44 protein-coding genes, 1 tRNA gene, 1 other RNA gene, 2 pseudogenes and 1 other annotated feature are annotated in these 46,822 nt (G+C 29.8%); of the genes and pseudogenes, 6 read left to right on the top strand and 42 right to left on the bottom strand.

What is annotated here, in order from left to right:
• From AYC61_RS21715 to AYC61_RS14660, 5 genes and pseudogenes are all read right to left on the bottom strand, one after another.
• Positions 1-357 (bottom strand): annotated as a pseudogene (locus AYC61_RS21715) (hypothetical protein); the annotation flags it as partial.
• 81 nt (positions 358-438) lie between these two features.
• A complete protein-coding gene (locus tag AYC61_RS14675) occupies positions 439-1,281 on the bottom strand; it encodes a TatD family hydrolase (RefSeq protein ID WP_338026058.1) in 843 nt (280 codons plus the stop codon).
• Positions 1,282-1,296: 15 nt separating this feature from the next.
• The gene (gene metG / locus AYC61_RS14670; RefSeq protein ID WP_066503985.1) at positions 1,297-3,264 is read right to left on the bottom strand and encodes a methionine--tRNA ligase; all 1,968 of its coding nucleotides are present in this window, start codon (positions 3,262-3,264) and stop codon (positions 1,297-1,299) included.
• An 89-nt stretch (positions 3,265-3,353) separates the two neighbouring features.
• Positions 3,354-3,590: a binding site (T-box leader), on the bottom strand.
• A 148-nt stretch (positions 3,591-3,738) separates the two neighbouring features.
• The gene (locus tag AYC61_RS14665) at positions 3,739-4,248 is read right to left on the bottom strand and encodes a spore maturation protein (protein WP_066503983.1); all 510 of its coding nucleotides are present in this window, start codon (positions 4,246-4,248) and stop codon (positions 3,739-3,741) included.
• A 29-nt stretch (positions 4,249-4,277) separates the two neighbouring features.
• The gene (locus tag AYC61_RS14660; RefSeq protein WP_066503982.1) at positions 4,278-4,853 is read right to left on the bottom strand and encodes a nucleoside recognition domain-containing protein; all 576 of its coding nucleotides are present in this window, start codon (positions 4,851-4,853) and stop codon (positions 4,278-4,280) included.
• Positions 4,854-5,178: 325 nt separating this feature from the next.
• On the opposite strand from AYC61_RS14660, the gene AYC61_RS14655 reads away from it, so the two are divergent.
• The gene (locus AYC61_RS14655; protein WP_066503980.1) at positions 5,179-5,415 is read left to right on the top strand and encodes an AbrB/MazE/SpoVT family DNA-binding domain-containing protein; all 237 of its coding nucleotides are present in this window, start codon (positions 5,179-5,181) and stop codon (positions 5,413-5,415) included.
• 127 nt (positions 5,416-5,542) lie between these two features.
• Here the strand turns inward: AYC61_RS14655 and rsmI are convergent, their stop codons facing one another.
• The 13 genes from rsmI to AYC61_RS14590 form a co-directional block, all read right to left on the bottom strand.
• A complete protein-coding gene (gene rsmI, locus AYC61_RS14650; protein ID WP_066503978.1) occupies positions 5,543-6,391 on the bottom strand; it encodes a 16S rRNA (cytidine(1402)-2'-O)-methyltransferase in 849 nt (282 codons plus the stop codon).
• A gap of 32 nt (positions 6,392-6,423) precedes the next feature.
• Complete coding sequence (locus tag AYC61_RS14645) at positions 6,424-7,161, bottom strand: tRNA1(Val) (adenine(37)-N6)-methyltransferase (protein WP_066503976.1); 738 nt, start codon at positions 7,159-7,161, stop codon at positions 6,424-6,426.
• Between the two features lie 369 nt (positions 7,162-7,530).
• Positions 7,531-7,701: a DUF362 domain-containing protein gene (locus AYC61_RS14640; protein ID WP_066503974.1), complete on the bottom strand. Its 171-nt coding sequence runs from the start codon at positions 7,699-7,701 to the stop codon at positions 7,531-7,533.
• A 217-nt stretch (positions 7,702-7,918) separates the two neighbouring features.
• Complete coding sequence (locus AYC61_RS14635; RefSeq protein WP_066503973.1) at positions 7,919-8,731, bottom strand: PSP1 domain-containing protein; 813 nt, start codon at positions 8,729-8,731, stop codon at positions 7,919-7,921.
• Entirely contained in the window at positions 8,709-9,722 is a 1,014-nt protein-coding gene (holB, locus tag AYC61_RS14630; RefSeq protein WP_066503971.1) for a DNA polymerase III subunit delta', read from the bottom strand. Before holB ends, AYC61_RS14635 begins: the two co-directional genes overlap by 23 nt.
• Positions 9,723-9,893: 171 nt before the next feature.
• The gene (locus AYC61_RS14625) at positions 9,894-10,346 is read right to left on the bottom strand and encodes a YaaR family protein (protein WP_066503969.1); all 453 of its coding nucleotides are present in this window, start codon (positions 10,344-10,346) and stop codon (positions 9,894-9,896) included.
• Positions 10,347-10,397: 51 nt separating this feature from the next.
• A complete protein-coding gene (locus AYC61_RS14620; RefSeq protein WP_066503967.1) occupies positions 10,398-10,727 on the bottom strand; it encodes a cyclic-di-AMP receptor in 330 nt (109 codons plus the stop codon).
• Between the two features lie 138 nt (positions 10,728-10,865).
• Positions 10,866-11,558 carry a dTMP kinase gene (locus tag AYC61_RS14615; protein WP_066503964.1) on the bottom strand — a complete coding sequence of 231 codons (693 nt, stop codon included), beginning with the start codon at positions 11,556-11,558 and terminating at the stop codon, positions 10,866-10,868.
• 39 nt (positions 11,559-11,597) lie between these two features.
• The gene (locus AYC61_RS14610) at positions 11,598-13,022 is read right to left on the bottom strand and encodes an aminotransferase class I/II-fold pyridoxal phosphate-dependent enzyme (protein WP_066503962.1); all 1,425 of its coding nucleotides are present in this window, start codon (positions 13,020-13,022) and stop codon (positions 11,598-11,600) included.
• A 137-nt stretch (positions 13,023-13,159) separates the two neighbouring features.
• Positions 13,160-13,342 (bottom strand): sigma factor G inhibitor Gin, encoded by a 183-nt coding sequence (locus AYC61_RS22295; RefSeq protein WP_066503959.1) that lies wholly within the window; start codon positions 13,340-13,342, stop codon positions 13,160-13,162.
• Positions 13,343-13,518: 176 nt separating this feature from the next.
• On the bottom strand, positions 13,519-14,025 hold the full coding sequence (locus tag AYC61_RS14600; protein WP_066503953.1) for a hypothetical protein: 507 nt from the start codon (positions 14,023-14,025) through the stop codon (positions 13,519-13,521).
• Positions 14,026-14,492: 467 nt separating this feature from the next.
• Positions 14,493-15,047: a Fe-S-containing hydro-lyase gene (locus AYC61_RS14595; RefSeq protein WP_066503948.1), complete on the bottom strand. Its 555-nt coding sequence runs from the start codon at positions 15,045-15,047 to the stop codon at positions 14,493-14,495.
• Between the two features lie 21 nt (positions 15,048-15,068).
• Positions 15,069-15,911: a fumarate hydratase gene (locus AYC61_RS14590; RefSeq protein ID WP_066503942.1), complete on the bottom strand. Its 843-nt coding sequence runs from the start codon at positions 15,909-15,911 to the stop codon at positions 15,069-15,071.
• A 231-nt stretch (positions 15,912-16,142) separates the two neighbouring features.
• On the opposite strand from AYC61_RS14590, the gene AYC61_RS21355 reads away from it, so the two are divergent.
• Entirely contained in the window at positions 16,143-16,313 is a 171-nt protein-coding gene (locus AYC61_RS21355) for a hypothetical protein (RefSeq protein WP_156456477.1), read from the top strand.
• A 68-nt stretch (positions 16,314-16,381) separates the two neighbouring features.
• On the opposite strand, the gene AYC61_RS14585 is transcribed toward AYC61_RS21355, so the two are convergent.
• The 9 genes from AYC61_RS14585 to AYC61_RS14545 form a co-directional block, all read right to left on the bottom strand.
• Positions 16,382-17,041, bottom strand: a complete 660-nt coding sequence (locus AYC61_RS14585; protein WP_066503936.1) for a 50S ribosomal protein L25 — start codon at positions 17,039-17,041, stop codon at positions 16,382-16,384.
• A 323-nt stretch (positions 17,042-17,364) separates the two neighbouring features.
• Positions 17,365-17,637, bottom strand: coding sequence for a pro-sigmaK processing inhibitor BofA family protein (locus AYC61_RS14580; protein WP_066503935.1), 273 nt, complete (start codon positions 17,635-17,637; stop codon positions 17,365-17,367).
• A gap of 120 nt (positions 17,638-17,757) precedes the next feature.
• The gene (locus AYC61_RS14575; protein ID WP_066503932.1) at positions 17,758-18,033 is read right to left on the bottom strand and encodes a DUF2508 family protein; all 276 of its coding nucleotides are present in this window, start codon (positions 18,031-18,033) and stop codon (positions 17,758-17,760) included.
• A gap of 370 nt (positions 18,034-18,403) precedes the next feature.
• Positions 18,404-20,143, bottom strand: coding sequence for a methyl-accepting chemotaxis protein (locus tag AYC61_RS14570; RefSeq protein ID WP_066503931.1), 1,740 nt, complete (start codon positions 20,141-20,143; stop codon positions 18,404-18,406).
• A 273-nt stretch (positions 20,144-20,416) separates the two neighbouring features.
• Positions 20,417-21,373: a carbamate kinase gene (gene arcC / locus AYC61_RS14565; protein WP_066503930.1), complete on the bottom strand. Its 957-nt coding sequence runs from the start codon at positions 21,371-21,373 to the stop codon at positions 20,417-20,419.
• A 95-nt stretch (positions 21,374-21,468) separates the two neighbouring features.
• Positions 21,469-22,824 (bottom strand): APC family permease, encoded by a 1,356-nt coding sequence (locus AYC61_RS14560; protein WP_066503926.1) that lies wholly within the window; start codon positions 22,822-22,824, stop codon positions 21,469-21,471.
• A gap of 347 nt (positions 22,825-23,171) precedes the next feature.
• Complete coding sequence (gene aguA, locus AYC61_RS14555) at positions 23,172-24,284, bottom strand: agmatine deiminase (protein ID WP_066503925.1); 1,113 nt, start codon at positions 24,282-24,284, stop codon at positions 23,172-23,174.
• 27 nt (positions 24,285-24,311) lie between these two features.
• Positions 24,312-25,358: an ornithine carbamoyltransferase gene (gene argF / locus AYC61_RS14550; protein WP_066503924.1), complete on the bottom strand. Its 1,047-nt coding sequence runs from the start codon at positions 25,356-25,358 to the stop codon at positions 24,312-24,314.
• Between the two features lie 24 nt (positions 25,359-25,382).
• Positions 25,383-26,810, bottom strand: coding sequence for a sodium:solute symporter family protein (locus AYC61_RS14545; protein ID WP_162265470.1), 1,428 nt, complete (start codon positions 26,808-26,810; stop codon positions 25,383-25,385).
• Positions 26,811-27,517: 707 nt separating this feature from the next.
• Between AYC61_RS14545 and AYC61_RS14540 the strand changes: the two genes are divergently transcribed.
• A complete protein-coding gene (locus AYC61_RS14540) occupies positions 27,518-28,000 on the top strand; it encodes an Lrp/AsnC family transcriptional regulator (protein ID WP_066503920.1) in 483 nt (160 codons plus the stop codon).
• Positions 28,001-28,175: 175 nt separating this feature from the next.
• Here AYC61_RS14540 and AYC61_RS14535 read toward each other — a convergent pair whose 3' ends face one another.
• The 8 genes from AYC61_RS14535 to AYC61_RS14500 form a co-directional block, all read right to left on the bottom strand.
• On the bottom strand, positions 28,176-29,822 hold the full coding sequence (locus tag AYC61_RS14535; RefSeq protein ID WP_066503917.1) for a M20/M25/M40 family metallo-hydrolase: 1,647 nt from the start codon (positions 29,820-29,822) through the stop codon (positions 28,176-28,178).
• Positions 29,823-29,846: 24 nt separating this feature from the next.
• Complete coding sequence (gene speE / locus AYC61_RS14530) at positions 29,847-30,698, bottom strand: polyamine aminopropyltransferase (protein ID WP_066503915.1); 852 nt, start codon at positions 30,696-30,698, stop codon at positions 29,847-29,849.
• A 644-nt stretch (positions 30,699-31,342) separates the two neighbouring features.
• Positions 31,343-31,798 (bottom strand): AraC family transcriptional regulator, encoded by a 456-nt coding sequence (locus AYC61_RS14525; protein WP_066503913.1) that lies wholly within the window; start codon positions 31,796-31,798, stop codon positions 31,343-31,345.
• A 292-nt stretch (positions 31,799-32,090) separates the two neighbouring features.
• Entirely contained in the window at positions 32,091-32,690 is a 600-nt protein-coding gene (gene recR / locus AYC61_RS14520; protein ID WP_066503911.1) for a recombination mediator RecR, read from the bottom strand.
• A gap of 297 nt (positions 32,691-32,987) precedes the next feature.
• A complete protein-coding gene (locus tag AYC61_RS14515; protein ID WP_066503909.1) occupies positions 32,988-33,323 on the bottom strand; it encodes a YbaB/EbfC family nucleoid-associated protein in 336 nt (111 codons plus the stop codon).
• 53 nt (positions 33,324-33,376) lie between these two features.
• A complete protein-coding gene (dnaX, locus tag AYC61_RS14510; protein ID WP_066503907.1) occupies positions 33,377-35,032 on the bottom strand; it encodes a DNA polymerase III subunit gamma/tau in 1,656 nt (551 codons plus the stop codon).
• A gap of 186 nt (positions 35,033-35,218) precedes the next feature.
• An RNA gene (gene ffs / locus AYC61_RS14505) (signal recognition particle sRNA large type) lies at positions 35,219-35,483 on the bottom strand.
• A 10-nt stretch (positions 35,484-35,493) separates the two neighbouring features.
• A tRNA-Ser gene (locus AYC61_RS14500) sits at positions 35,494-35,587 on the bottom strand.
• Positions 35,588-35,800: 213 nt separating this feature from the next.
• Here AYC61_RS14500 and AYC61_RS14495 point away from each other — a divergent pair.
• Complete coding sequence (locus AYC61_RS14495; RefSeq protein WP_066503905.1) at positions 35,801-36,472, top strand: MgtC/SapB family protein; 672 nt, start codon at positions 35,801-35,803, stop codon at positions 36,470-36,472.
• A 1-nt stretch (position 36,473) separates the two neighbouring features.
• On the opposite strand, the gene AYC61_RS14490 is transcribed toward AYC61_RS14495, so the two are convergent.
• From AYC61_RS14490 to AYC61_RS14470, 5 genes are all read right to left on the bottom strand, one after another.
• Entirely contained in the window at positions 36,474-38,054 is a 1,581-nt protein-coding gene (locus tag AYC61_RS14490) for an ABC1 kinase family protein (RefSeq protein WP_156456476.1), read from the bottom strand.
• Between the two features lie 37 nt (positions 38,055-38,091).
• Positions 38,092-38,364, bottom strand: a complete 273-nt coding sequence (locus tag AYC61_RS14485; protein WP_066503901.1) for a phasin family protein — start codon at positions 38,362-38,364, stop codon at positions 38,092-38,094.
• 79 nt (positions 38,365-38,443) lie between these two features.
• A complete protein-coding gene (gene thrB / locus AYC61_RS14480) occupies positions 38,444-39,331 on the bottom strand; it encodes a homoserine kinase (RefSeq protein WP_066503899.1) in 888 nt (295 codons plus the stop codon).
• An 8-nt stretch (positions 39,332-39,339) separates the two neighbouring features.
• Positions 39,340-40,818 carry a threonine synthase gene (gene thrC / locus AYC61_RS14475; protein ID WP_156456475.1) on the bottom strand — a complete coding sequence of 493 codons (1,479 nt, stop codon included), beginning with the start codon at positions 40,816-40,818 and terminating at the stop codon, positions 39,340-39,342.
• Positions 40,819-40,839: 21 nt separating this feature from the next.
• On the bottom strand, positions 40,840-41,277 hold the full coding sequence (locus AYC61_RS14470; RefSeq protein ID WP_066503894.1) for an ACT domain-containing protein: 438 nt from the start codon (positions 41,275-41,277) through the stop codon (positions 40,840-40,842).
• 255 nt (positions 41,278-41,532) lie between these two features.
• Between AYC61_RS14470 and AYC61_RS14465 the strand changes: the two genes are divergently transcribed.
• Entirely contained in the window at positions 41,533-42,780 is a 1,248-nt protein-coding gene (locus AYC61_RS14465) for a homoserine dehydrogenase (RefSeq protein ID WP_066503892.1), read from the top strand.
• Positions 42,781-43,212: 432 nt separating this feature from the next.
• Positions 43,213-44,451, top strand: a complete 1,239-nt coding sequence (locus AYC61_RS14460) for an aspartate kinase (RefSeq protein ID WP_066503887.1) — start codon at positions 43,213-43,215, stop codon at positions 44,449-44,451.
• A gap of 160 nt (positions 44,452-44,611) precedes the next feature.
• Here the strand turns inward: AYC61_RS14460 and ilvB are convergent, their stop codons facing one another.
• Both ilvB and AYC61_RS14450 read right to left on the bottom strand, forming a co-directional pair.
• Positions 44,612-46,264 carry a biosynthetic-type acetolactate synthase large subunit gene (gene ilvB / locus AYC61_RS14455; protein WP_066503883.1) on the bottom strand — a complete coding sequence of 551 codons (1,653 nt, stop codon included), beginning with the start codon at positions 46,262-46,264 and terminating at the stop codon, positions 44,612-44,614.
• Between the two features lie 338 nt (positions 46,265-46,602).
• Positions 46,603-46,822, bottom strand: a pseudogene (locus AYC61_RS14450) (ketol-acid reductoisomerase); the annotation flags it as partial.

Raw genomic sequence — 46,822 nt, 5'->3', positions numbered from 1 at the left:
GAGCATCATTTCTGGCATTCCTGGCATCATCCCTGGCATTCCTGGCATCATCCCTGGCATTCCTGGCATCATCCCTGACATTCCTGGCATCATCCCTGGCATTCCTGGCATCATCCCTGACATTCCTGGCATCATCCCTGACATACAATGCATTGGGCACATGTAGATTACAAACGCACACATTGGATTAATGGGCATACTATATTTTGGTGTGCATGGTTGTGGTGGACATGGTTTTGGTTTTAGTATTGGTTTTGGCATTGGTTTTGGTATTGGTTTTGGTATTATTGGTTTTACTGGATATACTTCTTCTATGGGACGTTCTGCTGAAGGCATCTCTCTGTTTTCACTTCTCATTTAATCACTCCTATAGGCATTTGCCCTTCATTCTACTTATAATCATTATATGTAGTAAATGATATAAAGTGATTTTAATCTTTAAATACCAAATAATTCTCTCGCATTTTTGTTTGTTATATTCATTACTTCTTCAAATGATATGCCTTTCAACTGAGCTATCTCTCCAGCCACAAATCTAACATATAACGGCTCGTTACGTTTTCCTCTATGTGGATGTGGTGTTAAATATGGCGAATCTGTTTCTATCAACATTTTTTCTAAAGGGATTTCTTTAGCAACTAGTTTAGATACCTTTGCATTTTTAAATGTAATTGGCCCTGCAAAAGATATATAAAAACCTAATTTTATGAATTCTCTTGCTAGTTCTACTCCTCCTGAATAACAATGGAGTACTCCTCTGAGGCTATCATCCTTTAGCTCTTTTATTATGTCATACGTATCTTGATGCGCATCTCTATCATGTATTATTATGGGCAAATCTAATTCTTTTGCCAATTTTATTTGTTCTCTAAACCATTTCTTTTGTAACTCTCTTGGAGAATTGTCATAATAATAATCAAGACCAATCTCACCTATAGCTACTACTTTGTCTTTTTTACTTAGACTTCTTAACAACTCTATTGTTTCATCTTCCATATCCTCAACTTCATGTGGATGAACTCCAATTGCTGCATATATATTTTCGTGTTTTTGTGCCAACGAAACAGCTTTTACTGAGGTAGCTACGTCTGAACCTGGATTTATAATTAATTCAATATTATTATTACCTAAATCTTTTATTAACTGCTCTCTATCTTTATCAAAACGGCTGTCATCTAAATGTGCATGACTATCTATAAGCATGTTTATCACTCCTAATATTTTAAACAAAGCTGTCTCAAAATGACTAATTATAGTACATAATCCTGCATTTTGAGACACGCTTACATTTATACCTTACTTAACTGCTGCACCACTTTTTATATCTTCTAATACTGAAGCTAGTGTTAATTTTTTACCTTTACTAGCTGCTAAAATCATTCCATGAGATTCTATTCCTCTTAATTTAATAGGTTTAAGGTTTGCTACTAAGATAAGTTTTTTACCTACTAAATCTTCAGGTTTGTAGTATTTAGCTATTCCTGATACAACCTGTCTTTTTTCATCACCTACACTCAACTGTAATACAAATAATTTATCAGCATTCGGATGCTTTTTAGCTTCTATTACTTCTGCTATTCTCAAATCTATTTTGTCAAAATCATCTATTGTAATATATTCTTCTTCTTTTAGTTCTTCTTCTTTTTCTGGTTTTTCTTCTGCCTTTTTGCCATATCTTAATTCTATAAATTTCTTGTTTTCTTTATCCAATCTTACAAGTTCTTTTTCTACATCTAGTCTAGGGAATAATGGCGCTTCTTTTCTTACTTTAGTTCCTGTTTGTAATCCTTCCCATTTAAATAATGATAACCAATCTGTACCTGCACCATTATCTATACCTAATTGCCTCCATATACTGTTAGAAGTTTTCTCCATAATTGGTCTTATAAGTACTGATATGATTCTTAGTGATTCGCATAAATTATATAATACTGTATCTAATCTATCTTTTTGATTTTCGTCTTTTGCTAGTACCCATGGCATAGTTTCATCTATATATTTATTTGTTCTTGATATTAATCTCCATATATTCTCTAATGCAATACTGAAATTAAATGCATCCATATTTTTCTCTACTATACTTGGTGTTGATAAAGCCAATTCTTTAAGACTTTCATCATATTCTCCTGTCAATTTAGGTTCTGGAATTATACCACCATTGTATTTATCTACCATAGCAACAGTTCGACTTACAAGATTACCTAAATCATTTGCTAAATCAGAATTAATTCTTTTGAGGAATTTTTCTCTTGAAAATGAGCCATCACTACCAAATGAAAATTCTCTTAATAAAAAGTACTTCAATGAATCTATACCATATAGGTTAATCAATGGTTCTGGATACATTACATTTCCTTTTGATTTTGACATTTTATCATTTTCAAATAAAATCCATCCATGACCAAATATTTTTTTAGGAAGCTCTATATCTAATGCCATTAATAATGCAGGCCATATAATAGCATGGAATCTTACTATTTCTTTTCCAACTAAATGTACATTTGCTGGCCAAAATTTCTTGTAATCTTCATCATTTTCTGATAGATAACCCAATGAGGTGATATAATTGCTTAATGCATCTATCCATACGTAGATTACATGCTTATCATCAAAAGGTACTTTTACACCCCAATCAAAAGATGATCTTGTAACACATAAATCTTCTAAGCCTGGTTTTAAGAAATTATTCAACATTTCATTTCTTCTTGATTCTGGCTCTAGAAACTCTGGATTTTCTTCGTAAAGTTTAATTAATCTATCTTGATATTTTGAAAGCTTGAAAAAATATGCTTCTTCTTTTGCTAATTTAACTTCTCTTCCACAATCAGGGCATTTACCATCAACTAATTGACTTTCTGTCCAAAATGATTCACAAGGAGTACAATAGTGTCCTTCATATGTTCCTTTGTATATCTCCCCTTTGTCATATAGTTTTTGGAAAATCTTCTGTACAATTTGTTCATGTTTTTCATCAGTTGTTCTTATAAAATAATCATAGCTTATCTCTAATGTTTCCCATAAATCTTTTATATTTTTTACAATACCATCTAGATATTGCTTAGGGGTAAGACCTTTTTTCTCTGCTACATCTTGAATTTTTTGTCCATGTTCATCTGTTCCTGTTAAAAACTTTACATCATATCCCATGACTCTTTTAAATCTAGCTACTGTATCCGCTGCTACCGTACAGTATGTATGTCCTATATGAAGATTATCACTTGGATAATATATAGGTGTTGTTACATAATAATTTTTTTTATCCATTCCTTTCTCCTCCTTGATAATTTTATTCTTTAAAATTTTAATAAAATATATTTATAGAATTTTCAACAAAAAAGCTCCGTCTCTCTAATAATAGAGACGAAGCTATACTCGCGGTACCACTCTAATTTATTCTGCCTCACAGCAAAATACTCACTAAGTTACTATAATAACCTTGCATTTATAACGGATGCAACCCGACAAAACCTACTTAGTTTCAGCTTTATAACTCAGGGGCCATCTTCAATCTAATTTTAGTCACCGACTTTCACCTACCTCGGCTCTCTAAAGACATCTATTAAATCTACTCTTCCCTTCACAGTTAATAATTGTATTTAACTACCAGTTAAAATAAATATACAGTACTACTCATTCGTTGTCAAGTATTATATTAAACTTTTATTGAATATAAAATAAAATATATAATTATATAAAACACTATACATTGTATTTTAATCATTTAGCTAGATAATATTCTTATTTATCAAAGAATATATTGCATATTATTAATGATGCTGCTATAGCTCCTATATGAGATAGTAAAGCAGCTGTTAGTGTATGTCTTGATTTTTTTATACCTATTGCTCCAAAATATATAGCCATTGTGTAAAATATAGTTTCTGCTGAACCCATCATTGTGGCAGCTACTCTTGCAATAAATGAATCAGCTCCATATGTGCATGTAATATTTTTGACAAGTGCTAAAGACCCACTGCCGGATATAGGTCTCATTATTATAAGCGGAATCAATTCTTTTGGTAATCCTATAATTTTAGTTATTGGTGTAAATATGCTTACAAATATATTCATCGCTGATGATCTTTTGAATATTCCTATTGCCACAAATACAGCTATTAAGTATGGCATAATTCTAACAGTAGTTTTAAACCCTTCTTTTGCTCCTTCTACAAAACATTCATATAAATTTATATTTTTTATATAACCATGTATTAATATTGTAAATATAATAAATGGTATAATGGACATAGAAAAAATATTAAAAAATTTTATATTATTTACCTCCTTTTCTCCATAATCTTGACACTTATTATTCCTATTAACGTAGAAGCTGTAGTTGCTATTAATGCTGTTGAGATTATTTCAGTGGGGTTAGTGGCTCCTGCATCTGCTCTGATTTTTAAAACAGTTAATGGCACTAGCTGTATAGACGACATATTTATTACTAAAAACATACACATTGCATTTGTTGCTCTTTTCTTATAGGGGTTTAATTTGTTCATCTCTTCCATAGCTTTAATACCTAATGCTGTAGCTGAATTACCTGCTCCAAACATGTTTGTTATCATATTCATTATTATTAAACTTATAGCTGGATGATTGTTAGGTATATCAGGAAATAGAAACTTTGTAATAGGTTTTAATAATTTACATAACGAATCAATTAGACCAGATTTTTTGGCGATATTCATTACTCCTAACCACATAGCCATTATTCCTGTTAAGCTTATTGCAAATTTAACAGCTTCTTGAGTATCATTTAGAATTACTTCGTTAATGCAATTTATGTTGCCAGTAGCAAGTGCCGTAAGTATTCCGATAAAAATTAAAAAAAACCAAATTTGATTTATCATGCTTTTACACTTCCTTTGTTAAATTGCAAAAAAAATATTTATATATTAAATATATTTTATAATTAAAAGTTTATAACATTAATTTTTTTGTGCTATAAACTTAAAAATAATTAAATTGATAAAAACCCTACACCCTTTCATTTGCAATAATTCTATAAGTATTCACATTACATTTTATTTGTTTAAATTGCTAAATTATTTGAACAATAAAAAAAAATTGCTTTTTTTTAAAAAAAATGTTGACTTTTATTGGTATCTCTGCTAATATTTAATGTGAGTGAAATATGTCGATTCTTGACTGAAAATGATTAGGAGGTATGTCAATATGAAATCAACAGGTATAGTAAGAAAAGTAGACGAGCTAGGAAGAGTTGTTATTCCTATCGAATTAAGAAGAACACTTGATATAGCCGTAAAAGATGCACTTGAAATTTATGTGGATGGAGAACAAATTATACTTAAAAAGTATGCTCCAGCTTGCATCTTCTGTGGACAAGCTAAAGATGTTGTACAGTTTAAAGGCAAAAATATTTGTCCAGCTTGTTTAGAAGAACTTAAATAATACTAATTTATTTAGAAATGAAAGGGTTGAAATTACAACTCTTTTATTTTTTTGTCTGAATTTATATAAATTATATTTAACCAACAAAATTATAACATACCTTTACAAAATTTTAGTAGTTTTGATTTTATAGATCTATGCTTTCCTTATAAATAATATTTTTGGGGATTTTTCTTTCTTTAGAAACTTTTTTTATTGCTTCTTTTTTTGTAAAACCTTTTTGTATGTACAGTCTAAGATGTTCTTTTACATCCATATCATCCCACAACTGTTTATCAAATGCTGCTATTTCATCTTCAGAAACACCTTCTACTACCACTACAAATTCACCTTTAATGCTCTTGTTTGCAAAAATTTCTATAATCTCTAAAACAGTTCCTCTGCAAATTTCCTGATACTTTTTGGTTAATTCTCTTGCTATAGCTATATTTTTATTTCCTAATACATTACTTATATCTTGTAATAAGTCAAGTAATCTATGAGGGGCTTCATAAAGAATTATCGTTCTGTACTCTGTCTTTAATTTCTCTAATCCTCTTTTCCTTTCTTTCTTAGCCGATGGCAAAAAACCTTCAAAAACAAATTTTTTAGTTGAAAATCCTGATAACACTAGTGCTAATATAGAAGCACTAGCTCCTGGTAATGCATCAACCTGTATATTATTTTCTATGGCAAGCCTAATTAAATCTTCCCCAGGATCTGATATTCCAGGCATACCTGCATCAGACACTAAAGCTATGTTTACTCCTGCTTTTAATTTTTCAATGAGCTTCAAACCAATTTTAGCTTTATTATGCTCATGATAACTGATAAGAGGCTTTCTTATATCATAATGGTTTAAAATCTTTAGTGTATGTCTAGTATCTTCTGCTGCTATTAAATCAACTTCTTTTAAAGTTTCAACTACCCTATATGTTATATCCTTTAGATTACCAATAGGTGTTGCACATATACGTAATTTCCCATACTCATTCAAAATATCACCTTTTCTTATTTGATTTTTAGCATTTACGATTCGCTACTGTAAATACTCTTTATTTCATCTGTGTATGTATCATCTTCATTATAAACATAAAGTGGTTCTAGAAATTTCAGTTCAGGTCTTGCTCCTTTTATGCATTTAATTAATAATAAGTTTGGTTTTTTATTGATTTTAGGATGAACAAATCTAATGATTTTGGGCTCTAACCTATATTGTCTTAATAAATACATAATATCTGTTAGTCTATGAGGTCTATGAACCATGAAAAAAGAACCCCCATTTTTTAATAGATCATTAGCTGACTTTATTACGTCTTCTAATGAACAACTCACTTCATGTCTTGAAATACACTTGCTTTCGTTTGGATTTATAATTCCTCTACCTACTGGCATATACGGCGGGTTACTTGTGACTACATCAAATTTATGTGTTTCTAAGGCTTTATTTGCTTGTTTTAGGTCCGTATTTATAATTTCTATATCATTAGTTAGGTTATTCATTCGCATTGTTCTATGGGCCATTTCAGCGATATTTTTCTGTATCTCTACTGCATATATTTTTTTGGGTTTTTTCTTCCCCCATAATATCAATGGAATGATTCCTGTTCCTGTCCCTAAATCAACACATGTAGAATTAGGTTTAAATGTGCTAAAATTAGCTAATAACACTGCATCTATACCAAAACAAAACCCCTCAGTATTTTGTATTATTTTTAAACCTTTGAGTTGCAAGTCATCTACTCTTTCATTTTCGTATATTTCCATATTTTCACCTCTTAGTTTGTATTATAGCACATATGTTTTTAACCAATACTGTTTACAGTTTAGTTAAACCAGTTTAATAAAATCTGGTATACAAGATAGAAATAGTGAATTCTAGCAAACCAGAGTTTGTTTACTCAAACTGTATACAAAGGCTTAAATTTAAACTACACCATTCTGGATATAAAAATAATCTTGGATAATCTATAGATACTAAAATTATAAAACTAATATATATCATGATAACTTTGATGTATATTTTTTAAAGTAAACTCTAGTAAACACTTTGCTTAAAGCATAATCATATTGTTGATTTTGTAAACAATATACTATAAAAAAGACCCTTATGGGGTCTTTTTTATGTATTATTGACTATTCTTGAACAGGTGCATCTACTGGACATACATTTGCACAAGCTCCACATTCAATACATCCACTAGCATCTATTACATACTGGCCATCTCCTTCAGAGATAACTCCAACTGGACACTCTGCTTCACAAGCACCACAACTTATACAAGCATCTGTAATCTTATAAGCCATTTAAGACACCTCCTTAGCATTCTTTAAAATCTACTTATCTATTTTACCATGTATCAAGTATTAATAAAAGTATTTTTAATCATGCTTATTTATATATATTAGAATAATATACTATGTTTATGATGAAGAAAGCTAAATATCTTGATTTTGTATGATTATTCTAAATTTATCCAAGTAAACTTCTGCTAGTAAATTTCCTACTACTTAGTTTGCTAGTCTATTTTAATGTTTCTAAATCTTCTACTTTTATAGTGTGAATTTCATCTGAACCATCTTGCATTTTTACTTTGACCTTTGCATTTTCTAGTAATGGGTTTACGTTTAGTACCACACCTTTTCCTAAACCACAACATACTGGACAACCTACATCTGGCATTTTTTTAAGAGAATTCTCATATGTTTCATGTTCATATTTTAAACAACACATAAGTCTTCCACAAATCCCTGAAATCTTTGTAGGATTTAGTGATAAGCTTTGTTCTTTTGCCATTTTTATTGAAACTGGTTCAAAATCTCCTAAAAATAAAGAACAACACAATGGTCTACCACAAGTTCCTAGTCCTCCTATCATTTTAGCTTCATCTCTTACTCCAATTTGTCTAAGTTCTATTCTTGTTCTAAATATTGCAGCTAAATCTTTAACTAATTCTCTAAAATCTACTCTACCATCTGCTGTAAAATAAAAAATAACTTTATTATTATCAAATGTATATTCAACATCTATTAGCTTCATATTAAGTCCATGTTCTTCTATTTTTTTCAAACATATGTCAAATGCATCGGTTTCTTTTCTTTTGTTCTCCTCATGCTTTTCGATATCTTCTTGTTCAGCTACTCTTATAACATTTTTTAAAGGAGATACTAATTCTTCTTGAGAAATTTGTTTTGGTCCCACAACTATTTGACCAAATTCTATTCCTCTAACCGTTTCTACTATTACATAATCATCTTTTTTTGCATTTGTTTGTACAGGATCAAAATAATAAATCTTTCCTGCTTTTTTAAATCTAACACCTACTACATTTACCATATAATAATACCTCCTGTAGCCTTAGAAGCATCACATCAAGATTAAGCTTTGAATTTGCATTTGCTTTAATATTGTATTTTGCTTCTTCAACTATATCAACAATATCAGTTAATTTATTTTTTGTTATTTTCTCTGCTTGTGAGATTAATATATCATATTTATCTTTATTTATTATAATATATTTATTATGTACATTAGTTAGCTTAATAATCAATAAATCTCTAAGCCAAATTAATAATATATCTAAAATTTGATCTAAATCATCTTTGTTTTCTATAAAAAATTCTGTAACTTCGAAAATATTACAATCAACATCTTTTATTAAATTAGTTACAATAGATATAATTTTATTCCTAAGGTCTTTAAATTTTTGAGTTCTATACTCTTTTAACGCCATACCTACTATTCCATTTGAAAATGATGTAATAAATTCAGCTTCTTCTTCTTTTACTTCGCACTTATTAATTAATGCCTCTTTTATTTTAGTAGTTTCGACAGGGAAAAAAGTAAATATCTGTGTCCTAGATACTATCGTTGGTAATAAATTATAACTATTTACGCAAGTCATAATTATTATAGCATGATTAGGAGGCTCTTCTAATGTTTTCAAAAAACTATTCTGAGCCTCAACCGTCATATTATTTGCATCTTTTATTATATATACTTTTTTATCACCTTCATATGGAAATAAATTGATACTATTTTGTATCTCATCAATTTGTCCTTTTTTAATATATTTACCTTCTGATTTTATTATACTGAAATCAGGATGATTTCCATGGTCAAATTTAATACACGCTGAACACTTATTACAAGGAGAACTTCCTTTTTTTTCACATAATAATGTCTTTGCAAATATATTAGCTATCGATGATTTGCCTAATGATTTTGCACCTCTAAATAAATATGCATGCACAACTTTATCATTAATTATGATATCTTTAAGATTCTGAATTATTTTATCATGTCCTATTATATCATCGTATTTCATTTTACTCTCCTCTATGGTTAATGTTACGACTAGCACTTGATTATTCACATAACAACTGCTTATATAAATTTTCTAATTTAGAAGCTTACACCTTATTATTAAAAGTTATATGAATAATCAGGATTAAATAGTTTCAGTAGAGAATTTATTTTTCTGAATAATCCGAACAAGCTACATATATATGTCTATTATCAGTCCTCTAATATCATCTAATCGTTTCAATATCTTTATATTATCTTTTTCATTTTTTAATACATCTTTTGTGAGTTGTTCCATTTCTTTGTCTACTTTTTTTACTATTGCAAACACTCTATGGCGACCTCTTCTATCTAAAAAGCTATTTTTACTAAATTTGACCATCGAATCAACCGATTCCTTTAAGAATTCAGATATAAGCTTTTTGTAGGCGATTACTTCTCGAACGTCCATATTTTTTACTATTCTCTCTGATTGCACATCGATTCTTTTTAGTAAAATATTTAATTTTTCTTTTACAGATATATCTCCCAATCTTTTAAACTCATCTTTAAAAGTTTTTTCAAGCTTATATTGTTTCTTATTAGGATCATTTTGTTTAACATCTAAAGTATTAGTTGATTGCGTTAAAATATCACTTACCTTCATATTTAGTCTCCTCTAGGATTATTCTATCATTAAAAAACTAATATCTGTTAACTAAAACTTTTTAAATTCTTCAACATCAACTACAAATACAGTTGCTCCTCCAACTTGTACTTCTACAGGATATGGTACATAACTTCCCATTGACCAAGTAGTCGTTGCAGGATATGATGTGATTTGTTTTCTACTTTTACATAAATCTTTTATTATATTTAGAACCTCGTCTACTTTTTCTTTTTGTACACCTATAATCAATGTGGTATTACCTGACCTTAAAAATCCTCCTGTTGAAGCTAATTTAGTTACTCCAAAATTATTTTCCATTAACTTATCTAATAACTTATGAGCATCTTCATCTTGAACTATTGCAATAACTAGCTTCACAATTACACCCCTTTCTTATAATAACATTATTATAGGTTCATTATTTAATCATAACTAGTATTATACCTATATTATATCAGCTATACTTATAAAATATCAAACATTTCAAAATTTGGATGTTTTATATTATCTTTTGTTCTATTTTTTAATTGAAGACTTAATCATTTGTACGACATAGGCATATATCTCCTCATGTAAATCTTCTATGCTTCTTATCTTTTCATCTTTCACACATTCAATTCTTTTCCAATTATATTCCTGAGCAATTTCAACTGCATTGTTATAAGATGCTTCTAGATATGAAGTATCTCTTTCGTGTATATCTTTATTATCAAGCCCATTTATTTTATTAGCTCTATTTTTAATTAGTTCTTTAGTATAATTTATTGGCATATCTAGAAAGATAACGCAATCTGGTTTTGGTATACCATATATATTAAATTCTAAGTCGTATAACCAGTTTAAAAAAACCTTTTTTTCAGCTTTATTAATTATTTTGGATGCTTGATGTACCATGTTACCAGTTGTATATCTATCAGTTAAAATTATGCCTCCTTCGTTATAAAAATCACCCCATAATGTTTTAAATGAAGCATATCTATCAGCAGCATAAAAAGTTGAAGCAACATATGGACTTATTTCATTCGCATTCTTGCCGAAATCTCCATTCAAATACATTTTTATCAACGATGATGAAGGACTGTCATAATTAGGGAATTGTATTTTCTTTATATTATATCCATCTTCACACAGCCTATCATAAAGCTTTCTCGTCTGCGTTTCTTTACCACTACCATCTACTGCATCAATTGCTATTAAAAGCCCCCTCATTAAATTTCCTCCTATGTAATGTAATTTATTTTATACTATCTATTTCAACACTTTTATTTGTATTCCTTCTTTACATTCTAACCCTAATACTTGTATATTATTACGGTATAAATTGTACAAATCTTGAGTTAATTTTTCACTTATAATCTCTCCTGGACATAATAATGGTATTCCAGGCGGATATGGCACAACAAAATCAGCTGATACTCTATTTACTGCTTCGTTTAAATTTATATATTCTAAGTCACTATAAAAGGCTTTCGTCATTGATTGTCCTATCTCGGGTTTATTATAATCTAAATATATAATTTCATTATCATTGTTACCTATCTGTTTTGAGTTTAATACTATATCTTCTATGGCTAATTTCAGCTTATCTAAGTCACTTGGTTCATCAGCTACAGTAATCATAGCTAATATATAAATATAGTCTGCCATTTCAACTTGAATCCCATAATCTGTTCTTAATATATTTTCAAGCTGTGGTCCTGTTATTCCTAAATCAATTAGACTTATCAATAACTTAGTTTCATCAAAATCATTGATATTATTATCGTCAAATGAATCAATATCTAATACTCTTACTTTATCTAGTTTTTTTAAACTCACTTTAATATCTTTAAGCTTTTTTATTAACATGTCTAATCTTTCATTTCCGAATCTATCCATATAATCCACCGAAGCTTCTATTGATGACATAAGTATATATGAAGGACTAGTAGTTTGGTATAATGCGAGCATTTTCTTTAACCTTTCTACATTAACTCTATCTGTACATACATGAACTAACGAAGTCTGTGTAAACGCTGGCAGCGTTTTGTGTGCACTTTGTATAACGATATCAGCTTTGGCATCTACGGCTGACATAGGTAACCTCATATGAAATCTCAAGTGTGCTCCATGCGCCTCATCAACAATTAATATACGTCCATGTTCATGCACTATTTTTGTAATATTTATTATATCACTACAAACCCCATAATATGATGGATTTGTTATTATTACTGCCTTAATAGACTTATCGTTACTTAAAATCTTATCTAGTTCATTATGATTAATGCATCCAGTAATATGATTTTTTCGATCTATCTCTGGATATATGTATTCTTGTTTTAATCTTCCAAATACTAGAGCATTATAAACACTTATATGGCAATTCCTTTGAACTAATATCTTATCTCCTTGGTTGACTACTGAAAGTATTGCTGCATAAATCCCTCCTGTTGTGCCATTTATACAATAAAAGGTTTTTCTTGAATTATAAACATCAGAAACGTTGTTTTGACTTTTCATTATAATATCTTTAGGATTGTGTAGATTATCTGTACCTTCTACTTCTGTAACATCTATCTTAAATATATTATTTAAACTATATAATTCTTTCCCTTTATGTCCCGGCATATGAAATCTTGTATTCACTTCTCTAGTGTATTTATTCAAACCTTTTAACAAAGATGTCTTCATAATCCCGTTCCTCCTAATCACGATATAAATAGAAAATAGCTTGTATACTAAATTCAAAAAAGCTTATATTTTTGTATTGATTAAAAAAAATCTACATATGTCCAAGATTAAAAAAAACATGGAATTTTACCATGCCTTTATTTTAAAATAAAATCTGACCAAATTTGCCTTATCCTTTTAATATAACTACTATAGTCTCTATTGTTAAATGCAATTGAATTGCATATGTTTCTTTCACAATTTATACAAATATATGATTGTAAAATCTGTATATGATTTACATGATTTTTCCCACATATTGCACATTTATGTATAACCATACAACCATCTCCTAATAAATTTTATTCTATAACTCTTTATTACAATCATTAACCATATACATTATTTTATTCAATAAGTATGGCCATTGTTCCAAAAAAGTTGGAATAAAATCAATCTTACAAATATACATTATTCCTATCAATATTGATACTGTATATTATGAGGTTGTATAGTATTAGTCTGCTTTTTTTTCTATTGCCATCTTTTTTTCTATAGCTTTTAGAAAATTGTCACTAGGCTGAAAAACTAACCCATATTTTTTGTCATCAACGTTAAATTGTCCATAATGAATCTTGTTTGAATTTCTCCTACAAGTAAATTTATATGTGCTAACTACATTTTTCGTTTCTTCTACTTCTTTATATGGTTTTATAAACTCTATATCTTTTAATTTAATTTTTAGTATTGTATTGCTTTTTTTACCAATCTTTTTTTCAAATATTAAGCTACTTTGTAAAAGCACATAAACATGACTTGCTAACAATTTAGTTATAAGCAAACCACATATAATAATAGATGAAATTAATACTATTATAGAAGCTATTCCTGCATATTTATCACCTAATTTGTTACATAAAGTTATTAAATAATTAAGTGCAATTATAGAAAAAATAATAATTAAAATAATCTTCCATAGAGGTTTATGCTCCTTCTCCAGTTCTTCTCGCATAAAATCTATCATATATACCACCCTTCACAAAACAAATCAAAACCCATATTATTCACTGAAAACTTATAATTCAGAACTATATAACATATCATTCAAAGTTATATGAACAATCAGGGTAAATTCTCTATACAATAATTTATATTTGTTTAAATGTTTCATATTCCTATTCAAAAATCCTATAGAAAAACTAATTTTTTATAACAACGGAAGTAATTACGTAGTAATTGCAACACACCGTTTCAACGAAGCTCAAGATTGCACACCGTTGTTAAATCTAATCAATATCCTCCACCTATAGAAGTTGGGGACATCTTGCGCCTTGTTATATACAATTAAATATAAATATCCCTTGAAAAATATTTAACACTATAATACCATATTTATAATATGTTGTACAAATCTAATATATAAGATAATATTATTATATTAATATTTCATGCAATAGTTTAAAAATGATAGAATTTTCAAGTTAAATAATACTATAAACAGCTATATTTTTGAACTTCTATATTATATAAACTGTTTCCTAAGGAATCAATAGCAACAATAGCTGGAAATTTTTTTACAACCAATTTTCTTAAAGCTTCTGTTCCTAAATCATCATAGTCAATTACTTCTGATGACTGTATCGATGCAGATATTAGTGCTCCTGCTCCTCCAATAGCAGCAAAATATACTGCTTTATTTTTTATCATTGATTGGATTACTTCATTTGACCGTTTACCTTTTCCTATCATTCCTTTTAATCCTATATCTAGTAATTGAGTGCTATAATCATCCATTCGATAGCTTGTAGTAGGTCCTGCGGATCCTAGCACTTGATTTGGTCTTGGAGGACACGGTCCTACATAATATATTATTGAATTTATAATATCAAAAGGTAACTCTTGACCATTATCTAACGCTTCTATCATTCTTTTGTGCGCAGCATCTCTTGCTGTATATATAGTACCATTTATATATACTGTATCACCAGCCCTTAACTTATTTACTTGTTCTTCATCAAAAGGTGTATTAATAATTATCTCAGCCATAAAATCACTTCCTTTCAAATATTATATTATTACTTCGCTATGACGAGCTACATGACAATTTAAATTAACTGCTACAGGAAGACCTGCTATATGTGTTGGATATGTTTCTATGTTAACAGCTAAAGCAGTTGTTCTTCCTCCCAATCCTTGAGGTCCAATACCCAGCTTGTTTATTTCACTAAGTAATTCTACTTCTAACTCTTTAATGTGTTGTTTCATATTGTGCTGGCCTATATCTCTTAGCAAAGCTTCTTTTGCAAGCAAACAAGCTTTTTCCATAGTTCCACCAATACCAATACCAACAATTAAAGGTGGACAAGCATTTGGTCCACATTCTTTTACAGTATCCTTTATAAATTTTTTTATTCCACCAATTCCATCGGATGGTTTTAGCATTTTTAATGCCCCCATATTTTCACTGCCAAATCCCTTTGGAGCAAATCTAATACGCAATTTGTCGCCTTCAACTATATTATAATGAATTATTGCTGGCGTATTATCATTAGTATTTACTCTCAAAATAGGATCCCTTACAACTGATTTTCTCAAATAACCTTCAAGATAACCTCTTTTTACTCCTTCATTTATTGCATATTCTATACCTTCATCTTGTATTATTACTTCTTGTCCTATATCTACAAAAAACACAGCCATACCCGTATCTTGGCATATTGGTATCATTTTTTCTTTTGCTATCTCTAAATTTAACAGCATCTTTTTTAGTATATCTTTACCTATAGGTGATTCTTCGTTATTCTTTGCTTTTACAATTGCATTAATTACATCTTTATTAAGAGTGTAATTAGCTTTTATACACATTTCTCTTACTGCTTCGATAATTTCTATAGTCTTAATCTCTCTCATATCAAACTCGTTACAATCGTAACTTCTCCTTTCTTTTAATTATGATTATATTAAAAATCAAACACTACACCATATTTATTATATAAATAACTAAGTTTTAATATTCTTATAGCTATTTTACTTTTTATTGTATCAAAATTAAATGAAATTTCAAATAATTAACACTAAATAATTCAATTTTAATGTATAATAGATATATGATTCAAGATAATCTAGATTGGAGATGATTTAATGAAGCTTGCAATATTAATAATTATATTAATTTTAGTATTTCTTTTTGAAGTCGCATTATTTCTAGATATAAGGAATCTTTTGAAAAAATCAATGATTAGCATAAAAGGGACAGGCTATGATAAAAAGAATAAAAATAATTTAAAATTAGTAAAAAAATCTTCCAAATAAAAATTGTAAATATTTACTTCTGCAAAATATTTAACGTTAAAAAAGCCTCCTAATGGAAGCTTTTAAAATCAATCGTTATTATTTGTATCATCTTCTTTTTTATTTGCATTTGTTGATTTTACTTCAGGTACTACTCCATAATCGTAGTCATCTTCTTGTTCATCTATATCATTTTCATTATTTTGCGCTGTAGTTATTGATGCAATAATTTCTTCACTATTAGTTAGTATAGTTATATCTTCTGCTAATTCTACATCTCCTACTTTAAAGCTATTATTCATAGCTAGCTTAGATATGTCTATCAATACATTTTTAGGTACTTGATCCGGGTAACATTCTACGTCAATTTTTTGAAGTTGTTGTTGTAATATATGTTCATTATCAAGACTTTTCCTACCTGCTATTAATATAGGTATGCTTGTAGTAATCTTTTGTTTTCCATCTATTTGTTGTAAATCTAAATGTATGATACCATGAGTAATTGGATCTCTTTGAATTTCTTTTATAATAGCCGGAAAACTTGTATTTTCTATTGCTACTTCAACTATAGCATTTTCTCCATATTTTTTTATTATACTTTTAACTTCCTTTATATTAAATTTTAATGTATGGTTAGTAAAATTATGACCATAAATAACACTCGGAACAAAACCTGTATTTCTAATTCTATTACATGCATTGCTGCCAATTTCATTTCTTATAACAGATTTAATATTTATGTTTTGCAAGATATTCCCTCCCTTTGCTTATTTACCATAATTATGTCCAAATTTTTCTTTTACTATACTTAACAAGCTGTCAAAATTATTAGTAAATAAACAATGACTCCTATAAAAGAAAGGATCTATCTATATTCTATTATAACAACCAAAACCATTACGTAGTAATTGCAACACACCGTTTCAACGAGGCGTAAGATGAACACTACTTGTTAAATCTAACATCTTTTGCCTCGTTATAACAACGGAAGCAATTGCGTAGTAATTGCAACACACCGTTTCAACAAAGCGTAAAAATATACACTATCAAAATCTAACATTTTTACACTTTGTTATAATAAATAATTAAGTAATAATAACAATATAACTCCTGGAATTCCTAAAAAACCAACAATTAAAGCTGTTATTGGATTTATTCCTATACTAAAACCAATAAATTTACCTGCAAAATTTAATGCTAATAATACCACACCACCAATCAAACCATTAATTATCAACTTAAATATATACTTTAGAGGTATTATTAAAATCCATCCAATTAAGTATAGTAATATGAGTCCGAATGCATATGCCAATATTACATTTAATTCAATTCCCAAGCCCATTAAACCACCTCATGTCTTTTATTTACTTTATGAGCAAGAAAAAAATTTGATATTTTAAGGCTGTCCTATAATAATTTATATTTATAATATAATAAAAATATTACTATTTTTGTAGATTAATTAAGCATATTCTGCTCTCATTTTTTTTAATAAGTAAAAATATTTTATTTTAGCTGCTTCCATATTGTATATAGCATAGTCTATAAGCTCCGGGTCTGTTACATTATTAAAATAAATCTGTGCATTTTCCCAATCTTCTTTAGCTTTTTGCAGATTTGGCTTATTTGTATCTTTATTTTCTTCAAATGCTTCTATGATTTTTTTTACAAAAGAATTATTTTTTAATTGGTATAATTTATTCTGTTTGTTTTTAAAATCAGCTACTGCATTATTCATACTAACCCCTCCCATTATATTTATATAATGATTGTGTACATTTATTCTAGGAGTTATACATAATCGTTTATTATTCATAGAAAATTGTGAAAAATGAACCCAAGTTTTAAAAAAATCATGGTTCTTCATGAGATTTTCCTCATCTAAACCATGATTTTTGATAAAATTTTTTATGCTTCTGTATAGATACAAATTCAAAGTTGTTTTTTAAATAGATTACCCCATTATCAACTATGCCTCAATACATAAAATTAATTAAAAAATCTATCATGAACACTAAACATCTCAATTCAATCTAACATAATTTTTTACTAATACTGCGCTGTATGTTATAAAAAAAGTTTTAATTATTTAAATTATAGTCTATTCATCATATCTTAAATTTATCTACTTCTTTTTTTAGTTTATTAGCATATTTCTTAGATCTTGTAACCCGTTCAATAACTTCATCAGATTTATTATTTGCATCAACAACTCTATTTGCTATATCTGTAATTCCACCCGCACCTTCATTAGCTGCTAAATCTACACCATCGATAGATTCTACAACATTTTGTAAGGAATCAAGGAGTTCTTCAGCTGTAGAACTAAATTCACTTACTAGTTTGTCCATAAATTTTACATCATTACTATAATTTTCTGTTACACTAAGCATTGTTTTATAATCATTATAAACATCTGTAGACACAAATTCTAATAAACTATCAGAACTACTCGAAAGATTTTCTACTGAACTTACTACCTTTGACGTTATATCTTGAATTTCAAGAACAGCATTCTTTGATTGCTCAGCTAATTTCCTTATTTCTTCAGCAACGACCGAAAAACCTTTTCCTGATTCTCCTGCTCTTGCTGCCTCAATTGCAGCATTTAATGCAAGTAAATTAGTCTGTTCTGTTATCTGCATAATTGATTCTGACAAAACATTGATTTGATTTACTACTTTTGATTCTTTTATAGCCTTTTGGAGGTCTTGTTTTGCACTAGCAAATATTTCGTCTGCCTTATTCTGAGTTATGATCACATTTTCCTTAGTATTTTCTGCCCGCATAGTTACTTTGCTAACTGTTATTGCACCTTCTTGAGATTTCTCTGCTATAGATAGAATAGATTTTTCAATTTGTTTAGATTTTACTGACATTTCATTTGACGAGGCAGCTGTTTCTTCCATACTAGCAGCCAGCTCTTCTGTAGTTGCAAATATTTCTTCTAAGCCTTCGTTTAAAACGTTTACATCTAACATAACATTTTCTACTTCACCTTCTATAGCTAATGATTCATCTTTTATACTATTAATTAAAATTGTTAAGGAATCTTTCATATTATTAATACCCTTGGCAATTATTCCTATTTCATCTTTTCTTGCTAACAATTTGTGCTCCATTTTTTTAGAAAAATCTCCATTTTCCATTGATACTATAATCTTTAGAATATAATCTATAGGCTTAAGCATTTTATAACTTGTTAATATTGCAACTCCATTAGCTAAAATACATATAACTATCATAGTTATTAAAATATTAATGTTAAATTGTCTAGAAACTTCTAATACTGATTCTGCCGAATAATCACACCCTAATACACCAACAATATTTCCCCTTGAATCTTTTATAGGTACAAATGCTGATAATAAAAATCCATACTCATCTGCATCATATAATTCAGAATAAACCGATTCTCCATTAAATGCTTTATCCGCACCATCAAATATTTCTGCTGGTTCCTCCGTACCAATAGAAGAAAAATTCTTGCCATTAGGGATATCACTACCATCTGCAACATATTTATACGTGCTGTCGTTACTTTTAATTAAGGTATATAAAAACGTGGCACCAGTTTCTTCCTTTACTTCATAAAGCATTTTTATTAACTCATTATAATATTTGTCGTGATTATCCATTTTTTTAATAAGTTCTTTAAATTTATCTCCATCAATATTAACAACTGTAGATTTGGCTATAACCTTTGCTTGTTCACCTATTAATTGCTTGTTAGAAGAAGTTATATAACCATAACTTATATATGTAATCACTGCAGCAGTTAGAATCACAATAATACTTGTCATAATGCTAATTTTACATTTCAAACCCTTTCCTATTTTATTTTCCAAAGTAACACCCCTTTCTAATATTTTTCAATTATATGTAATATCCAATACGAAAATTTGAAATGGCATATATTCCATTATGTCCTTTCAAATTATTAGTTTTAAGATAAAATTTGTGATAGTCAAAAAATAAAAAACCCCAGATGAAAATTTATATTATATCCTGAATCATCTAGTGAAATAAAATAAGTTTATATTCATGGGAATCCCTTTTAGTAATTTGTGTATCTCTTAGAGATCCCCACCTTTTTATTTTTTACAAATATATTTTCATAACTAACTATGAATTATAGTACCGCTTTTACCTTCTATAACAAGGGAAGCTTTTTCTAAAGAAGCAATAACTGCCTTCCTTCCCTTTCCACCTTTCACAAATTCAATAGCAGCATTCACCTTTGGAAGCATACTACCAGAAGCAAAATGTCCTTGTTCACAATATTTTTCCGCTTCTTTTATACTTATACAGTCTAAAGCTTTTTGATTTGGTTTACCAAAATTAATAGAAACTTGATCTACAGCTGTTAAAATAAAAAGATAATCTGCTTTAACAGTGTCTGCGAGTTTAGCAGAAGCAAAATCCTTATCGATAACTGCTGATACTCCTTCATATTTTCCATCATCATTCTTTACCACTGGTATACCCCCACCACCGCAGGCAATAACTATAAATTCATTATCAAGCATGTTCAATATACATTCTTTTTCTACTATATCTTTTGGTAGTGGAGAAGGAACCATTCTTCTATATCCACGTCCAGCATCTTCCTGTATAACTAGTCCCTCATTTTCAGCCATTAGATTCTCAGCTTCTTCTTTTGTATAAAAGCTTCCTATTGGTTTTCTAGGGTTTTCAAATGCTTCATCGTCCTTATCTACTTCTATTTGTGTTACTACAGTTGCTACATTCCAAGGCATTTTTTGCTTGTTAAGCTCTTTTTTAATAGCATTTTGAAGATGATAACCAATGTAACCTTGACTCATGGCTGTACACTCAGGAAGCTCCACAGGAACAATTTTATTATTAATTTTGCAGGCCTCTTCAAAAGCTAAATTAATCATACCAACTTGTGGACCATTTCCGTGGCTGATGATGATTTCATTACCTTGACTAATTAAATTTACAAGTGTTTTTGAAGCTATTTCTACTTTTTCTTGTTGCTCTTTAGGCGTATTTCCTAATGCATTTCCACCTAAAGCTATTACAATTCTATTTAAAGCACTTTTATCTTGCATAGTGTTTTCCCTCCAATGATTTATTCTAAATAGGTTGAAATACCCTGTTAAAATTCTTAAGATATAGAAATATCGCCTTTATCAAGTCAATTTTACTATTTAAGACTCTTTCTATAAAGCATAACGCCAAATACTGTTGTAATTCCAGTACCAATAATTAATGTAAGATGGTATAACGGATCCCATCCATCTCCTGTAACAAATAATAAAATAACACCTCCAGCTATGAATAAGAATCCTAGTATACTTGAAAAGTAAAGTCCAAATTTACCTAGAGGTATTTTATATGGTCTTGGTGTTTCTGTATCAATTTTTCTTAATTTTACTACAGTTGGGAATAACCATAAATATGGTAAGAAGAAAACTAAAAAACTGAAAGATAAAATTGTCCAGAAGGCATCATTGGCACTTCCACTTAAAGCGAAATTCATAACAATTAATGCCGTTGCTATAACACCCATTAATATATATGAATAATCAGGTGTGTTGTATTTTTTATTTCTATGACCAAGAAGTTTTGTTTTTTTAGTAAATTCTGCTTCATCAAGAACTTCAACGCCACCTAATGTCCAAGAAATCATATTTGATACTAGCGTAAATAAAGCTACAAGCATAATACCTTTAAACACAATATCTTGTGCACCACCAAATACAGTACATAATTCTTGTAATGCATAGAAAAATCCATCAAGAGGATCAATAGATTCTGCAGGAATTGCTGCTAAAACTCCAAAGGTGCCAATAATATAGAGAGCTGCTATTAATATCCCTGCTAGAACAGTCATTTTTGGTATATTTTTTCCAGGTTCTTCAATTTCAGATGCAATTGAACTTATAAGTTCAAAACCTAAAAGATTATAAACGATTGCAGAACTATATGAAATTGTGTCAAAATTAAAACTCAATGCAAAACTAGATAGAGAGAAATCATTAGCAAGACCATTTTTCACTCCATAGACAACACCTAATACTCCGAAAATTGCTAATACTCCAACTTTTAATACAGCAGCAATATTTGTAACAGTTATACTTAAATCAACGCCCCTAATCCCTATATAAACTATCAGCCAACACATAGCAATAGCTAATACTGCTAATAATGTTATACTCATATCTGGCGCAAATGCCATGGAAAACCATGTACTAAAGGCAATAAATACAGCTGGCATCCAAAACGCCACGTTTACCCAGTAAAACCAAGAAACAAGACTCGCTTGGAAATCGCCAAATGCTCTTTTTACCCATGAGTATATACCCCCATCTTCTGGATAAGCGGCACCTAATTCTGCGTTTATCAATCCATATGGTATAAAAAATAATAGTGCAGTAAGAAGCCAAATTGTTATTGATGATGCTCCCAAAGCAGCAGGAGCAACAAAGGTATCCAACACAACTATTCCACAAACAGTAAAAGAAACCATTTTAAACAAACTTACTTTTTTTGTTTCCATTTTTTTCTCCCCTTTATATAGTAGTTAGCCCTGATTATTCATATTGCTTTAATTAATGTTGTATAATTCCAATATTCCATTAAATTCAAAACATACCGAATTGGAATGTTCTAATTTAATGGAGATCTTAAACAAGAAGGACCCTAATTAATGGAACTCCTATTCAGTTCCTTCATAAGAGTAAGTGAATTCAAAAGAAATCATAGATTTCTGTTTTCTACTCATGAGTAAACGACTCACATAAAATCACAGATATTAATTCTCTGCTCAAAATCAAGTTTTGGGTTCATGACTCATGATTTTATATGAATAATCTGGGACCATGATTGAAATAACTCTATATAGAGTTATTTCAATTTTTTACCTAACGGTTGTTGCTGAGTAATACAATGTATATTTCCACCACCTAGAATTATTTCTCTAGCATATATCCCAACAATTTCTCTCTCAGGAAAAACATTTTTTAAAGTTGCTATTGCTTTTTTATCGTATTCATCATCATTAAATAAAGGTAAAATTACTGCTCCATTTGCAATATAGAAATTAGCATAAGAAGCTGCCTGTCTATCTCCTTCGTTTCTAGGAAGAGTACCATCTACAACATCAACTCCCTCACTTTCTTCCTTAGTAATTAATACCTCATTTGGAATATGTATTTTATGAATTTCAAGTTTTCTTCCCTTCGCATCAGTCTCATTTGATAAATAATCATAAGCCGCTTTTGAAAGAGGGTACTGTGGATCATTTTCATCATCTGTCCAAGCAAGAACTAATACCCCTGGAGCACAATAATGTACTATATTGTCAACATGTTGATTGGTTTCGTCAAGATAAATACCATTTGGAAGCCATAAAACTTTTTCTACTCCTAAATAATCCTTTAACGTATTTCCAATTTCCTCTTTTGTCATTTTAGAATTTCTGCTTTCATGCAATAAACACTCTTCAGTTACAATAGCAGTTCCATCACCATCTGTATGTATTGATCCTCCTTCAAGAATAAAATCTTCTAGGGAATAATAATCTATATTTTCAATCTCACATACTTTTCTTGCAACTTGATCGTCTTTATCCCATGGGAAATACAATCCGTCTACTAAACCTCCCCATGCATTAAAACGCCAATCAACACCTCTAACTTCACCTTCATCATTTACAACAAATGTAGGTCCTATATCTCTCATCCAAGAATCATCGTTTGACATTTCTACCACACGAATATTACTGCTTAACATTTCTCTTGCTGTTTCATATTGTCTTTGAGATACACACATTGTAACCTCTTCATATTTTGCTATTGCTTCAGCTACTTCAACAAAAGCTGCTTGAGCTGGCTTTGCTCCTAGTCTCCAATTATCTGTCCTTTCAGGCCATACCAACCAGCAACCTTTATGGGGTTCAAATTCTCCCGGCATTCTAAATCCATCACTTTTAGGCGTTCCATTTAATTTTTTAGCCATTTTCTTCATCTCCACTAATTAATTATTTTATAATTTTTCTAATAAAGAATTAATTCTATCTTCATGATACTTAATTGTTTCTTCACTAGGTTTTATATCAAATTTATGAGTAAAATAAACTAAAATTGCCATTTGTGCAGTTAATCTGTTTTCAGCTTCGTCAAAAGCCACACTACGATCTCCATCTAATGCTTCACGAGTAATTTCTTCTTTGTCATTCGCTGGCAAACAATGTAACAATATTGCACCAGGAGCTGCTTTATCCAATAGTTCCTTCGTAATTACATAATCAGGCATGAATGCAGCTAATCTTTCTTCTTTTTCATCTAACTGAGTAGTCCAATAAAAGCTATCTCCATAGATTACATTACATTCTGAAACCTTTGAAAGATCATCTGTAATTTCATATGAAGCACCAGTTTCAGCACAATTTTTATCAGCAAGTCTTAACCATTCCTCTTGCATATGATATTTTTTAGGTCCAATTTGTTTGAAATTCATTCCATATTTAGTACATGTCAATAACAATGAACGACATACATCTGTTGCATCTCCCATAAATGCTACTGTTAAATCAGATAATTCTTTTCCCTCTGGCATATGTTCCTGAATTGTAAAAATATCAGCTAACATTTGGGTTGGATGATATACACAATCTAGTCCATTTATTACTGGTACTGTAGACATTTTAGTCAATGCCTCTGTTATTTCACCACTATTAGTACGAGCCATTATAATATCACACATTCTTGATAATACACGGGCAGTATCATCAATTGATTCCTTTGCTCCTAAGTGAATATCCCTTGGTGATAAAAATAATCCATGCCCTCCTAACAATGTTGCAGCTGTTTCGAAAGATACTCTTGTACGAGTTGAACCTGCTTCAAAAATCATTGCTACTGATTTGTTTTTAAATAATTGTGGAATTGCATTATCTTTTCTTGCTTCCTTTAATAAAGTCATTAACTCTAACATGTCGTCAATTTCTTTTCTTGAAAAATCATTCATAGTAATCATATGTTTCATATTTTTTTTATTTAAGTCTGTTGCACTTGATGATGGTAATTTCATTTTTAGCCTCCTTATTTTATGTCTCTATTTATCAAAGTATATATCCTCTAATGGTCTCGCTTTATTTTTATTTTTAGTTATATATGACACTATAACTATAAGAATAAAATTAACTAGAGCTGGTACAAGGGTGTAAAACTCCCATGGCTCAGGTATTATAGAAAGCTGAGATATACATCCAACTACATTTACCAAAAGACCCCCAAGCATTCCAGCAATAATACCATATGTGTTTACCCATTTAGATTTCAATGCCATAACAAATGGAAAGAAAAGAACTCCAAATTGTAAGGTAAATGCAAATATGGTTAAATCATAAATATCTGTACTTGCTAGCCCGCCAATTCCAGCTAACGCGCCTATTAAAACTACAAAAAACCTTGTTATTTTTAACATCTGATCTTCTTTTTTTACATTATTATTTTTAAGTTTATCTATTACTATAGTTTTGTAAATATCATTGGAACAAAGAACTGCTGTTGCAAAAAGGGATGTACTAGCACTAGATAATATAGCAGATATTAAAGATGCAACAAATACTCCTAATCCTACTGGCCCCAAAAGTTGTTTTGCTAAAAAAGGAATTAATAGTTCGCTATCTTGTGCAAATAAACTCGCATCTAAAACTCCTTTATTAACTAATGTAATTCCAATTAGTGCAAGTATAACTGGTATGAACCCAATGGTCCAATATAACCCACCTGCTATAACCATTCCCCTTTTAGCTGTCTTTTCATCTTTAGCCATAAAAGCCCTTTGAGCGATATCAGGACTTGGAATATTGCCTAGCCCCATTCCTACCCACATGGCAAGGTAAGTAATCCAAGGCATAATTCCTTTTCCCGTAGGCAAAAAATTCCAATATCCTTTTGGTGTATTTTCCACTATAGTTCCAATTCCACCTACTGTGTTAACTCCTACAATCAAAATTGTTACAAGCCCTATTAAAATAATAATCATTTGTATAAAGTCGGTCCAAACAACTGCCACAAGTCCACCCATGTAAGTAAATGTAACGACAACAATAACTGCCATAATATAACTCAAAGTAAAATTTATACCAAAGAGTACGTTAAGAATTTTACCTATAGCTAGAAATTGTACTGATGTCCATATAACATAAGTTGGAATCATTACTGCAGCTGCAAAATATCCTGTAATAGAGCCAAAACGATAACTATATAGCTCCCCAATTGACCTAATTCTTAGTTTCCTTAAAATTTTTACAAAGAAAACTCCAATAAGAATCAACGCCAACCCTGCAGCAAAAGGATCTTCTATAACACCAAAAATTCCATCATTATAAGCTGCTCCAGTAGCTCCAATGACTGTACCGCCTCCCCAAAAGGTTGCAAAAACAGTACCCACTATGAGCAAAAGAGGTGCACCTCTTCCTGCGACTAAATAATCATCTGAGTTTGATACTTTTTTACTAGCAATTTTCCCCACCATAATTATTCCAATAAAAAATAAAGCAATAATAACAAGTGGGATGAGGTTATTAGAATTCACAGAATCTGTCCTTTCTATTTTTTTTAAGTATCTAAACTGCGTTTTTAAAATTGTTGTAAACGTTTACTAAGATAATTATACTACTGTTTGAATACATTATCAAGGTTTTTTGTCCGATTTTATACTTTTTGTGTCTCATTTGTACGTTCTGCGTGTCCTATTCGGACGTTTTTGTATGCTATTTTTGCTTTGCAACTGTCTGTCGTCTGTAAAATATCAGATTCTATGTATCTACATAATCAACCTCTTACAATCAATTTATTGATAATAAAAAAGCAAAAATAATAATCAATATAAAGTTTGCAAAATTCAAAAAATAATTTTAAATACTTTTAGTCCATTTAAAAAAGAATTTAAAAGGGTTAAATACTAGACAAATAGAGATAGTAAGTGAAACAGAGTGTAAAATATTTAATTTACAAATTTTATTATTTAGTATTCTTACGATTAAATCATGGTATATTTACAAAATGAAAATATTGAAAATTGAAGAAAGTAAATTTTTTTAAATGGATTTATTTATGTCCATATGTTGCATTGATATTGTAGCTATCGGACAAATCATATGTTGTTTTTTGTTTTCCCCTTGTCTATTTAACACAAAAGTGTTAAGCTTTATATATAAATTATAGATTAGGAGAATTGTTATGACTAAAAAAATAAAGTCCTTTGACAAGATAGATTTTAAAATCATAAATGAATTATATAAGGATGTTAGGATTTCTGCTTCTAAAATAGCTAGAACTATTGGTGTTAACGAGAGAACTGTAAGGAGAAGAATTGATAAATTAATAGAGTCAAAGGCTATTCGAATCGCAACAATTATAGAACCTAGCATGTTTGGTTATAACTCTATCGCAGATATTAATCTTAAAGTAGAGGATTCGGTTTTCGATAAATTTGTTGAGTCTTGCAAAAAAAATCCCAATGTATGCTACATTGCTTTTGGGTGGGGAAAAGCAAATTTAGCCATAGAAACAAGATTTTTAGATAATGAAGAGATGTATAATTTTATAAATCATACTCTTCCTGAAACAGAAGGAGTTGAAGTAATTAATTTCTTTATAATTCCAAAAATAATATATAATATTGATCAATGGCTACCTGTAGAAAGTGATTTTAAAGATTAGAAAAAGCGACCAAAACCCATGGCCGCTTTTTTTATGTTCATATTCAAAAATCTTGTTTTTATCCATATATTACATATATTTATTTCTTATATCATGTAATAACTCGATCCTCTTTGATATAACAAGTATCACGGCTGTTTTTGTTTTAATGTTTTAATTCTAAGATTAACTTTTTCTATTCCTGTTTGCTTACTCTTTTACCAAGTCCTAATACAGCTTTTTTTAACAAGAAAGGTAAAACTTCCATTGCATAAGGCAGATATAATCTTTCTGTATGCTTGTGGGCATCTTTTCCAATTGGTCCTATGTTTAATACTGGTATGTTAAGGTTCTTTGATCGATTGAAAGGGTAAATAAAGTCCATTCCCCATGCAGGTATATTTTCTGCAAGGACTTGCTCATCCCTTTTATTTCCCTTGAATCCAAATTCACTTAAATCTGATATTCCTTCATAAATCTCAGCTGTATGAATTTTTACTGAGAAAGTTCTTTCTGCTTCTGTGATTATTTCTTTAACTGTATCTATTATATCTAATTCCATCTTTGTCTTACGTTCATTATACAATGCTGGACAATAAGGAGGTAAAAAACCGATAACAATAGCAGGTCCCTTTAGTTTTGCTATATCTATCAAATGGTTTACAAGCATTAGACCTCTTTCCTGTAGTTCCATTTCTGGTGAAAGAGTACTTAAATAGTCTCTTATAATTCCTTGAATGTCTTGGTCTGATTGTTCTGCTGCTAGATTTAAGAGTTCATTAAATTCAATGATACTACCCTCTAGATTCTTTTCTTTAGTCTGTGTACCTTGACTTACTCTTTTTTGATTCTGTTCTGATATAGATTCCTTTAATGCCTTACTTGCTGCTTTTTTTAATACAGTCATTATTTCATCAGGTGTCTTTTGAATAAAAAGCACATTATGGTACATAGCAATACGCTCTATTACCGTCACTGAATAGGTAGGCTTTAAATCTTTGATTTTCAAGCATGTAAGAGGTGGATAAACTACATTTTTAAAAGTATCAGCGAAGTCTCCACTACCTTCTATGAGACTTCCTAGCTTAAAAGCAATCAAAGCTGCACTCAAACCTTCAAAATACTCACCAGCATGAGTTTCTCTCCCTAATACAAATGTAAAAGGTGTATACATTCCAACTGTTCCTAGATGAATCCACCCATCTCCCTTGTTTAACTGTGTAATGGTAGGCTCACTGTCAATACAACATAAAAATTCAAAACCTTTTTCTTTCATATCTTCAACAAGTTCTAGTGCCTTATGTATACCACATGCATTATTCTCTTCATCCGCTACAGCTAGATATAGAATATTTACATCTAGATTCTCTGTGTTTTCAGATAGCTCTGCGACAAGTCCAGCTTGAACTGCTAACCCGCTTTTCATGTCCGCAACGCCTCTACCGAAAATCCAATCTCCAGATTCTAAATCTTCTCTAGCTTCTTTAGAAATAACTGTTTTTGCAATTTTTTTTGTATATGTTTCTGGATAAAAAGCTACATCTCTTAAGCTTCCACACACATCAGTATCTACAACATCAAGATGTCCCATTAAAATAATCGTATTTGGTGTTTGTTTTTTTGCTCTTACAAATGCACATAGATTGGATCTTTTAAGTCTATCTTCTTCAATTTTCTGCAAAAAAAGATCCTGTGGATTTTTTTTAAAGTATGTAAGCTTCTTGAGTTGATCGTATATAAATTTAGGGGCAAGCTTTTCGCCATCTGAATCCGTTACACTCTTGACCTCACAAAATTTCATTAAAAATGAATAAATCTCCTCTTTTGTATTTTTAAGAGGCATTTTTTCTCCTCCTTGTATCTAATTTTACTCTGGATTCTCAACCATTTTTTTTACATAGGTTGGAAGTATAAATGAACCAACATGAATACCTGTATTATAATATTTTGTTTCCAATCCAAGAGCTTTCCATATTTCTGGTTTAAAATCCTTTATTGGATCATATTTTTTAGATGCAAAACCGAAAAGCCAGTGACCAGATGGATAAGTTGGCATATTATATTGATAGACCTTACTTATAGGAAATAAGAATTTGATTTTCTTTACAGCTTTTCTCATTTCTTTGGCATTTTTCTCATAAAATGGACTTTCACATTGATTAACCAATATACCATCTTCACTTAACAAATTAGAACAGCATGTATAGAATTCCATGGTAAATAATCCTTCTCCCGGTCCTATTGGGTCTGTAGAATCTACGATTATTAAATCATATTTTTCTTTTGATCTTCTAACAAATTCTATCCCATCTTCGAAATAAAGTTGTACTCTTTCATCCTTTAGCTTGCTAGCTGTAAGAGGAAGGTATTTTTGACATGCCTCTACAACCATACGGTCAATCTCTACCATATCAATTTTTTCTATTCCTTTATATCTGGTCAGCTCTCTAACTGTACCTCCATCACCACCACCAATGACAAGTACTTTCTTTACATCTGGATTTGTTGCCATAGGAACATGAACGATCATATCATGATAAATAAATTCATCCTTTGATGTTAGCATGACAATTCCGTCAATAATTAAGAATCTTCCCATTTCATCACTATCAAATATATCTATTTGCTGATAAGGACTTCTCCCAGTAAATAATTGTTCTTTTACCTTAATTGAAAATCTAATGTTTTCTGTCTGAGGTTGTGTATACCAAAGCTCCATTAAGATACCTCCCTTAATAAATTTGTTTATTATATGGACTGATATTATAAATAATCTAAACAATTTAATTCTTGTACATAAACTGTTTATTATTTTTAGACAATATCAATTTATATTTTTCCATATGTATTTCATTTTATACATTATAAAATATTTATATTACTTTATCTATTGGTAATTTATTCTTGATATATCACTAATATGAAAAATTAATACCCCTTACGCGCAAGGTTGTTAAGTACTAATAAAAAGTCACGGCTATTTATGAGATTTTTCTCATCTATAACCATGCTTTTTTATAAGAATTTATTTTTTGTTATATATACGTCAAATAAAGTCATATCAAAAATAAAATAAATCTCTATCATCAATATCCCTAAAACCCTTATAAAATCAACAATAGCTTTATCCCTTTTCAGTCTCTCTGCAAGGTGGTCAATTGTTGTTCTTTTTTATTTTATCTTTATGTTTTTCCATTTGCTAATGTTTTAGTAAAATATGATTTAATATAAATTGCGTAAAAAATATCGCCAATTCATTTTTGAATAGGGCGATATTTTACTCTAGTTATTAATATATATTAATAACCCATCATTACAATACATGTATCTTGCTGACAAATTGGAATTTATCTAATTACTACTTTAATATACAGGTACACAAATTTCACAATTATGCTTATTAACCATTTGGACTATATACCTTTCGATGATTGGTCTTGTTTCATCAAATTGATATCCTTGCCTTGATAATTCTGGGAAAATATCAATCCACGCTTTTTGAACTGCTTCTGCTGTATGATTTATTTTAAAAACAGCATATTTCCCTCCAACAATATTACCTTCTTTTATATAGCCGTCAGTTACCGAATAGTCATTTGAAACAACAATGCAGGTATCATAACGACAGTTTTTAGGTTTAGTAGTCTCAGGATTATCCTGAGCAATTCCAAGGATTATGGATTCGTCATTAAATAAATGGTTAATTTTTGCCCATTTTTTTAATTCTTTCATTGTTTTAACATTATTAATTCCATAAGGACCAATTTGCCTTATATAAGCAATCCGATATGGTGGCATATTTTCAATCGTAATATCCATAATTTATTTTCTTCGCCTCCTCTAAAGAATAAATAACTTCTTCATTACAAGATTACTACGCTTTAAAATAGAAAGCAAAGAATTTTTTAAAAATGTTAAATTGCTATTTATCTTTTAATTAGCGTTTCATTTTGTTTTTCTATTACTCTATTTTTAATACTTCTTCCTAATAAAACAAAATTTAAAAAATCATGGCTTTAAGAGAGCTTTCGCTCATCTCAAACCATGATTTTTAAAATCACTTTGTTTATTTGATATAAGTTTTTTGTGTTATACATATTTATATATAAAGTTATATTTCTCTTCTACCGTGCAATGCTTTAGATAAGGTTACTTCATCAGCGTACTCTAAATCTCCTCCAACTGGTATGCCATAAGCAATTCTTGTCATTTTTATTCCTGTTGGTTTAAGCAGTCTAGAAATATACATAGCTGTAGCTTCTCCTTCTATCGTAGGGTTTGTAGCTAATATTAATTCTTTGACTGTATCATCTTGAAGCCTTACTAGTAACTCTTTAATTTTAATCTCTTCAGGACCTATTCCATCCATAGGAGATATACTCCCATGTAATACATGATAAAGACCTCTATATTCTCTGGTTTTTTCCATCGCTACTACATCTTTTGGTCCCTCTACAACACATATAGTTGATTTGTCTCTCTTAGCATCTGAACATATATTACACGGATCTTTTTGAGTTAGATTATTGCATATGCTACAATATTTTATGTTTCTTTTTGCATTTACTATTGCATTAGCTAAACTCATTGCTTCCATGTTGCTTACATTTAAAATATGATATGCTAATCTTTGAGCTGTTTTTTTTCCTATACCAGGAAGCTTAGAAAGTTCTTCTATCAACATAGCTATAGGCTCAGCATAATAATCCATTTTTTCACCCTTTTTCTATGTTTTATAAATCAATTTTGCTTACTAAATTATGGGGTTTTTATTCATTATAATTGTTGATATTCTAATCTATTTAACGGAAATGATTACTTTATTTTAGTTTAAAGATTATTTCCTTATAGATTAGTAAACTTTTTGATTATACTTTAACTCCTATTCATTCTTCCTAGGAGTAAGCGGCGATATGAAACTCCTACTCATCCTTCCTAAGAGTAAGCGATTCACATAAAATCAAAGATTTTAGTTCTCTGCTCAAAATCAAAGATTTTAGTTCTCTGCTTAAAATAATCCTGGTATATTCATTCCTCCTGTTACTTTACCCATTTCTTTACTTACCATTTCATCAGCTGCTCTTAACGCTTCATTTACTGCTGCTAATACTAAATCCTCTAACATTTCTACATCATCTGGATCAACAACGTCTTTGTCAATTTTGATTTCTAATATTTCTTTTTTTCCATTGGCTTTTACTGCTACTGCTCCACCACCAGCACTAGCTTCTACTTCTCTTTCTTCAAGTTCTGCCTGCATTTTAGTCATCTTTTTCTGCATCTGTTGTACTTGCTTCATCATATTACCCATATTTGGCGTTCCTCTAAATCCACCTTTAGCCATATTTTATCATCCTCCCTATTTTTTTCATACTAATTATTAACATGTTTTGTTATTTATTTTATCTCAACTATTTCTTCACCAAATAATTGTTTGGTTTTATTTATTAGAGATTTATTATTTGCTGTTTCTTTTTGTTTCGTATACGTTTGACCTTCTATTATATATTTAACTGTAATATCAGAATTTAGATTTTTACTTAAAAACTCTTCTACATATTTTTTATTGTCTTCCGTATTTAATGCATTTTTAAAAAATTCATTCTCTTTATTAAACGATATTACTACTGTGCTATTATACACATCTACTAGCTCTCCATTGCTAAGAAGTGTAAATATTTTTATTTTTTCCTTTTTCATTTTTTTTATTATATTTTTCCAGTCTTCTTTAACATTATTTATGTCTAAATCTAAAATCTTATTGTTTCCATCAAGCTGTTCTTTTTCAATTGTTTCTTTTGAACTATCTACTGCCACCTTTTCAACTTCTGGTTCGTTAATAGGTTTTTGTATAACATTTTTTTCATTGGAAGTAATAGTAGTTGGAGTAGTCTTAAACTCCCCACTTGCCATAGTTTTTTCAATCTTATCTATTCTACTGATTATACCCTCAAATGAATTGTCAGCTTCTGGATTTAAAATTTTTATTATAGTTACCTCTAAAATTACTCTTGGTTGTGTAGTTTTTTTGATTCGAACTTCTGCTTCTGATAATAAATTTATTATCCTTTCAATTGAACCTACACTTATATTACTGCATTGTTGTTTAATCCGTTGTTGATTATCTATAGATAAATCAATTATATCACTTGGATTATCAACTGCTTTACAAATCAATATATTTCTAAAATGCATTATCAAATCTTTGATAAACTGTCCAATATCCTTACCATCATTTATTATATTATTTATATTTTTTAATGTACTATACAAATCTTGACTAATAATACTATCACTTATTTCAAAAACTGCATCATTGTTCACAGCTCCCATAATAGATAATACATAATCATATGTAAGCTTTTCTCCTGTTAATGATATGCATTGATCTAATATGCTAAGTGCATCTCTCATAGCACCGTCGCAATTTCTTGCTATTAAGTTTAGTGCTTTTTGCTCAACATCACAATTTAACTTTTGGCATATATCATTCATGTTTTTTACTATGTCATTTGTATTAATTCTTTTAAAATCATATCTTTGACATCTAGACAATATTGTTGCTGGTAGTTTTTGCGGCTCGGTTGTAGCTAATATAAATATTAAATATTCAGGTGGTTCTTCTAACGTTTTCAACAATGCATTAAATGCACCCTTTGAAAGCATATGAACCTCGTCTATTATATATACCTTATATTTCCCATTTGAAGGAGGGTATTTAACTTTTTCTTTTAAATCTCTTATATCATCAACGCTATTATTTGATGCTGCATCCATTTCAACCACATCAAGATTTGTACCATTGAGTAAGCTTAGACAAGTTTTGCATTTATTACATGGATTGCCATCTACACTATCTGGACAATTCACTGCTCTTGAAAAAATCTTGGCTGTAGATGTCTTCCCTGTACCCCTTGTCCCTGAAAACAAATATGCATGAGCAGTATTGTCTTTTATTATTTGATTCTTTAAAATTGTTACTATATGGCTTTGTCCTAATATTCCATTAAAATCTTTAGGCCTAAATTGCCTGTACAGTGCTTTATAACTCATAATATCACCCTTATTCTCAACGATAAGTATATTATCCCAAATTATTCAGAAAAAATCAAATACTTATAAGTAGAGAATTAAACTATTTTTTAACTAAAAAAAGCATATATCTTGTCTTTACTGTTATGTATAATTAATATTATATGCAAAAATAAATCCATAACAAAGGTTATGGATTTATTTTAGCCGTACACCTGGTATTGACATTTCACTCCAAGCGTTACCTAAGCAGTTAACTCAAATCAGGCACCCCTGCGGCACACGAGAGTGTCTACTTACCGCTGCTTCCTTCCGGACCTGACGGGGTTCATAGATTCTCATTGCGCAGGACCCAATCATCAACGCCACTTACTTAGGGCAGACCTTACAGTAAAATGCCTCAACCAGGAATTCAATCCTGCTATAGCGGATTGCAGGTTACAGGGCACCGCTACCTCCCCATCTAGTACGGCAAACTTTACTGGCGGAGAGAGAGGGATTTGAACCCTCGAGACGGTATTCGCCGCCTACCCGCTTTCCAGGCGAGCGCCTTCAGCCAAACTCAGCCATCTCTCCATAAATTATTGAATTATTTATATAGTCTAACGAATATTTATTATATCTAAAAATTTGGTCTATGTCAATGAAAATCGGCTGTTAATTTATGTAAATAGGCAAAGTTTTCATTATATCTAGGCAAAATCAAAGGATTTTATTATTTCCCTTTATCAAAACTGAAATATATGACATAATATAATATATCTTATACCTTTACATGGGAGGGTTTTTATGCTTAATATAACTTGTATTTCAGTAAGATTACTTATGGCTTTAGTTTTGGGTGGTTTGATAGGGTTACAAAGAGAAGGTAAAAATCGTCCTGCTGGTTTTCGAACTCATATACTTGTATGTATGGGGGCAGCACTTATAATGCTTTGCGGTATATTCCTTTTTAATAATTATAGCAGTTTTAGCAATCTAGATCCTGCTCGTCTAGGGGCTCAAGTTATAAGTGGTATAGGTTTTTTAGGAGCGGGTACTATAATTAAAGAAGGATCTACTGTAAAGGGATTAACCACCGCTGCTAGTTTATGGGCTGTAGCAGGTATAGGTTTAGCAGTTGGTAGTGGTTTTTATATAGGTGCTATTATTGCTACACTTTTAATATTAATTACTTTAATAATATTTTCAAAATTTGAGCCATATATTAACCAATCTAAGATATATTCATATATAGACTTAAGTACGATTAATATTCCTGGTCAAATAGGAAAAATAGGTACCGTATTAGGAAATCTAAATATTTCAATAGATAATATAAGTATGGAAGAATCTAGCAAGAACCATTTGTCTTTAGAGCTGACTATTACTAATCCACTAAAAATACCTAATAATACTATTGTTAAAAATTTAGCTCAGATAGAAGGTATTCAATCTATAGAAATTAACCATACCAAATAATTTACATTTTCCCTGAGCGTATCATAGAAATTACAAGCCAAATCCCCATTAATCCTGCACTTAAATAACCTATTAATCCAAAAAATGACATGTCATATATTTTGGGTCCGGCATTCGCATTTATTACTAAAGATGAACCTATTACTATAGATGAAATTATAAGACTTACAACTACCCTATTTATCATTTTGCTTATTCTATATACACTTCTTTCTAATCTTAAATGTTCAAGTTTTATTTTTAGTTTACCAGCGTTTAATGTATTTAGAACCTCAAGAGTTTTAGTTGGTAGTTTTATAGTATTTCTATAAGAAGTGTATACTGAGTTTAACTGCTTTATAATTTCTTTTTTGATATCTTTATTAAATATCAAATTTGATTGAATATATGGTATTGCTACGTCCATTATACTCATATCAGGTGCTAGATGCTCTATAACACCTTCCAAAATCATCATGCCTTTGACAAACATCATTATACTAACTGGCATGGCTATATTATTATTTTTTGCAGCTTTTGTAACATCATTAATTATTTGTACTACATTTATATTTAACAATGATTCATCTATATATTGGCCGTATATTTCTTCTATATCCGAATAGAGTTTGCGTATGTTTATTTTACCTCTCTTGATACCTATTTTAAGTACTGCATGTGTCATTTTTTGAATATCTCTTGAACCTATTGCTAATAAAAGATTATTGAAATCTTTTTGCATATCTTTGTCCATAATTCCTATTGCACCAAAATCAAAAAATACTATTTTTCTATTATTAATAATTATATTTCCTGGATGAGGATCACCATGAAAAAAACCATCTTCAAAAACTTGTTTTAAAAAATTATAGGCTAATTTTGAAGCTATTTCTTCTAAATCATATCCTTCTTGCTTTAATTTATTTATATTAGTTATTTTTATACCATCAATATATTCCATAACTAATATGTCATAGTTACTATATTCTTTGAATACCTTTGGACATTTTATAAGTTTAGAGTCTATATTGTTTTCGTAAAATTTATCCAAATTTTGTGCTTCTTTATTTAAATCAAGTTCTTTCTCTATAATATCAATAAAAAAATCTATAGCTTCTTTTATATCAATTATATGCCCTTGGGGTGTTAGTTTAGCTAATATAGAAAATCTCTTAAGTATCTTCATATCACTAAGCATAATTTCTCTTATATTAGGTCTTAAAATTTTTAATGCTACTCTTGTGCCATCCTTCATTATTGCTTTGTGAACTTGAGCTATAGATGCAGATGCTATAGGATTGTGATCAATTTCAATGAAAACATCATCAATTTTGTCACCAAAATTTTCTTCTAATATATCATGTATTACATCATACGAAAGAGGTTTTACGCTATCTTGGAGTTTTTCGAATTCTAATATATAGCTTTGAGGAATTATATCTGATCTAGTAGATAGTATTTGTCCAAGCTTAATATAAGTAGGACCTAATTCCTCTAAGGCTAGTCTTAAATTTTCAGGCTTTATCCTTTCTTTTTTTAAACCATACTTTACAAATACTGATATTATCTCTTTAACTCTTTTTTTCTCTTTTATTCTATTCATATCTATATGCAAAAAAGCCTTGTAATACAAACAAGGCTTACTTTAACTCCAATTCATTTATTTTTTTCTTTATTTCTTCAAGCTCATTTTGGGTCATATTTTCTATATTCATAATAGTCTGTTTTAAATTACTATTAGCATTATCAAAACCTTCTACTGACCTTTTTTTCAATTCATCTGTTAACTCTTTGCCTTGTTTAATAGTTATTTCACCTTTTTTTACCATGTCGTCAACAATATCCACTGCTTTTTCATAAGTATAAGCAGCTGTTCCTATTCCTGCTAATAAAATATTTTTTAAACTTATCATAGCTCCTCCTTAAAATTAAGCATATTAACATTATTTACCTCAAGCTTATTTATTCCATAAAAAGAGCTAATTTATACATCTACGAGTTAATTATTTTTGCACCTTCATAATCTATATCAACTTTTTTTATAATCCATTTATTATTTAGATTATTTATTATAAATTTTAACTTTTCAACAACTTTTTCATCATTTTCTTTTGTAATAACTGCTAAAGTAGAACCTGCTCCACTTATGAAACCTGCTGTATTATCTAAGTCATTGAGAGTTTTCATAAATAAATCATAACCTTCAATAAGTTTACTTCTATAAGGTTGATGTAATTTATCTTGAAATGATGCCTTTAGTAAATGACCATCTCCATTTGATAAAGCACAAAGCATTAAGGCTGTTCTTCCAACATTAAAAATTCCATCACTATAATCTATTTTTTTAGGCAAAACTTCTCTGGATTTTTGTGTAGAAAGCTTAAAATCAGGAATTAAAATATAAAAATTAAAGCTTTCATCTATTTTAGCCTTACTATATAGAACCTCTTCTTTGTTTTGTGCTGAAGCTATCATTCCACCAAATAAAGCTGGTGCTACATTATCCGGATGTCCCTCTATTTCAGTTGTTAATTTTAATATTTCTTCTATACTTAATACGTCACCACTTATTTGATTTGCGGCTAAAGCACCTGCAACTGCACATGCAGCACTGCTTCCTAAACCTCTTGAAACAGGTATTTTTGTATCAAACACTATTTTAATGCCCTTACATTGATATCCTGTTCTTTCAAAACATTTTTTCATAGAAATATATACTAAATTGTTTTCATTCTTAAACTCGTCTGGACAGCCTTCAAATACTAAACCCTCTTCTATTTCTTCAAAATAATATTTATTATAAAGTCCTAGAGCTATCCCCAGACTATCAAAACCTGGTCCCATATTTGCACTAGTAGCGGGAACTACAACTTCAAACATATTATCACCTACACTTTTAACATTCTACAAACAGTTTCTTTCATAGTACTTTTTAAACAGACTTGTTGATGTAATACCTCTAGTTTATCGATATCTTTTATTGGACTTGGTATATCTATATTAAAGTCCTCTGATAATTTATTTATAAATTCAAAGTCATTATATTCATAGTTACATTTATTTAAAGCTCTATATACACTCCCTGCGAATTTGAAAGGACTAGCTGTTGAAGCAATAACTATTTTTTTATTATCCTTTGATATGTTTTTATAGTTTTTGCATACATGGTAAGCAACCGCTGTATGAGTGTCTATTACATAGTTGTATTTTTCATAAACTTCCTTTATAGCATTTGTAACATCTATCTCTTTAGCATAATCTCCATAAAAATCGCTTATATTAGAAATCTGTTTTTCATTTATTTTATAAGCACTCTTATTTTTAAGGCTATTCATATAGCTAGTTACTACGCCGCTGTCTTTAGTTGTTATTTCATATAACAATCTTTCCAAATTGCTTGATATTAATATATCCATTGATGGAGAAGTGGTTGTCTTAAATTTTCTATTTATATCGTATACACCTGTGTTTATAAAATCAGTCAATATATTATTTTCATTTGACGCACATATAAGTTTATTTATTGGCAGTCCCATTTGCTTTGCATAATAGGCAGCTAATATGTTTCCAAAATTACCAGTTGGTACTCCTATATTTATCTCTTCTTTTAATTTTATTTCTTTATTTCTTACTAAGTTCATATATGCATATATATAATAAACTATCTGTGGTACTAGTCTTCCTATATTAATTGAGTTTGCTGAAGATAAAATAATATTTTTTTCAAGTAATTGATCTTTTAATTCTTGATCTACAAATATTTCTTTTACTCCATTTTGTGCATCATCAAAATTGCCTTCAAGCATGATAACATGAGTATTGTTTCCTACTTGTGTAATCATCTGCATTTTTTGTACATCACTTACTCCATCTCTTGGAAAAAATACTATTATCTTTATACCTTCAACATCTTTAAAACCCTCTAGTGCAGCTTTCCCTGTATCTCCAGAAGTTGCTGTTAAAATAACTACTTCCTTTTCTAATTTATGTTTTTTAACTGCTGTGGTCATAAGGTGAGGAAGGATAGATAATGCCATATCCTTAAAAGCTAATGTCGCGCCATGAAATAGTTCAAGAAAATACATGTCTTCACATTTCTTTAATGGAGCTATTTCATTACTTCTAAATTTCTCATTATATGCATTGTAAACACATTCTTTGATTTCTTCTTTTGTAAAATCAGTAAAAAATTTATTTAAAACTACACATGCTAATTGTTTATAATTTAAATCGAGTAATTCCTTTAAATTTTCTATTTTGGGTAAATATTCAGGTACGTATAATCCTCCATCTTCTGCTATGCCATTAATTATTGCTTCTGATGAAGTAACTTTTTTATTCAAACTTCTTGTACTATAATAAAGCATGCTTATGTCCTCCATGTTTTTTTATTCCATAGCAATAAGCCTAAGTTTTGCTACTCCAGTCATTTCTTTTATCTGCTGTAAAATTACATCTAATTCTACTATAGTATTAGCTCTGTCAAATGTAATGCTAACATTAGCAGTACTATTTATAGGTATATCTTGATTTATAGTTAATATATTTCCTTTTGCATTGGCAATTATATTTAGTATATTTGACAGCAAACCTGGTCGGTGATTTAGTAATAACGATATTGTAACCTTTCGTCCAATACCTCCTTCAGAGACAGTAAATACGTAGTCTTTATATTTATAAAATGTACTTCGACTAATTCCAACTTTTTTTACAGCCTCTGTAACTTCCTTAGCCTTTCCAGTTCTAAGTAATTCCTTTGCATTTATAACTTTATCAAAAATATCAGGTAATATACTTTTATCAATAACTAAATATTTATTATACATAGTATCACCTCTCATAATTGTATACTGAGTTTGTTCACAAAACACATATGTTCATTATTAACATACTTTGATTTATTTTAACATTAATTTATTTAAAACACAAGATTATAAATATACAGATAATTCGTGTTTTTTTGCACTAAATCTCTTTACCTTCGATAATTATTATGTTATACTGTTTATCATTGATATACATTTGTTTTTAATTCGCGTACATTACGTGACAATATTTATAGATAAGAGAGGTAGAATATTATGATTAAAATTGGTCTTTTGGGTTTTGGAACTGTAGGTTCAGGTGTATATGAGATTATAACTACTAATGAAAATTTTAAAAAAAGCATGAAAGATAAAGTCATGATTAGCAAAATTCTTGTTAGAGATAAAAATAAAGATAGAAATATAAAATTCCCTCAAAACATACTTACGGAAAATGCTGATGATATTTTAAATGACCCTGAAATTGATATCGTTGTTGCAGTTATGGGAGGAATAAATCCTTCATACCAATATATTATTAAGGCTTTTGAAAATGGTAAGCATGTAGTTACTGCCAATAAAGCTGTTGTATCAAAATACTATGATACTTTTTTAACTACTGCTAAAAAAAATAATAGAGCTTTTCTTTTTGAGGCAAGTGTTGGAGGTGGTATACCTGTAATCAAACCATTAAAACAAAGTGTGAAAATTAATGATGTTGATAAAATAAAAGGTATACTTAACGGAACTACAAATTTTATTTTGACAAAGATGACTGAGGAAAGTTACTCTTTTGAAGATGCATTAAAACTTGCTCAAGAACTAGGTTATGCTGAAGCAGACCCTACTGATGATATACAGGGCTATGACATTGCAAGAAAACTGTCCATATTATCTAATATCGCTTTTAAATCTACTACTAGTGTTGAAAATATTAAATGCAGAGGTATTAGTGATATTTCTAAATGTGATATAGAAAAATTCGATGAACTAGGCAAGAAAGTTAAACTTGTTGGCAGTGCAATTAAAATAGAAGATGAATATTCTGCCAGCGTTGAACCATTGTTAGTTGATAAAAATTCTACTCTTGGTACTGTAAATGACGCATTCAATATAGTGTCCGTATCTGGTAATACTGTAGGTGAACTTCAATTCTTTGGACAAGGTGCTGGTAAAAATCCTACCGCCAATGCTGTTGTTTGCGATATAATCGACGTTATAAATGGAGAATATGAAAATTTTGATAATGATAATAAAAAAGTTATTGATTCAGCAGGAGCAAAATTATTTGAAGGAAGCTACTATTTAAGAATTACTCCTGAAAACAAGCAGCAGATACCAAATTTAATTGATTTCTTATTAAATAAAGCTTTGAAATTCAAAATCTGTGAACAAGATGAAAATCTTATTATTATTACCGAAGCTATACGTGCTGATAAAATGGAAAATTTAGTTGAATTGCTAAATACCGAACATAAAAACTATTGCTATGCTAGGTTTGATGATAACAAAATATTAGCTTAATACGGTCTAGTTAGTTGCAACCCAAAATCAAAAATAAATGTAGATAATATTATTAGTATGACTCACAAGTTTTTGGTGGGGGGAACCATCTCTACACGTTATCATATAGTTTTTTTAATATGTGTATAATCTTTGACGGTTCCGACAAGAGCTCGTTTCAAAATAAACAAGAAACTCACTACTCACTACGTTCCTAGCAGTAAGTGATTCACTCAAAATCGTAGATTTTGGTTCTCTACTTAGAAACGATGAAGAAACGAACTCTTGAAAGTCACACTTTCAAAGAAACATTAGATGTTTCCCTAGTAACTTATCGGTAACTTTTACAACCAATATATAGGAAACCGAGTTGCTTTAAAATATTAAACATAGAATTTATGAATAATGTAAAATTTCGCAACTAACGACGCGGTCTACAAGGAGGAAAATGCAATGGACAATGTATTAGTACAAAAATACGGGGGTACTTCTGTAGGTTCTACTAAAAAAATTAAACGTATTGCACAAAACATAGTTCGTAATAAAAAAAATGGATTAAAGGTTGTTGTTGTAGTTTCAGCTATGGGTAATACGACTAATGAATTAATAAGCAAAGCTCTTGAAGTAAATAAGCAACCTCCTAGCAGGGAGCTTGACATGCTTTTAGCTACTGGTGAACAAGTATCTATTTCATTACTAGCTATGGCTATTAAATCACTTGGTCATGATGTTATATCTTTAACTGGTGGTCAATGCGGTATATTAACTGACGGTAACCATAAAAAAGCTAAAATTACTGAAATAAAAACCGACAGATTATTATCTGAACTTGAACAAGATAAAATAATAATTGTAGCTGGTTTCCAAGGAATAGATAATTGTAACGATATCACCACTCTAGGACGTGGTGGTTCTGATACTACAGCCGTCGCTCTTGCAGCTGCATTGAAGGCTGATATGTGTGAAATATATACTGATGTTGATGGTGTTTATACAACAGATCCAAGAATAGTTCAGAATGCTTCTTTAATAGATAAAATTTCGTATGACGAAATGCTTGAGCTAGCAAGCTTAGGAAGCAGTGTTCTTCATCCAAGAAGTGTTGAACTTGCTAGAAAATTCAAAGTTCCTTTGGTTGTAAAATCCAGTTTTACAATGAATAAAGGTACAATTGTAACGGAGGTAGATACTATGGAAAAGGTTGTAGTAAGAGGTCTAGCTTTAGATCAAGAAATAGCCAAAATATCAATACTAGAAGTTCCTGACAAACCAGGAATAGCTTATAAATTATTCGCCGAACTCGCAAAGAATAATATAGGTGTAGATATTATCATACAAAATATAAACAGAAACTCTGTTAATGATATATCTTTTACAGTAAAGATAGATGATTTAGACGAAGCTGTTGAAATATCTGAGAAAATTGTTTCTGAAATAGGGGCTAAAAAAGTTATATATGACAAAGCTGTCAGCAAGCTTTCTGTTGTTGGAGCAGGAATATCCGGTAGTGCTGAAGTGGCTTCTATATTCTTTAAATCACTATATGAATTAGGTATCAATATTCAAACAATCAGTTCTTCACAAATAAAAATATCATGTATAATAGAAACTGATAAAGCCCTTAAAGCTCTAACTTATTTACATGATAAATTTCATTTAAGTGGTCTTAATGGAGAGGATGCTGTGATTTAAATTACTCCTATTCAGTTCATTTGTAGAACTAAACAGCCAAACTAAGATTTGTTATAAACTCAAAAAGGGTTGTTTCAAAATGGTAAATTCATTGTTAAATTTACTCATTTTGAAACAACCCTTTTACTTTTCATATACCTTTTACGGAATATCCTTTGAGTTAAATAATTTGATTATTTATCGGTGAACCAGGAGGTACTATAGGCAATACCAATTCTTCTTTGTCTATAATACATTCTATTACTACAGATTTTTTACTTAATGAAGCTACTTCATTCAATGCTCTTTCTAAATCATTCATATTATTTACTTGATAACCTTTGAACCCATAGGCTTGTGCTAGTACCATATAGTCAACATCCTGTGTCATGTCAGTTTGAGAATATCTACTCCCAGCAAAATGTGTTTGTAACTGTCTTACTAATCCTAATGAATTATTGTTAAACATTATTATAACTACAGGTAAATTATATTTGGTTGAAGTGCTCATTTCGTTACAATTCATTCTAAAACTTCCGTCTCCAGTTACTAATATTACATCTTTATCTGGATTACCTAGTTTTGCTCCTAATGCTGCTCCCAGCCCATAGCCCATAGCCCCAAGACCTCCTGATGTCAGAAATGTTCTTGATTTTTCAAATTCCCAATATTGAGCTACCCACATTTGATGTTGTCCTACATCTGTTGTTACTATTGTATCTTTTTTATAGTACTCCTGTATTTTATTTAATATATTCTTAGCAACAAAATCAGATTCATTGATTTTATCTTTCACAGACCAATTCTTTATTTTTCTAATCCATTCAGTTCTATCTCTAAATTTAATTTTATCTGATAATTTACCAATAATGTGTTTCATATCTCCTATAAAAGATATATCACATTTCATATTTTTATTTATTTCTGTATTGTCAACATCTATGTGTATTATTTTCGTAAAATTGTAATGGTCTGATTTCCCTATGCCTCTATCACTAAATCTTGTACCAATACCTATTATCAAATCGCTATTTTTTACTGCTAGGTTTGCTTCTCTAAAGCCATGCATTCCAGCCATACCTAAGGATAATTCATCACTTCTAGGATAATTACCTAAACCCATTAATGTATTAACAACTGGAATACCTGATTTTTTTGCAAAGACAATTAATTCTTTTGATGCATCAGATATAATAACTCCACCTCCTGCATATATCACAGGTTTATTTGAACTATTAATAATATGTGCCGCCTTATCTATATCTGCATCTGTTATTTTGTCTATTATGATTTGTTTATCCTGTATTTGATTACTATCAATCTCAGTTTCTTCTAAAAATATATTTTTAGGTATATCTATTAGTACTGGACCAGGTCTACCATTTTGGGCAATATTAAATGCTTCTTTCATTATCTCAGGAAGCTTTGTTATATCTTTGACTAAATAATTATGCTTAGTTAATGTCATAGTAACTCCTGTAATATCAATTTCTTGAAAGGAGTCTTTTCCTAACAAACTTGTAGTAACTTGTCCTGAAATTACGACTAATGGAACAGAATCCATATATGCTGCAGCTATACCTGTGACGGCATTAGTTGCACCCGGTCCTGAAGTGACGAAGCATACGCCGACATTTCCAGTCGACCTTGCATAACCATCTGCTGCATGAACACATCCTTGTTCATGAGCACATCTGACGTGGTTAATTTCGCCATTCATTTTATATAATTCATCATATAAGGGTACTACTGCTCCCCCAGGATAACCAAATACGGTATCTACATTTTCTTCCTTTAAACAGTTTAGTACTATTTCTGCTCCATTAAGTCTCATATAAAATTCACCTACTTTCAATAATTATTTATCTTACATCTGTTTCAAATTGTTTTTTATACTACCAATTGTTTTTTATACTACCAAAGGGTTTTTCAAAATGAGTAAAGTTCAAGGCTATTACTAATGTAATTTGAAGCTCCTACTCATTTTTCCTAGGAGTAAGCGACTCACACTAAATCAAAGATTTAGGTTCTCTGCTTACAGATATGAGCGTACAATGATGTAGCTCACTACTCACTTCATTCCTAGGAGTAAGTGAATTCACAAGAAATCATAGATTTCTGTTCTCTACTCAACGCAGAAATTTGCCATTTTGAGACAACTCGCAACCCCTTTTATCCTATCCAAGACATCATACCTCTCAGCTTTTGCCCTACTTTTACTATTGGATGAGCTAACTCTTTTTTCTTTAAAGCACTATACTCTGGTCTATTCATGCTATTTTCTGCAATCCAATCTTTTGCAAACTTTCCAGTTTGTATTTCCTCTAATACTTTCTTCATTTCTTTTCTCGATTGATCAGATATTATACGCTTACCAATCTTATAGTCTCCA

The organism is Abyssisolibacter fermentans, from assembly GCF_001559865.1.
GTDB lineage: Bacteria > Bacillota > Clostridia > Tissierellales > MCWD3 > Abyssisolibacter > Abyssisolibacter fermentans.
This window is presented reverse-complemented; position numbering and strand designations above follow the sequence as displayed.

What these genes read in the sequence shown, in the direction of transcription:
- AYC61_RS14470 (WP_066503894.1), bottom strand. Translation starts at nt 41,277, where the DNA reads ATGTATAATAAATATTTAGTTATTGATAAAAGTATATTACCTGATATT.
- metG (WP_066503985.1), bottom strand. Translation starts at nt 3,264, where the DNA reads ATGGATAAAAAAAATTATTATGTAACAACACCTATATATTATCCAAGT.
- AYC61_RS14590 (WP_066503942.1), bottom strand. Translation starts at nt 15,911, where the DNA reads ATGAGAGAGATTAAGACTATAGAAATTATCGAAGCAGTAAGAGAAATG.
- AYC61_RS22295 (WP_066503959.1), bottom strand. Translation starts at nt 13,342, where the DNA reads ATGGTTATACATAAATGTGCAATATGTGGGAAAAATCATGTAAATCAT.
- AYC61_RS14645 (WP_066503976.1), bottom strand. Translation starts at nt 7,161, where the DNA reads ATGGAAATATACGAAAATGAAAGAGTAGATGACTTGCAACTCAAAGGT.
- AYC61_RS14615 (WP_066503964.1), bottom strand. Translation starts at nt 11,558, where the DNA reads ATGAGGGGGCTTTTAATAGCAATTGATGCAGTAGATGGTAGTGGTAAA.
- AYC61_RS14665 (WP_066503983.1), bottom strand. Translation starts at nt 4,248, where the DNA reads ATGTCCATTATACCATTTATTATATTTACAATATTAATACATGGTTAT.
- AYC61_RS14485 (WP_066503901.1), bottom strand. Translation starts at nt 38,364, where the DNA reads ATGATAAGTTTAAAAAATATTTTATTAGCAGGAATAGGAACAGCTGCT.
- AYC61_RS14610 (WP_066503962.1), bottom strand. Translation starts at nt 13,022, where the DNA reads ATGAAGACATCTTTGTTAAAAGGTTTGAATAAATACACTAGAGAAGTG.
- AYC61_RS14525 (WP_066503913.1), bottom strand. Translation starts at nt 31,798, where the DNA reads ATGGATATTACGATTGAAAATATGCCACCATATCGGATTGCTTATATA.
- AYC61_RS14625 (WP_066503969.1), bottom strand. Translation starts at nt 10,346, where the DNA reads ATGAAGGTAAGTGATATTTTAACGCAATCAACTAATACTTTAGATGTT.
- AYC61_RS14660 (WP_066503982.1), bottom strand. Translation starts at nt 4,853, where the DNA reads ATGATAAATCAAATTTGGTTTTTTTTAATTTTTATCGGAATACTTACG.
- AYC61_RS14635 (WP_066503973.1), bottom strand. Translation starts at nt 8,731, where the DNA reads ATGGTAAATGTAGTAGGTGTTAGATTTAAAAAAGCAGGAAAGATTTAT.
- AYC61_RS14495 (WP_066503905.1), top strand. Translation starts at nt 35,801, where the DNA reads ATGCTTAATATAACTTGTATTTCAGTAAGATTACTTATGGCTTTAGTT.
- aguA (WP_066503925.1), bottom strand. Translation starts at nt 24,284, where the DNA reads ATGGCTAAAAAATTAAATGGAACGCCTAAAAGTGATGGATTTAGAATG.
- AYC61_RS14640 (WP_066503974.1), bottom strand. Translation starts at nt 7,701, where the DNA reads ATGGCTTATAAGATTACAGATGCTTGTATAAGTTGTGGTGCTTGTGAA.
- AYC61_RS14460 (WP_066503887.1), top strand. Translation starts at nt 43,213, where the DNA reads ATGGACAATGTATTAGTACAAAAATACGGGGGTACTTCTGTAGGTTCT.
- AYC61_RS14655 (WP_066503980.1), top strand. Translation starts at nt 5,179, where the DNA reads ATGAAATCAACAGGTATAGTAAGAAAAGTAGACGAGCTAGGAAGAGTT.
- thrC (WP_156456475.1), bottom strand. Translation starts at nt 40,818, where the DNA reads ATGCTTTATTATAGTACAAGAAGTTTGAATAAAAAAGTTACTTCATCA.
- AYC61_RS14515 (WP_066503909.1), bottom strand. Translation starts at nt 33,323, where the DNA reads ATGGCTAAAGGTGGATTTAGAGGAACGCCAAATATGGGTAATATGATG.
- AYC61_RS14465 (WP_066503892.1), top strand. Translation starts at nt 41,533, where the DNA reads ATGATTAAAATTGGTCTTTTGGGTTTTGGAACTGTAGGTTCAGGTGTA.
- AYC61_RS21355 (WP_156456477.1), top strand. Translation starts at nt 16,143, where the DNA reads ATGAAGCTTGCAATATTAATAATTATATTAATTTTAGTATTTCTTTTT.
- AYC61_RS14535 (WP_066503917.1), bottom strand. Translation starts at nt 29,822, where the DNA reads ATGCCTCTTAAAAATACAAAAGAGGAGATTTATTCATTTTTAATGAAA.
- AYC61_RS14575 (WP_066503932.1), bottom strand. Translation starts at nt 18,033, where the DNA reads ATGAATAATGCAGTAGCTGATTTTAAAAACAAACAGAATAAATTATAC.
- recR (WP_066503911.1), bottom strand. Translation starts at nt 32,690, where the DNA reads ATGGATTATTATGCTGAGCCTATAGCTATGTTGATAGAAGAACTTTCT.
- ilvB (WP_066503883.1), bottom strand. Translation starts at nt 46,264, where the DNA reads ATGAGACTTAATGGAGCAGAAATAGTACTAAACTGTTTAAAGGAAGAA.
- AYC61_RS14580 (WP_066503935.1), bottom strand. Translation starts at nt 17,637, where the DNA reads ATGGGCTTGGGAATTGAATTAAATGTAATATTGGCATATGCATTCGGA.
- dnaX (WP_066503907.1), bottom strand. Translation starts at nt 35,032, where the DNA reads ATGAGTTATAAAGCACTGTACAGGCAATTTAGGCCTAAAGATTTTAAT.
- argF (WP_066503924.1), bottom strand. Translation starts at nt 25,358, where the DNA reads ATGAAATTACCATCATCAAGTGCAACAGACTTAAATAAAAAAAATATG.
- AYC61_RS14490 (WP_156456476.1), bottom strand. Translation starts at nt 38,054, where the DNA reads ATGAATAGAATAAAAGAGAAAAAAAGAGTTAAAGAGATAATATCAGTA.
- holB (WP_066503971.1), bottom strand. Translation starts at nt 9,722, where the DNA reads ATGAAATACGATGATATAATAGGACATGATAAAATAATTCAGAATCTT.
- AYC61_RS14595 (WP_066503948.1), bottom strand. Translation starts at nt 15,047, where the DNA reads ATGGCTGAGATAATTATTAATACACCTTTTGATGAAGAACAAGTAAAT.
- AYC61_RS14545 (WP_162265470.1), bottom strand. Translation starts at nt 26,810, where the DNA reads ATGGTGGGGAAAATTGCTAGTAAAAAAGTATCAAACTCAGATGATTAT.
- thrB (WP_066503899.1), bottom strand. Translation starts at nt 39,331, where the DNA reads ATGTTTGAAGTTGTAGTTCCCGCTACTAGTGCAAATATGGGACCAGGT.
- speE (WP_066503915.1), bottom strand. Translation starts at nt 30,698, where the DNA reads ATGGAGCTTTGGTATACACAACCTCAGACAGAAAACATTAGATTTTCA.
- AYC61_RS14600 (WP_066503953.1), bottom strand. Translation starts at nt 14,025, where the DNA reads ATGATAGATTTTATGCGAGAAGAACTGGAGAAGGAGCATAAACCTCTA.
- AYC61_RS14560 (WP_066503926.1), bottom strand. Translation starts at nt 22,824, where the DNA reads ATGGAAACAAAAAAAGTAAGTTTGTTTAAAATGGTTTCTTTTACTGTT.
- arcC (WP_066503930.1), bottom strand. Translation starts at nt 21,373, where the DNA reads ATGCAAGATAAAAGTGCTTTAAATAGAATTGTAATAGCTTTAGGTGGA.
- AYC61_RS14540 (WP_066503920.1), top strand. Translation starts at nt 27,518, where the DNA reads ATGACTAAAAAAATAAAGTCCTTTGACAAGATAGATTTTAAAATCATA.